This window comes from Pseudarthrobacter sp. MDT1-22, from assembly GCF_054511035.1.
Window position 1 is genome coordinate 55,584 of record NZ_JBTNDK010000014.1, and the last position, 57,671, is coordinate 113,254.

Annotated in this window: 47 protein-coding genes (2 of these 47 cut by a window edge); 17 read left to right on the forward strand and 30 right to left on the reverse strand. The window is 65.3% G+C overall.

Annotated features, from left to right (window positions below; all coding sequences use genetic code 11):
* Window positions 1-86 carry the start of a zinc-dependent alcohol dehydrogenase gene (locus tag ACX80M_RS12595; RefSeq protein WP_459309771.1) on the reverse strand. 979 nt of this gene lie to the left of the window's left edge, so only the first 86 of its 1,065 coding nucleotides appear in the window; it begins with the start codon at window positions 84-86; its stop codon lies off the left edge, out of view.
* A gap of 116 nt (window positions 87-202) precedes the next feature.
* On the opposite strand from ACX80M_RS12595, the gene ACX80M_RS12600 reads away from it, so the two are divergent.
* Window positions 203-1,195: a Gfo/Idh/MocA family protein gene (locus tag ACX80M_RS12600; RefSeq protein ID WP_459309772.1), complete on the forward strand. Its 993-nt coding sequence runs from the start codon at window positions 203-205 to the stop codon at window positions 1,193-1,195.
* Between the two features lie 150 nt (window positions 1,196-1,345).
* On the opposite strand, the gene ACX80M_RS12605 is transcribed toward ACX80M_RS12600, so the two are convergent.
* The 3 genes from ACX80M_RS12605 to ACX80M_RS12615 form a co-directional block, all read right to left on the reverse strand.
* Complete coding sequence (locus ACX80M_RS12605; protein WP_252613398.1) at window positions 1,346-2,275, reverse strand: carbohydrate ABC transporter permease; 930 nt, start codon at window positions 2,273-2,275, stop codon at window positions 1,346-1,348.
* The gene (locus tag ACX80M_RS12610; RefSeq protein ID WP_459309773.1) at window positions 2,275-3,195 is read right to left on the reverse strand and encodes a carbohydrate ABC transporter permease; all 921 of its coding nucleotides are present in this window, start codon (window positions 3,193-3,195) and stop codon (window positions 2,275-2,277) included. The genes ACX80M_RS12605 and ACX80M_RS12610 overlap by 1 nt, the downstream gene beginning before the upstream one ends.
* 77 nt (window positions 3,196-3,272) lie before the next feature.
* On the reverse strand, window positions 3,273-4,685 hold the full coding sequence (locus ACX80M_RS12615) for an ABC transporter substrate-binding protein (RefSeq protein WP_252608843.1): 1,413 nt from the start codon (window positions 4,683-4,685) through the stop codon (window positions 3,273-3,275).
* Window positions 4,686-4,983: 298 nt separating this feature from the next.
* Here ACX80M_RS12615 and ACX80M_RS12620 point away from each other — a divergent pair, with 298 nt between their 5' ends.
* Window positions 4,984-6,132, forward strand: a complete 1,149-nt coding sequence (locus tag ACX80M_RS12620; protein WP_252599353.1) for an ROK family transcriptional regulator — start codon at window positions 4,984-4,986, stop codon at window positions 6,130-6,132.
* A gap of 20 nt (window positions 6,133-6,152) precedes the next feature.
* Here ACX80M_RS12620 and ACX80M_RS12625 read toward each other — a convergent pair whose 3' ends face one another.
* Entirely contained in the window at window positions 6,153-6,506 is a 354-nt protein-coding gene (locus ACX80M_RS12625) for a GNAT family N-acetyltransferase (RefSeq protein WP_252599354.1), read from the reverse strand.
* A gap of 69 nt (window positions 6,507-6,575) precedes the next feature.
* Window positions 6,576-7,769, reverse strand: coding sequence for a serine hydrolase domain-containing protein (locus tag ACX80M_RS12630; protein ID WP_252608844.1), 1,194 nt, complete (start codon window positions 7,767-7,769; stop codon window positions 6,576-6,578).
* A 211-nt stretch (window positions 7,770-7,980) separates the two neighbouring features.
* Here ACX80M_RS12630 and ACX80M_RS12635 point away from each other — a divergent pair, with 211 nt between their 5' ends.
* Window positions 7,981-8,310, forward strand: coding sequence for a DUF6457 domain-containing protein (locus ACX80M_RS12635; RefSeq protein WP_248762200.1), 330 nt, complete (start codon window positions 7,981-7,983; stop codon window positions 8,308-8,310).
* A 33-nt stretch (window positions 8,311-8,343) separates the two neighbouring features.
* On the opposite strand, the gene ACX80M_RS12640 is transcribed toward ACX80M_RS12635, so the two are convergent.
* A complete protein-coding gene (locus tag ACX80M_RS12640; RefSeq protein WP_252599358.1) occupies window positions 8,344-10,644 on the reverse strand; it encodes an FdhF/YdeP family oxidoreductase in 2,301 nt (766 codons plus the stop codon).
* A 138-nt stretch (window positions 10,645-10,782) separates the two neighbouring features.
* Between ACX80M_RS12640 and ACX80M_RS12645 the strand changes: the two genes are divergently transcribed.
* The 3 genes from ACX80M_RS12645 to ACX80M_RS12655 all read left to right on the forward strand — a co-directional run bounded on the left by ACX80M_RS12645 (window position 10,783) and on the right by ACX80M_RS12655 (window position 17,063).
* Window positions 10,783-11,979, forward strand: coding sequence for a TerC family protein (locus tag ACX80M_RS12645; RefSeq protein WP_459309774.1), 1,197 nt, complete (start codon window positions 10,783-10,785; stop codon window positions 11,977-11,979).
* 90 nt (window positions 11,980-12,069) lie between these two features.
* Entirely contained in the window at window positions 12,070-15,798 is a 3,729-nt protein-coding gene (locus ACX80M_RS12650) for a TM0106 family RecB-like putative nuclease (RefSeq protein WP_459309775.1), read from the forward strand.
* A gap of 41 nt (window positions 15,799-15,839) precedes the next feature.
* Window positions 15,840-17,063, forward strand: coding sequence for an MFS transporter (locus ACX80M_RS12655; protein ID WP_252599360.1), 1,224 nt, complete (start codon window positions 15,840-15,842; stop codon window positions 17,061-17,063).
* Between the two features lie 90 nt (window positions 17,064-17,153).
* Here ACX80M_RS12655 and ACX80M_RS12660 read toward each other — a convergent pair whose 3' ends face one another.
* The 4 genes from ACX80M_RS12660 to ACX80M_RS12675 form a co-directional block, all read right to left on the reverse strand.
* On the reverse strand, window positions 17,154-17,459 hold the full coding sequence (locus tag ACX80M_RS12660; RefSeq protein ID WP_374209875.1) for an acylphosphatase: 306 nt from the start codon (window positions 17,457-17,459) through the stop codon (window positions 17,154-17,156).
* Between the two features lie 59 nt (window positions 17,460-17,518).
* On the reverse strand, window positions 17,519-18,064 hold the full coding sequence (locus ACX80M_RS12665; RefSeq protein ID WP_248762204.1) for a YceI family protein: 546 nt from the start codon (window positions 18,062-18,064) through the stop codon (window positions 17,519-17,521).
* A gap of 158 nt (window positions 18,065-18,222) precedes the next feature.
* Window positions 18,223-19,107: a pullulanase X25 domain-containing protein gene (locus tag ACX80M_RS12670; RefSeq protein WP_459309776.1), complete on the reverse strand. Its 885-nt coding sequence runs from the start codon at window positions 19,105-19,107 to the stop codon at window positions 18,223-18,225.
* A 241-nt stretch (window positions 19,108-19,348) separates the two neighbouring features.
* Window positions 19,349-20,392 (reverse strand): adenosine deaminase, encoded by a 1,044-nt coding sequence (locus tag ACX80M_RS12675; protein WP_374209876.1) that lies wholly within the window; start codon window positions 20,390-20,392, stop codon window positions 19,349-19,351.
* A 108-nt stretch (window positions 20,393-20,500) separates the two neighbouring features.
* On the opposite strand from ACX80M_RS12675, the gene ACX80M_RS12680 reads away from it, so the two are divergent.
* Complete coding sequence (locus ACX80M_RS12680; RefSeq protein WP_252599367.1) at window positions 20,501-23,122, forward strand: excinuclease ABC subunit UvrA; 2,622 nt, start codon at window positions 20,501-20,503, stop codon at window positions 23,120-23,122.
* Between the two features lie 193 nt (window positions 23,123-23,315).
* Complete coding sequence (locus ACX80M_RS12685) at window positions 23,316-23,963, forward strand: LysM peptidoglycan-binding domain-containing protein (protein WP_252599368.1); 648 nt, start codon at window positions 23,316-23,318, stop codon at window positions 23,961-23,963.
* 198 nt (window positions 23,964-24,161) lie between these two features.
* Here the strand turns inward: ACX80M_RS12685 and ACX80M_RS12690 are convergent, their stop codons facing one another.
* Entirely contained in the window at window positions 24,162-24,701 is a 540-nt protein-coding gene (locus ACX80M_RS12690; protein WP_459309786.1) for a hypothetical protein, read from the reverse strand.
* Window positions 24,702-24,952: 251 nt separating this feature from the next.
* Between ACX80M_RS12690 and ACX80M_RS12695 the strand changes: the two genes are divergently transcribed.
* Window positions 24,953-25,867 (forward strand): MSMEG_6728 family protein, encoded by a 915-nt coding sequence (locus ACX80M_RS12695; RefSeq protein WP_459309777.1) that lies wholly within the window; start codon window positions 24,953-24,955, stop codon window positions 25,865-25,867.
* A 4-nt stretch (window positions 25,868-25,871) separates the two neighbouring features.
* A complete protein-coding gene (locus ACX80M_RS12700) occupies window positions 25,872-26,732 on the forward strand; it encodes an SDR family oxidoreductase (protein WP_459309778.1) in 861 nt (286 codons plus the stop codon).
* 247 nt (window positions 26,733-26,979) lie between these two features.
* Here ACX80M_RS12700 and ACX80M_RS12705 read toward each other — a convergent pair whose 3' ends face one another.
* The 3 genes from ACX80M_RS12705 to ACX80M_RS12715 form a co-directional block, all read right to left on the reverse strand.
* Entirely contained in the window at window positions 26,980-28,662 is a 1,683-nt protein-coding gene (locus ACX80M_RS12705; RefSeq protein WP_459309779.1) for a phosphodiester glycosidase family protein, read from the reverse strand.
* 151 nt (window positions 28,663-28,813) lie between these two features.
* A complete protein-coding gene (locus tag ACX80M_RS12710) occupies window positions 28,814-28,915 on the reverse strand; it encodes an MFS transporter small subunit (protein WP_445260433.1) in 102 nt (33 codons plus the stop codon).
* A 1-nt stretch (window position 28,916) separates the two neighbouring features.
* Complete coding sequence (locus tag ACX80M_RS12715) at window positions 28,917-30,311, reverse strand: OFA family MFS transporter (RefSeq protein WP_252599377.1); 1,395 nt, start codon at window positions 30,309-30,311, stop codon at window positions 28,917-28,919.
* Window positions 30,312-30,501: 190 nt separating this feature from the next.
* Between ACX80M_RS12715 and ACX80M_RS12720 the strand changes: the two genes are divergently transcribed.
* Complete coding sequence (locus ACX80M_RS12720; RefSeq protein ID WP_252599379.1) at window positions 30,502-32,814, forward strand: FdhF/YdeP family oxidoreductase; 2,313 nt, start codon at window positions 30,502-30,504, stop codon at window positions 32,812-32,814.
* 86 nt (window positions 32,815-32,900) lie between these two features.
* Here ACX80M_RS12720 and ACX80M_RS12725 read toward each other — a convergent pair whose 3' ends face one another.
* The gene (locus tag ACX80M_RS12725) at window positions 32,901-35,315 is read right to left on the reverse strand and encodes a Tex family protein (protein WP_459309780.1); all 2,415 of its coding nucleotides are present in this window, start codon (window positions 35,313-35,315) and stop codon (window positions 32,901-32,903) included.
* Between the two features lie 138 nt (window positions 35,316-35,453).
* On the opposite strand from ACX80M_RS12725, the gene ACX80M_RS12730 reads away from it, so the two are divergent.
* Window positions 35,454-35,750, forward strand: a complete 297-nt coding sequence (locus tag ACX80M_RS12730) for a hypothetical protein (RefSeq protein ID WP_056346782.1) — start codon at window positions 35,454-35,456, stop codon at window positions 35,748-35,750.
* A gap of 221 nt (window positions 35,751-35,971) precedes the next feature.
* Here the strand turns inward: ACX80M_RS12730 and ACX80M_RS12735 are convergent, their stop codons facing one another.
* From ACX80M_RS12735 to ACX80M_RS12745, 3 genes are all read right to left on the reverse strand, one after another.
* A complete protein-coding gene (locus tag ACX80M_RS12735) occupies window positions 35,972-37,042 on the reverse strand; it encodes an alkene reductase (protein WP_459309781.1) in 1,071 nt (356 codons plus the stop codon).
* A gap of 151 nt (window positions 37,043-37,193) precedes the next feature.
* The gene (locus tag ACX80M_RS12740) at window positions 37,194-37,901 is read right to left on the reverse strand and encodes a PKD domain-containing protein (protein ID WP_252613403.1); all 708 of its coding nucleotides are present in this window, start codon (window positions 37,899-37,901) and stop codon (window positions 37,194-37,196) included.
* A gap of 203 nt (window positions 37,902-38,104) precedes the next feature.
* Window positions 38,105-38,764, reverse strand: a complete 660-nt coding sequence (locus tag ACX80M_RS12745; RefSeq protein WP_308293067.1) for a DUF6318 family protein — start codon at window positions 38,762-38,764, stop codon at window positions 38,105-38,107.
* Window positions 38,765-38,997: 233 nt separating this feature from the next.
* On the opposite strand from ACX80M_RS12745, the gene ACX80M_RS12750 reads away from it, so the two are divergent.
* From ACX80M_RS12750 to ACX80M_RS12760, 3 genes are all read left to right on the forward strand, one after another.
* On the forward strand, window positions 38,998-39,432 hold the full coding sequence (locus tag ACX80M_RS12750; RefSeq protein WP_252599383.1) for a pyridoxamine 5'-phosphate oxidase family protein: 435 nt from the start codon (window positions 38,998-39,000) through the stop codon (window positions 39,430-39,432).
* A 19-nt stretch (window positions 39,433-39,451) separates the two neighbouring features.
* Window positions 39,452-39,880, forward strand: a complete 429-nt coding sequence (locus ACX80M_RS12755; protein ID WP_252599384.1) for a very short patch repair endonuclease — start codon at window positions 39,452-39,454, stop codon at window positions 39,878-39,880.
* A gap of 250 nt (window positions 39,881-40,130) precedes the next feature.
* Window positions 40,131-40,541 (forward strand): Hpt domain-containing protein, encoded by a 411-nt coding sequence (locus ACX80M_RS12760; RefSeq protein WP_252599385.1) that lies wholly within the window; start codon window positions 40,131-40,133, stop codon window positions 40,539-40,541.
* On the opposite strand, the gene ACX80M_RS12765 is transcribed toward ACX80M_RS12760, so the two are convergent.
* Complete coding sequence (locus ACX80M_RS12765; RefSeq protein WP_459309782.1) at window positions 40,514-41,284, reverse strand: response regulator transcription factor; 771 nt, start codon at window positions 41,282-41,284, stop codon at window positions 40,514-40,516. The two genes, ACX80M_RS12760 and ACX80M_RS12765, sit on opposite strands and share 28 nt — an antisense overlap.
* Window positions 41,285-41,384: 100 nt before the next feature.
* On the opposite strand from ACX80M_RS12765, the gene ACX80M_RS12770 reads away from it, so the two are divergent.
* Complete coding sequence (locus ACX80M_RS12770; protein WP_252599387.1) at window positions 41,385-43,040, forward strand: sensor histidine kinase; 1,656 nt, start codon at window positions 41,385-41,387, stop codon at window positions 43,038-43,040.
* Here the strand turns inward: ACX80M_RS12770 and ACX80M_RS12775 are convergent.
* From ACX80M_RS12775 to ACX80M_RS12820, 10 genes are all read right to left on the reverse strand, one after another.
* The gene (locus tag ACX80M_RS12775) at window positions 43,037-44,239 is read right to left on the reverse strand and encodes an McrC family protein (protein WP_252599433.1); all 1,203 of its coding nucleotides are present in this window, start codon (window positions 44,237-44,239) and stop codon (window positions 43,037-43,039) included. The two genes, ACX80M_RS12770 and ACX80M_RS12775, sit on opposite strands and share 4 nt — an antisense overlap.
* A 79-nt stretch (window positions 44,240-44,318) precedes the next feature.
* On the reverse strand, window positions 44,319-46,553 hold the full coding sequence (locus ACX80M_RS12780; protein WP_252599388.1) for an McrB family protein: 2,235 nt from the start codon (window positions 46,551-46,553) through the stop codon (window positions 44,319-44,321).
* A gap of 71 nt (window positions 46,554-46,624) precedes the next feature.
* Window positions 46,625-46,876, reverse strand: coding sequence for a PLDc N-terminal domain-containing protein (locus tag ACX80M_RS12785; RefSeq protein ID WP_141139620.1), 252 nt, complete (start codon window positions 46,874-46,876; stop codon window positions 46,625-46,627).
* 100 nt (window positions 46,877-46,976) lie between these two features.
* Window positions 46,977-47,393 (reverse strand): acyl-CoA thioesterase, encoded by a 417-nt coding sequence (locus ACX80M_RS12790; RefSeq protein WP_252599389.1) that lies wholly within the window; start codon window positions 47,391-47,393, stop codon window positions 46,977-46,979.
* Window positions 47,394-47,482: 89 nt separating this feature from the next.
* Window positions 47,483-49,567 (reverse strand): ABC transporter ATP-binding protein, encoded by a 2,085-nt coding sequence (locus tag ACX80M_RS12795; protein WP_374209873.1) that lies wholly within the window; start codon window positions 49,565-49,567, stop codon window positions 47,483-47,485.
* A complete protein-coding gene (locus ACX80M_RS12800) occupies window positions 49,564-51,297 on the reverse strand; it encodes an ABC transporter ATP-binding protein (RefSeq protein ID WP_058929912.1) in 1,734 nt (577 codons plus the stop codon). The genes ACX80M_RS12795 and ACX80M_RS12800 overlap by 4 nt, the downstream gene beginning before the upstream one ends.
* A 248-nt stretch (window positions 51,298-51,545) precedes the next feature.
* Window positions 51,546-53,183: an MFS transporter gene (locus tag ACX80M_RS12805; RefSeq protein ID WP_459309783.1), complete on the reverse strand. Its 1,638-nt coding sequence runs from the start codon at window positions 53,181-53,183 to the stop codon at window positions 51,546-51,548.
* A gap of 391 nt (window positions 53,184-53,574) precedes the next feature.
* On the reverse strand, window positions 53,575-55,269 hold the full coding sequence (locus ACX80M_RS12810) for a thiamine pyrophosphate-binding protein (RefSeq protein ID WP_459309784.1): 1,695 nt from the start codon (window positions 55,267-55,269) through the stop codon (window positions 53,575-53,577).
* 5 nt (window positions 55,270-55,274) lie between these two features.
* On the reverse strand, window positions 55,275-56,339 hold the full coding sequence (gene speB / locus ACX80M_RS12815) for an agmatinase (protein WP_459309785.1): 1,065 nt from the start codon (window positions 56,337-56,339) through the stop codon (window positions 55,275-55,277).
* A 144-nt stretch (window positions 56,340-56,483) separates the two neighbouring features.
* The gene (locus ACX80M_RS12820; RefSeq protein WP_058929916.1) at window positions 56,484-57,059 is read right to left on the reverse strand and encodes a helix-turn-helix domain-containing protein; all 576 of its coding nucleotides are present in this window, start codon (window positions 57,057-57,059) and stop codon (window positions 56,484-56,486) included.
* 284 nt (window positions 57,060-57,343) lie between these two features.
* Between ACX80M_RS12820 and ACX80M_RS12825 the strand changes: the two genes are divergently transcribed.
* Window positions 57,344-57,671, forward strand: the start of a protein-coding gene (locus tag ACX80M_RS12825) for a sodium:solute symporter family protein (protein ID WP_104062782.1). 1,214 nt of this gene lie beyond the right edge of the window; the window shows 328 of its 1,542 coding nt (coding positions 1-328); the start codon lies at window positions 57,344-57,346; its stop codon lies off the right edge, out of view.

Sequence of the window (57,671 nt, forward strand, 5' to 3'; positions counted from 1 at the left end):
CGCGCCTGACCGGCTTCGAGCGGAACGGAAGGCTGGTCGATCACGGCGACGCTGCGCGGCGCGGCCATGCGGAGGAAGCGGGACACTTCGGATCGATCCTTAGGTAGGTGAGGTGGCTAGGACTGTGATGCAAACGACATTAGCATAACAACTAGCCTACTTGTGTATAGACGTTAGGCAGAATCTGCAGTATCTTCATCACATGGTTTCCGACGCCTCCGCGAGTCAATCCCCTGCCCGCTATCGGGCTGTGAAAGTCGGGCTGGTGGGCGCCGGCCAATGGGCCGCAACCATGCACGCACCACTGCACAGCGCAGGCGCCGAGACCGAACTTGCAGGCGTGTGGTCCGCGAGCGGGAGCACCGCCGAGACGCTTGCAGCGAAGCACGGCGTGCGGGCTTTCGGCACGTTCGAAGAGCTGCTCGCGTCCTGCGAGGCCGTCGACTTCGCCGTGCCGCCCCCGGTGCAGGCCGAACTGGCCCCACGCGCCGCCGACGCCGGCCTGGCACTCCTGCTCGAGAAACCGCTGGGCGCCTCCTTGCAGCAGGCAGTAGCCGTGGCGGACGCCGTACGCCGCAACAAGGCGGCAAACGCCGTCGTCCTTACCAAGCGCTACCACCAACGGACCCGCAGCTTCCTCGCGGAGGCGACGGAACTGCGCAGCGAAGCGGCCGTCCTCGGCATCACCGGCACGTACCTCCACGGCGGATTCCTTGACGGAGGATTCCTCAACACCGGATTCCCGGCCGGCAAAGCCAGCCAAGGCTGGCGCGACGAGCTGGGCGTGCTGTACGACCTGGGCCCGCACCTGCTGGACCTCATGGAACTCGCCGCCGGACCGATCCAGGCAGTCCGCGCCGAAGGCAGCAAAGACTATGTCACGCTGACCACATTCCACCGTGACGGCGCCACCGGCCAGGCGTGCCTGTCCGGCTCCGTTCGGCTGCCCCGGCCCAGAACCACGCTCAGCGTCTATTCAACAGCCGGCAGCCTGGACTACACCACCGAGGGGATGGACCACTCCGAATGCTGGCCTGCCCTGCGGCGGGAGTTCGCAGACGCCGTCCGGCTGGGCACCCCGGTAACAGTCGATGTGGAGCGGGCAGTACACGTCCAGGCGCTGGTTGAGGCGGTGGCCCTCTCCGCCCTCGAACAACGGCGGGTCCCGCTGGCCGAGATCCTGCCGAACGCGTAATGTGGCGCGGTTTGCAGGCGCCGGGCCCAGCCAGGTGTCCGGGCCGGCGCCGCCGTACCGCATGTGCGGCACCATGCCGTTGTCCAGTTGCCCGGGCAGGACGGCGTCCAGTAGTCGGAGTGGACGGCCTTGCGGCCGAATCGCCCGCCATTATCCTTTCTCCGCGCCGGCAGTGAGGCCCTCGGTGAGGAGCCGCTCAGCAGCGAAGAAGATGATGATGATGGGCAGCGTGAGGATCACCGAACCGGCCATCAGCACGGTGGTGGGCACTTCAATGCTGCCGGCCAGCTGGGACAGGCCCAGCGAGACGGTCCAGTTGGAACGGGTGTTCACCAGGAACAGCAGGGCGAAGAGGAACTCGTTCCACGCGATCATGAACACGAACAGGCCGTTGGAAATGATGGCCGGCATGGCCAGCGGCAGGCTGATACGGCGCAGCACGCCGAGCCTGCTGCAGCCGTCCAGGGCCGCGGCTTCCTCCAGGCTGGTGGGAATGGTGTCGAAGTAATTGCGCAGCATGTAGATGGTGACCGGGATGACCTGGGCCACGTACACGATGAGCAGCGCCACCAGCTGGCCGCGCAGGCCGAGCCGCGTGAAGAAGGTGAACAGCGGGATGGCCAGCAGGATGCTGGGGAACAGATACACGGCCAGGAACAGCGCACTGATCTGGCGGCGGCCGAAGAAGTTCAGCCGGCTGATGGCGTAGGAGCCTGGAATGGCCACCAGCAGCGAAATCAGCACCGTTCCCAGCGCCACCATGGCACTGTTGCCCATGAACCTCAGGAAGCCTTGGCCGCCGTCCTCTTGCGGAGTCATGATGTTGCGGTAGGAACTCCAATCGAGTTCGCCGAACGGAATGGCCAGCGAGCCGGGATCGCGCAGCAGCGAGTCAAGGGGCCTGATGGAGAGGATGAACATGTAGTAGAACGGGAACAGCGTCACCAGCACCAGGCCCACGATCACTACCCAGCGGAGCACACCGAAGACCTTGGTCTCGATCACGTCCCGCGTCCAGCGCGAACCCTCCGGGGGCCGGGACGGGGAGGCCGGGCGTCTCGTTTCGACGGGGACAGCCATCAGGAGACCTCCTCTTTCTTGCCGAAGAATTTGATGTAGATTCCGACCATCAGGCCGAGGATTACGGCCAGCACCAGCGCCTGGGCAGACGCGGCACCGATATCGCCGCGCGCGGTCAGGAAGTTGAACACGGTCACGGCCACCACTTCGGTGCCGCCGCCACCGCCGGTGAGCAGGTAGATGTCATCAAAGCTGTTGAACGTCCAGATGAACCGCAGGACGGACAGCATGGCGATGGTGGGCAACAGTTGCGGAAGGATGATGTGGACAAAGCGCTGGATGGGGGTTGCCCCGTCCACCCTGGCGGCCTCCTCCAAGCTGTCCGGAATAGCGTTGATCCGGGCAGTGAGGAACAGGAAGGCGAACGGGAAGGACCGCCACATTTCAAAAACGATAACGGCAATCAGTGCTGTGGGGATTTCGAAGTTCAGGCCGAGGAAGGAGACTTCCCTGGCCCGCTCGCTGAGGAACGGGATGGATTCCTCCCAGCCGAGCAGCTGCTTTCCCCAATAGTTGATGAGGCCAAACTGCGGATCCAGCATGGTGGTCCAGGTAAATGTCACGGCCACGATGGGTGATACGTAAGGGATCAGCATGGACGCGCGGATCAGGGTCCTGCCCTTGAACGGCTTCCGGAGGGCCAGTGCCGCGATCAGCCCCAGGATGATCGCCCCAGCGGTGCCGAAGATGGAGTAGGCCAGCGTAGTGCCGAGCGACGTGAAGAAGCTGCTCGAGAACACGCTGTCGAAGTTGGCCACCGTATACGGGCCGAAGATGCCGGCGGCACGGATATTCAGGATCCGCACTCGCTGGAACGCAAGCAGCAGGGTCCAGAGGATCGGGAGAACCACCATGACCAGGACCAGGACCAGCGTGGGCGAAAGCAACGTAAGTCCGGCCCGCTGCTCCTCCCTGGCCATCGGTGAAAGCATGCGGCGCCCCCGCGGGCCGGCGGCTGATGCCGCCGGCCCGGCAGGAACGTCTTTTTTGACCGAACTCACTTCAGCGAACCCTGGATGGAGCGAAGGGATTCCGCGGCCTGCTTGGCTGCGGTTTCAGGATCGACTCCGCCGGAAGTGACGTCGCTGACCGCCTTGGCGATGGGCAGTTCGCCCAAGGCTGCGCCCACCAGGTCGCCCTGGCCCTGGGTGATGCCCCAGCGCTTCAGGTCATCCGGACCCTGCTCAAGGATTGAAAGGACGTCCTCGGAGTAGAAGTTGCCCAGAGGTTCTTTCCGGTCCACACCGGCGGGCATGGTCTTCCACTTGTCCGAGTATTCAGTCGGCTTGTCCGCCGTTCCCGCACGGACCGGAAGCCTGCCTTCGGGGGCGATGGACAGCCAGTCAACATAGCCGTCGGTCATAAAGTACTCCACGAACTTCTTCGCGGAATCCGAGGCAGAGTCCTTCATGACTGTCCAGGACACAATCTCGCCGAACTGGGCTGGCTGCTCGCCGTCGGGTCCCTGGATACCTGTTACGACGCCCGTGTTCTTGGCGAGGAAGGCAGGATCGGCAACGCACTCCGGGCACGTGGGCTTGGCGTTGTCACGCAGGCCGGCCATCTCGTCCAGGATGAAGGTGGACCATATAGCCATGGCTGCCTGGCCGGCGAAGTAGGAAGCGCGGACCGTGTCCACATCCTGGGCGCCCGGAACCGAGTACTGGGTCAGCATGTCGCGGTAGAACTCAAGGGCACCCACACACTCGGGGCTGTCAAAAGTGATGTCCCCCTGGGCATTGACCATTTCACACCCGTTGCCCTGCGCAATATGTTCGAAGGTCTGCTGGGTAAACGCCTCGCCGGGCTTATTGGCTGCCGCAAGGCCTGCGAGCTGCGGGGTGTCCAGCTTTTGCGCCGCTGCCTTGATGTCGTCATAGGTCTTCGGTGCCGCAATGCCGGCCTTGTCGAAGAGGTCTTTCCGATAGTAGAGGAGCTGCTGCCAGGAGGAGTCGGGGACCGACAGCTGCTGGTCGCCGTCCCGCGTCAGCTCGAGGGCCCGCTCGGAGAATGTGCTTGCACCCAGGCTCTCGATGACCGCCTTGTTGCTTGCGGGGTCCACCAGGTCGTTAGCGGCGAGCGTGCGGACCTGCGCAAGTGAAATGGAGCCGATGACATCCGGGAGGTCCCCGGCTGCAGCGGATGAGGTCAGGACCTGGTTGAACTGGTCCTCCGGCACGCCCACCAGGTCAACCTGAACGCCCGTGGCGGCGGTGAACTTGGCGATGATCTCCTCCGTTTTGGCGACGCGATCCGGCAGGGTGTCCGCCGTCCAGACGGTGATCGCCTGCGTGCCGCCAGTGGTTTGGCCGCCATTCGAACCTTCGTTGGGTGTGCAGCCTGCCAGCATTGCCATGGTCAGCGACGCTGCCGCAATCACGGCCACTTGTGAGCGGCCTCTGGTTCTCATCACTTCGATGCTCCTGTCTTCGGCGGCCCCGGAAACGGTGCCGCGGATTCGCGCGCTGGGCCCCCGTTTCCGTCTGGCCCGGACCGCTTCGGCCGGGCCAGCAAACAGGTACTGAAAAACTTCCCGGCCGTGAGCGCAGTCACAAAGCCGGGACTTGTGCCTAAAGGCTATCCAAATGTTGTCTAGCTGTCTAGCATTAGCTGCAGAGTCAATCGACACGGGCGCAAGCAGGTTGTGCCTCCTCCACCTCAGGAGCACCTAGGATTGCCAAAGTGCCTTTCAACCGTAGGAGCCGCAGATGTACGTGGGACCAGGGGACGTCCTTCAACTGATCCGGTCGGGTAAAGCCCGGACGCGCGGGGACCTCCAGGAGGAAACAGGCATGTCCCGCATGACGGTGGCACAGCGCGTGGATGCGCTCCTGAAGGCCGAACTGATCCGCGAGGCCGGCACTGCCAGGCCATCCGGCGGACGCCGCCCCACTGACCTGGCCTTCAACCTCCAGCACTCCTGCACGATTTCAGCGTCGGTTGAAACAACCTCCACCCGCGTCGCCCTCACCGACCTCAGCGGGGCCATCGTGGCCGATGAGCCCCTGGATATTGCGGTCGACGACGGACCGGAGAAAGTCCTGCACGGCATCATCGAAGCGGGACACAGACTCCTTAAGCGGTCCAAGACGCCGGCGTCGAAGGTCTCGGGGGTGGGCGTCTCCATCCCCGGCCCGGTGGATCCGCACACCCTCCGGCCCAGCCAGCCGCCCATCATGCCAGGCTGGGACGCCTACCCGATCGTGGAGTTCATCCAGGACGCGTTCCCGGTTCCGGTCCTGGTGGAAAACGACGCGGACGCGATGGCTGTCGGCGAATACAGCGCGGGCTTTGCCGGCGTCACCTCACTCTGCCTGGTGAAGGTTTCCACCGGCATCGGCACGGGGCTGGTCATCGGCGGGCAGATCTACCAAGGCGTCGACGGCGGCGCGGGCGACATAGGCCATGTCCGCCATCCTGCTTTCGCTGGGCTGCGGTGCCAATGCGGGTCCTTCGGCTGCCTGGCCGCGGGAGCCAGCGGAGGCGCCATCGCCCGCGAGCTCGCAGGCCTCGGCATCGAGGCTTCCTCAGGGCGGGATGTGCGCCAGCAGCTGCTGGCGGGAAACGTCGACACCATGCGGCTGACACACGAAGCGGGCCGGCGGCTGGGCGAAGTGATGGCCACCGTGGTGTGCCTGCTTAACCCCGCAGTCCTGCTCATTGCCGGAGACCTTGCCTCGTCCTCGCTGATCGGCGGCATCCGCGAAACGCTGTACCCCATGTCGCTACCCCGGGCCACGCGTCACCTTGACGTCCGGCTTGCAGCCCTGGGCGAAGACGCCGGAATCCGCGGGATGTCCTCCCTGTTGGTGAACCAAGTTTTCTCTGCTTCCGCGGTCAACGCCCGGCTCGGCTGAGCGCGGCCGGCAACTGACCGCTACGCCCGAGCGCGCGGGGCCAATGCGGTGTTCAAGAACTCCAGGTGCACCGGCGTGATGGCCACCGCGGCCACCGCGTAATCCGGGTGCTTGCGGACGTACTTCTTGATGAAGGGGCAGACCGGGACGATGGCGCGGCCCTCCTCAACCGTTTCATTGAGCGCCACCTTGGCGAGCTTGCCCGCAAGTCCCTGGCCGCCGTATTCCTCATTGATCACCGTGTGGTAGAAAATCCGCTGCGGCGAGCCGCCGCCGTCGTACTCCTTGTACACGGCTTTACCAATGACGTTCCCGCCGGTCAGCACTTCGAAGCGCTGGCGCTCCGGGTTGTGGCGGATGGTGACATCGTGCACGGGATCTCCTCGGTTCGGCTTCTCGTACAGCCTAACCTCGGTACCCCCCCGCCCTTATTTCGTCTCCCGCTAACAGGCCAGATTGAGCGCGTTCACGGCTGCTTCGGCCATCTCGAGCGACCGCCAGTCTTCGAAACCAACGGGGTCCGGGACGGGTTCACGGGCCACCGCCATGGCCACCTGCCGGGACCCGTCTGCGCTGATCAGCGCGAGTGCCGCATATCCCCGCACCACGCCGACATGGCCAAAATAGTCATTATTGGAGCACTCGTCGTACTGCCTCACAAGGCCAAGGCCGAACGTTTCGTACTTTGGATGATGCATCTCCTGCACGCTTTGGAGCGTCAGCAGGGTCCCTTTCTGCAGGGCCGCGAAATAGGTGTTGAGTTCCGGGACGGTGGAAATCATCCCGGTGTCGGGGGAACCGGTGTGGAAAGGAGCGAGCGCTTTGTCCTCCAGCTCGCCGGTTTCCGTCCGGGTGTAGCCGTGGAGCATCCGCTGCGGGCCCGGCTGCTCCCCCGTCATCAGGGTGTCCTGCAGCGCCAAGGGCACCACGTTGTCGTCGTGAATGACCTCTCCGATGTCCTTGCCCCGCAGCTTCTCGACGAGGAGGGCTGACGCCGAATAATTCGTGCCGGAGTAGCTGTACAGGCTGCCCGATCCGCCGGTCCAGGGCATGCCCGCAACGAACGACACACGTTGTTCATGGGTGAAGGGCCCGTCAACTATGTGGATGGGCGATACCCAATAGTCGGGCATCCCGGACCGGTGGCTGAGGAGGCTGCGTATGGTGATGGGTCCAGGCGGCTTGATGATGTTCTCGAAGTCCGGCAGGTACTTCTGGATAGGGTCATCCAGAAGGACTTTTCCCTCCTCCACCAGCTTCATGACGGACACCGCCACCATGGTGGTGGTGATGTCGCCGATATGGGTCTGGTCACTCAACTGCACGGGTTCCTGGGTTTCAAGGCTGCGGATGCCTTCGGCCGAGGACCATTCGCCCAGCCTTGACTTCAGCTGGATGATGACGGCCGTCGCTCCTCTTGCGCGCATTTCCTCGCTGTACTTTTCCAGCACAGCAACAAAGGCCCGCGTCTTCGGGGCCGTCGCCGTCGCCGTCGCCGGAGAGGATTGAACAGTCGGGGACTGCTGATCTGGCGGATCCGGGGCGCTGGTGCAGCCTGCGAGCGAGGCCAGCAGCGCGGCCGCTGCCACGGCGACCGCAAGGCCGGAGGAGCTGAATCCATGAACGACTGCCTGCACCCACGTCCCTTCACGGGGCCGGTCAGCAACTGAACTCCCAAGAGACCGCCAACTGCCCCGGCACCTTCGATATTCCTCAGGGCAAAACGGAGTGTCAAGGACGCTGCCGCAGCCCGGTGACGCAGCCGCCCAGGCCTTGTAGTGTCGTTGGCAATGGGCCAGGACTCCCCCTGCCGCCCACCAGCAGCGAACCGGCAACCTAGGAGCGAACATGACTGTTGACGAGAACGAAGCCCAGGTCCTGGACCAGTGGACCCAGCGACTGGCCCAGGCACTGCAGATCCTGGACCTGGAGGTGGATCAGGAACTCCTCCTTGATCTGGCCAGGAAGTCTGCCGGCTCGGTGATCCATGCGGCTGCACCGGTCACCACGTTCCTGGTGGGTTACGCCGCAGGGCTCGCCGCCGGCAACGGCAGCGCCGGATCCAAGGAAAAGTCGACGGCGGCAGTCACCCAGGCGGCCGACGTCGCCTTCCGGCTGTGCGAGGACGGGCACGACGGCGGCCCGGCGGCTGGGGGCTGGGCGGACACGGGCCAGTAGGGAGCCCCGGCCACCGGGTCTCGCTCCCCACCGTTAACCGGCTACCGGCTCCAGCCGGACGATCACTTCCTTCGACGCCGGCGTCTGGCTGCCCTCGGCCACGCTGTCCAGCGGCACCAGCACGTTGGCCTCAGGGTAGTAGGCTGCCGCGCAGCCGGCCGCCGTGGGGTAGGAGACCACCCGGAAGTTCCGCAGCACCCGCTCCACGTTGTCCTGGTACACGCCGTGGATATCCACGTGCTGCCCGTCGCTGAGTCCCAGTTCGGCGAGGTCCCCAGGGCTGACAAACACCACTTCGCGGCCCTTCTTGATGCCCCGGTAGCGGTCGTTGTTGCCATAGATCGTGGTGTTGAACTGGTCGTGCGAGCGCATGCTCTGCAGGATCAGCGTTCCGGCCGGCCGCTCCATATGTTCGAGCTCGTTTACGGTGAGCATGGCCTTGCCCGTCGGGGTGGTGAACGTCCGCGAATCCCGTGGCCCGTTCGGGAGCACAAAACCGCCGTCCTGCCGGATCTTCCGGTTGTAGTCCTCGCAGCCGCTGACCACGTGCGAGATGTGGTCCCGGATGAGGTCGTAGTTCTTCTCGAACCCGGCCCAGTCCGCCTGCACGGAGTCACCCACCACTTTTTGGGCCAGCCTGCTGACGATGGCCACTTCGGACAGCAGGCCAGGCGCCACCGGCTCCACCGTCCCGTGTGAGGCATGCACGGCGCAGACCGTGTCCTCCACGGACACAAACTGCGGACCCGATTCCTGCATGTCAATCTCCGTGCGGCCCATCGTGGGCAGGATCAGCGCCTCGGCGCCGGTGACCGTGTGCGAGCGGTTGAGTTTGGTGGAAATCTGGACCGAGAGCTCGGTGTTCTCCATCGCCGCGAACGCCGCGTGGGTGTCCGAAATGGCTCCCACGAAGTTACCGCCCATGGCCACGAAAACCTTGATGCCGCCGTCGCGCATTTGCCTGATGGTTTCGACGGCGTCGACGCCGTGTTCGCGCGGCGGTTCAAAGCTGAATTCCTTGCCGAGGGCGTCCAAGAATGCCGGCGGCATCTGCTCCCAGATGCCCATGGTGCGGTCGCCCTGGACGTTGCTGTGGCCGCGGATGGGAGAGGCACCGGCGCCGGGCTTGCCGATATTGCCCCGGAGCAGCAGAAGGTTGATGATCTCCTTGATGGTGGCCACACCCTTCTTGTGCTGGGTGATGCCCATGGCCCAGGTGATGATCACCTTCTCCGCCCTGAGATAACGGTCTGCGAGTTCGTCGATATCCTCGGTCCGCAGGCCAGTGGCCGCCAGCACGGCAGCCTCGTCCAGCTGGGAAAGGTGCTCGCGAAGCTCCTCCAGACCTTGGCAGTGTTCGGCGAGGAACGCGTGGTCCAGCACCGTGCCCGGATTCGCAGCTTCGGCGTCCAGGACCCGCTTGGAGACGGCCTGGAGCAGGGCCATGTCCCCGCCGATGCGGACCTGCAGGAACTGGTCGGCGATCTCCGTGCCGCGGCCAATGATCCCCTTGACCTTCTGCGGGTTCTTGTAGCGCATCAGGCCCGCTTCCGGCAGCGGATTCACGGCCACAATGCTGGCTCCCGCCTCCTTGGCTTCCTCCAAGGCGGTCAGCATCCGCGGGTGGTTGGTGCCCGGGTTCTGGCCCATCACGATGATCAGGTCCGCCTTGGCGAAGTCATCGTAGGAGATGGTGGCCTTGCCGATGCCGATGGTCTGGCCCATGGCCCAGCCAGAGGACTCGTGGCACATGTTGGAGCAGTCCGGCAGGTTGTTGGTCCCGTAGGCCCGGACAAACAGCTGGTAGAGGAACGCGGCCTCGTTGGAGGTCCGGCCGCTGGTGTAGAAGGCGGTCTGGTCCGGGCTCGACAGCCCTTTAAGCTTCTCGGCGACGATGGTGAACGCCTGCTCCCAGCTGACCGGCCGGTAGTGGTCCTCCCCCGCTGGCTTGTGGACAGGCTCGGTGAGGCGCCCCTGCATCCCCAGCCAGTACTCGGACCGCTGCCGCAGCTCACTGACCGGGTTCTCGGCCCAGAATTCGGAGCCGATCACCACCGGAGTGGCCTCCCAGGTGACAGCCTTGGCGCCGTTTTCGCAGAACTCGAACGTCTTGCGGTGCCCCGGGTCCGGCCACGCGCAGCTCATGCAGTCGAAACCGTCCTTCTGGTTCAGGGCAAGCAGGGTTTTCCCGGTCCTGACCAGGCCCATGTGCTGCACGGCCGGCTCCAACGAGTGGTAGACGCCCGGGACGCCGGCGGCCCACGTCTTGGGGTGGCCGCTGACCTCGATGTCAGCCTCGTTGGCCTCTTCTACGTGCGGGTTCTTGCGTGCCACGTTGCACTCTCCTTGGTTCAAGCTCACATCGGCAGCGCACCGGTTTTCAGCGCGGTGTGACGGTCCCAGTCCACCCTTATTAAGGGGGTCATCCAAGTCAAGCAGGACTAACGGCAAACGCCTAGGTAGGGTGGACTGATGGACGTCCCTCCCTTTGTCTGGACCCTGACCATCGCGGGAATTGTGGGCCTGCTGGCTTTCGATTTCTTCTTCCATGTCCGTAAGGCCCACACCCCCACCCTCAAGGAATCGGCCATCTGGTCCTCCATCTATGTGGGGATCGCCCTCCTCTTTGGCCTGGGCGTGCTGTTGTTCGGCGGCACCACTATGGGCACCGAGTACTTTGCCGGGTACATCACGGAGAAGGCACTGTCCGTGGACAACCTCTTTGTGTTCCTGATCATCATGGCCAGCTTCAAGGTCCCCCGTGCGGACCAGCAGAAGGTGCTGCTCTTCGGCATCGTGTTTTCGCTGATCGCCCGGACGGCGTTCATTTTCCTTGGCGCCGCTTTGATCAACAGCTTCGCGTGGGTGTTCTACATCTTCGGCCTGATCCTGCTGATCACAGCGGGGAACCTGCTCAAGCCGGACAATCACGACGGCGACTCCGAAGGATTGGTGGTCAGGCTCGCCAAAAAGTACCTCCCGGCGTCGGCCCATTACGATGGCGACAAACTCTTCACCCATGAGAACGGCAAGCGCGTCCTCACCCCGATGCTCCTGGTGATGGTTGCCATTGGCGGCACCGACATCCTGTTTGCACTGGACTCCATCCCCGCCATCTTCGGCCTCACGCAGAACGTCTTCATCGTCTTCACGGCCACCGCGTTCTCGCTCATGGGCCTGCGCCAGCTCTTCTTCCTGATCGACGGACTGCTGGACCGGCTGATCTTCCTTGCCTACGGTCTCGCCGCCATCCTCGGCTTCATCGGCGTCAAGCTCATCCTGCATGCCCTGCACGAGAACAACCTGCCGTTCATCAACGACGGCGAGCACGTCAACGTCATCGAAGTCAGCACCGGCGTGTCCCTGACCGTGATCCTGGGCGTCCTGGCGGTCACCGTCCTGGCCTCGATCTTCAGCCCCAAGGGCAAGGCCAAGAACGCGGTTTCCGGCGCCAAACGGCACGCCACCGAATACCTGGACCTCAACTACGAAACGGACATGGCGGAGCGGGACAAGCTCTTCGCCCGGATGGTCCGGGAGGAAGACCAGATCCGCAGCCTGCCGGAGAAGTACAAACGGCTTATCCGCAACGAAACCGAATTCATGGACCTCCTCCGCAAAGCCCACACCGAGCACGACGACGCGCAGGTGCGGGCAGCACAGGACTAGCCGGGGGCCTTATTGTCAGCCCCTCTTGCTAGATTCAAACCAGCGCCAGGGGAACTGCCCTCCGGCCAGGCACGTCAATGGGGAGGCCCCGTGTTTCTGCTCGATCCAGCCAGCGTTGATCCCGGTACTGTTGATCCGCGCCTCGCTGATCCCCGCCCCAGCGCGCAGCAGGACCTGGTGTTTTCCGCCAGCGATCTGGTGGCCGCCAGCGAATGTGAGTACCGCACGCTCCGCATCCTGGACGAGAAACTGGGCCGGTCCCCCAAGGCGCAGTTTCCCGACGACGAAATGCAGCGCCGTGCCGGGGCGCTCGGTGACAAGCACGAGGCCAAGGTCCTGGCCGGCCTGATCGCGCAGTACGGCGCTTGGGACGCCAGCCGCGGGGCCGGGGTGTACTCGATCGAGCGCGGGGAAAACACGCGCGGCGAGCTGCTGGCCAAGCACGCTGAAACGGAACTCGCGCTCCGCGCAGGGGCCGATGTCGTCTTTCAGGCAACTTTTTTCGACGGCGAATTCCTGGGCTACGCCGACTTCATCGTCAACGAGGCAGCCGGCACCGGCAATCCTGGACGCTACGAGGTGTGGGACACCAAGCTGGCACGGCACGCCAAGGTGGGCGCGCTCCTCCAACTCGCCGCCTACGGCGACCAGCTCATCGGCATGGGACTGGAACCGTCACCCCGGGTCACGCTGGTGCTGGGCGCCGTGATGGACGGCGATTACGTCCGCAGCCACCACTCCCTAGCGGACCTGCTGCCGGTCTTCCGCGAGCGCCGCGACCGCTTCCGCGCCCTGACCACCGCCCACCGCGAGGCCGGTTCGGCGGTGCAGTGGCAGCAGCCCGGCGTCGCGTTCTGCGGGCGGTGCAACTACTGCGCCGAGCAGGTCCAGTCCCACCGGGACCTCCTGATGGTGGGCGGCATGACCACCCTCCGGCGGAAGAAACTCATCGCCGACCACATCACCACCATCGACGCACTGGCGGATCTCCCGCTCAGCAAGGCCACCGGCTCGGTGGCCCGGCTCCGCGACCAGGCCAGGATGCAGCTGGGCCGGGACGTTCCGGACGGTTCCCGTACCTTCGCCAAGGACGGCGAGGATCACACCGTCACGTTCAAGGTGCTGCCGGAGAACGCCCTGGGGGAGATCCCTCGGCCCAGCCCCGGCGACATCTTCTTCGACTTCGAGGGCGATCCCCTCTGGCAGGACCCCGCCACCGGCAAGTGGGGGCTGGAGTACCTGTTCGGCGTCATCGAGGCGCCCGTGTTTGACGCTAACGCTGCTGACGCCCACGCCGCCGACAAGCCCGTGTTCCGGCCCTTCTGGGCGCATTCGCGCAACGAGGAGCGGCAGGCCTTCCTGGACTTCCTCGCCTACGTGGAAGAGCGCCGGGCCAGGCACCCCGACATGCACGTCTACCACTACGCCGCCTACGAGAAATCAGCGCTGCGGAACCTGTCCGTCACGCACCTCGCCGGCGAGGACATCGTGGACAACTGGCTCCGCGACGGCCTGCTTGTGGACCTCTACGCCACCGCCCGGCATTCGCTGCGGATCTCCGAGCCCTCCTACTCCATCAAGAAGCTCGAGCCCCTGTACATGGGCAGCAACCTCCGCTCCGGGGACGTCAAGGACGCCGGAGCGTCCGTGGTGGCGTATGCCGGTTACTGCGCCGCCCGGGACGACGGCGACGCCGCCGCGGCCGCCCACATCCTGGCCTCCATCTCCGACTACAACGAGTACGACTGCCTCTCCACCCTCCGCCTCCGCGACTGGCTGCTGGGTCTGCGCGGGACGTCTGCCTCACGCGCGGCGTCAACCGGAACAGCCGACGACGGCGGGCGGCCGGCGCCGTCGTCCGCCGTTGCTGCCCCGCCACCAATTCCGGAACCCGAACCAACACCGGAGGAACGCCGCCTGCAGGCCTACCTGGCCGGCCTCCCGGACAACCGGCCGTGGACCAACGACGAACGGGCCATCGCCATGGTGGCGGCAGCTACCGGATACCACCGCCGCGAGCGCAAGCAGTTCTGGTGGGAACACTTCGACCGCACCGAGTCCGAGATCGACCACTGGTCTGAGGACCGCAACGTGTTTGTAGTGGATACCGCGGAAATACTGACCGACTGGGAGCTCGCAAAGCCCACGGCCCGGATGCGCACCCGCACGCTGAGGCTGACCGGAGTCATGAGCGAAGGGTCGGAGTTCAAACCCGGGAGCACCTGGTGCCGGCTCTACGATTCCCCGGTCCCTGATGGCCTGGATGATCCGCTGGGAACCCCCACGGGCCGCGGCTTCACCTTTGGCACGCTGGTGACCGCTGTGGAGGACCACCCGCGGGTGGCCGGCCAGACCATGATCACCATCGAAGAGCGGGAAACAGGAAAGGTCCCCGCCTACCCGCATATTCCGGAGGCGCTCACCGAGGACCAGCCCATCCGCACCGCCAGCATCGAATCTGCCCTGGCCGAGCTGGCCCAGAGGGTCGGCGCCTCGGTCCCCGTCCTTCCGGAACACCCCGGCGTCGACATCCTGCGCAAGGTGCCGCCGCGCTTCCATTCGATGCCGGGTCCCGCCGCCGTCGGCAAGGACGCGGCCGATGCAGCGGACTACGTCACGGCGATCACCGCAACGCTGCTGGACCTCGATCATTCGTACCTTGCCGTGCAGGGCCCTCCCGGGACGGGCAAGACCTACGTCGGCTCGCATGTCATTGCCCGGCTGGTGGACCAGGGCTGGAAGATCGGGGTGGTGGGGCAGTCCCACGCAGTGGTGGAGAACATGCTGTGCACCGCGATCGAAACCGCCGGTGTGGATCCGGCGCGGGTGGCGAAGAAGCTGGCCGCCCCGCATCCCGTGCTGTGGCACCGCACGTCCGACGACGACGTCGCCGCGCTGCTCGCCTCCCCCGGCGGCTGCCTGGTGGGCGGCACCGCCTGGACCATGACAGGCAGGTCCGTCCCCGCTGGATCCTTGGACCTGCTGGTCATTGATGAGGCCGGCCAGTTCTCGCTGGCCAACACCCTGGCCGTGGCCCGCGCGGCCACGCGGCTCCTGCTCCTCGGTGACCCGCAGCAGCTGCCGCAGGTTACGCAGGGCTCGCACCCGGAGCCCGTGGACGAGTCCGCCCTGGGCTGGCTCGCTGCCGGGCACGCCACCCTCCCCGGCGAACTGGGCTACTTCCTGGCGGACAGTTGGCGCATGCACCCGGACCTGTGCCGGGCCGTGTCCGTCCTCAGCTACGACGGAAAACTCGAGGCTGCGCCTGCGGCATCCCTCCGCAGCCTCGCGGAACTGCCGGCCGGGGTGGAAACAGTCTTTGTGGACCACAGCGGGAACACCAAGTCCTCCGCCGAGGAAGCTGCCGAGGTGGTCAGTCAGGCCCAGCGGCACATCGGGCTGAAATGGCTTCCCGGCGACGACAAGCCGGCCAGGCCGCTGAACCCGGAAGACATCCTGGTGGTGGCCGCCTACAACGCCCAGGTCCAGCTGATCCGGCAGGCCCTGCACGACGCCGGGCTGCCGGGTGTCCGGGTGGGCACGGTGGACAAGTTCCAGGGCCAGGAGGCGCCGGTGGTCCTGGTGTCCATGGCCTGCTCCGCAGTTTCCGAGGCTCCCCGCGGGGCCGAATTCCTGCTGAACCGGAACCGGATCAACGTGGCAGTGTCGCGGGGCCAGTGGCGGGCCGTGATCATCCGCTCCCCCGAGCTCACGAATTACATGCCGGCCAAACCGGCGCTGCTTGAGGAACTTGGCGCTTTCATCGGCCTCAGCGCGGGTATCCACAGTGTTCTTACTCACAGCCGCGCAACACTCTGAGAAACCGTGTTCTCACCGCTGAATCAAGGTAAGTTCGTGGCGTGACCTCCCAGAGCAACAGGCTGCCTGTCGGCGCCCTGATAGTCCTTGCCGCCATCGGCTTCACCGCCATCACCACTGAACTCCTTCCCTCCGGTCTGCTGCCCCAGATCAGCGCCGACTTCCGGGTCTCCGAGGCGACCGCCGGGTACCTGACGGCCGGTTATGCGGCCATCATCGTGGTCACCGTGATCCCTTTATCGCTGCTGCTGTCGCGGGTCCCGCGCCACTACCTGCTCATCGCGCTGATCCTGTTCTTCGCGGCCAGCAACGCCTTGGTGGCCATCGTCTCCGATTTCGGCGCGGCCATGGGCTCACGCGTGGTGGGCGGCATCGCGCACGGCCTGCTGTGGTCTGCCATGGCCCCGTTTGTGACGCGGATCGTCCCCGCCCACAAAGTGGGCAAGGCACTGGCCATCGTGTTCAGCGGCAACAGCCTGGGACTGGCCATCGGCGCCCCGGTGGGCACCGCCCTGGGCAACATCGTCGGCTGGCGCGCGGCGTTCCTGGTCCTGGCCGCCTCCGGGGTGGTGCTGGCGCTCCTTGCCGTGTGGCTGCTTCCCCCAGTGCGGCGCATCCCCGATGCTCCGCACCCATCCATCCGCAAGGCGATCGGCCAGCCGGGAGTGAAGACTGTCGCCGTTGGCTGGCCGCTGATGCTTATGGCCCATTTCGCCTTGTTCACCTACATTGCGCCGTTCTTGCGCGAGGTTCGGCTGCCTGACTTCAGCATCCCGCTGTCCATCAGTGTTCTCGGTGTTGCCGGGCTGGTGGGCATCTGGATCGCTGGCATCACCGTGGATTCCCGGCCGCGACGCTGGCTCCTGATCACTGTCGCCGGCGTTGTAGTGTCCGTGGCCTTGCTCCCGCTGGTGGGAAGCGTCCTGCCGGCCTTGGCGCTGCCGGTCACGCTGGTCCTGATGTTGGTCTGGGGCACGGGCATCGGCGCGATGGGGATTTACAACCAGTCGGCCATCCTCCGGGCCGGTGGCGAGTATAGGGACGCCGCCAACGGGCTGACGGTGCTGACCATCCAGATCGGGATCATGATCGGCGCGATGTTCGGCGCCGCCGCCCTCACCATCGCGGGGCCGCTCCTGATCCCGACCGCCGCCGCAATCCCCGCCGTCGTCGCGTTTGTGCTGATCCTTGCCGGACGGCGGCACGCCTATCCGCCGGGGCCGAAAGAACGCCAGGCCACTTTGGCCGAAGCAACGTCCCCATAGTCTCCAGACGGCGCCGAAAGAACGTCACCAACTTCCACATAGCCCGCTCCCGCGCGGGCCTTCTCGGCGGAACCAGTCAGCGGGGCCCTCTCAGCGGGCCCTGAAATCCCGGAACGATCCGTCGGCCGCGGAGATTGACTCCTCCACGCGTTCCACCCGGCCGGGTGCGTTCTCCGACCTCAGCCAGTCCAGGAGCTTTTGGATCTGCTGCTCCGGCCCCTCAGCCACGATGGACACCGAGCCGTCGTCGAGGTTCCTCACCACACCCTTGAGGGCCAGTTCGTCGGCCTTGCCCATCGTCCAGAAACGGAATCCGACCCCCTGCACCACGCCAAAGACGCGGGCAGAGAGCCGGATATCGCCGTTATCCCGGCGCAGATTATCCCGGCCAGGGATGTCCCGGCCTGGGATGTCCCGGCTGGAGTCATCCCGTCGCCCGGAAAACCTCATGGCCGTCAGGACTGCTTAACCAGCGCAGCTTCGACGTTGATCTTGACCTTGTCGCTGACCAGCAGGCCGCCGGCTTCCAGGGCAGCATTCCAGGTCAGGCCAAACTCCTTGCGGCTGATTTCGCACTCCGCGGAGAATCCTGCGCGGGTGGCACCAAAGGGGTCCACGGCTACCCCGGTGAACTCGACCTCCAGCTCCACCGGCTTCGTGATTCCGCGGATGGTGAGATCGCCCGTGAGAGTGTAATCCTCGCCGTCGCCCTCCACCGAGGTGGCCCGGAACGTCATCTCGGGGTACTCCTCCACATCGAAGAAGTCCGCGCCCTTGACGTGTCCGTCGCGGTTGGCGTCGCCGGAATCGAAGCTGGCCGTTTTGACCGTGGCGTGAAGCGAAGCGTCGGCGAGGGATGCGCCAACGCGGGCTTCGGCCGAGGCGTCCGTGAAACGTCCCCGGACCTTGCTGATGCCCGCATGCCGGACAGTGAAGCCAATCTCGCTGTGCGACATGTCCAGCGTCCAGACGCCCGAGGTAAGGCCTGAAGGTAGGGTCACTTTTGCATCTCCTTTGTGGGAACAGTGCTGTGGAAACCGGCCAGGACGACCGGTTTCCACACTGCTTCACTCCGGAGTTTTTGTCCAGATACCGACCCAAAATCCGCCCCCAGATGCCGTTATCTGGACGAAAACTCAGCAGGCGGGGGCGGGTCCGGTCAGTTGATGGTGATGTCCCGCGTGCGGTGGTCGTAGCGGATGGTGACCGTGCCGCCGTCGTGGTGCAGTTCGTGGTTGGGGCCATCGAACGTGCCGAACGCGCCGTAGTTCTCGTCCCACGACCGGTTCAGGGCGATCTTGAAGGTGTACGAGCCGGCGGGCAGGTCGGCGCTGATCTTCCACAGCTGGTCCAGGGCATCGAGCGTCAGCTGGGCCTCGTCGTACTGCGGGGCCCAGTTTTCCGGCGCGCCCAGGATGGTGTTGAAGTCGCCGGCAACCGCAATGGCCTCGGGCTGCGGGAAAGTCTCCACAGCAGGCGCTTCTGCCGTTACCTTGGTCCCAGCCTTAGCTACAGTTTTGGGCGCTGCCTTGCGCGAGCGGACGGCCTTGACCACGGGCTCTACGGCGTCCTCGATGGCGTCCTCAATGGCCTTCCCGACAGCGTCGGCGGCCTTCTTAGCGGGCGTCCGCTTTGCCGGGGCCTTCTTGGCGGGAGCCGCCTTGACTGCCGGTGCCGGCGCCGGCGGAATGGCGACGTCGGCAGGAACCGGAGTGCCGGCGTCGAGCGCTGTGGCGAAGGAATCCGCATCGGGGAAGGCGACCGTGGCGCGCATGCCGTCATCGGTGATGGTCCAGCCGGAACGGCCCTTGACCAGCCAGCCGGCCTTCACCAGCTTGGCCGTGGCGGACGTGAGCGTCTTGTGTCCACGCGGAATGCCACCGCTGAGCAGCGTGGCCTCGTGATCACTGAACGGCACGCGGGCGGTGGCTTCCGCCAGAACCTCGCCGGCATTGAGTGAACCGCCGGACCATACGCCTTCCGTCAGGACGTGCAGCACGGTCTTGAGTCGGAGGTCGGTGTTATCTGCGATGGACTTGGCCATGATTCCCCTTGCGTAATGCGATCTGTCACTAGGCATCCTGCCAAGACCCTGTTAAATCGCGCGACTTGAATTGGTTAACTCTGCGTGTCGTGACCGACTATGACGCGGATTACAGCAGAACTGAGGCAGGAGTCTCGGCTACGGGGCTGTTTACTCAACCCTGGAGCGCAAATCCCGAGTATCGCCGGGCTCTTCCCGGACGCGCTCGGGCACTAGTGTAGCGAGCCGGAACCCCGCGGAGCTACCCGCCGTTCAGCTCGTCCAGAAGCTCCGCTTTGCGCTCCTCGGAGGCGAACGACGAATGGATGGAATTGGCCGCGAGCCGTGCCCTGTCGAAGTCCGAAAGGTCAAAAACGGCCTTCAGCTGGGAGAAGTTGTCGTCTACGTACCCACCGAAGTACGCCGGATCGTCGGAGTTCACGGAGACGTTGAGCCCGGCGGCGAGCATGGCCGGCAACGGATGGTCCGCCAGGGTGTCCACGGCACGCAGCCGCACGTTCGAGAGCGGGCAGACAGTCAGCGGAATCCGGTCCTCCACGAGCCGTTCCACCAGGTCGGGGTCCTCCATGCAGCGGATGCCGTGGTCAATCCGTTCCACTCCCAGGACGTCCAGCGCTTCGATAATGTACGACGGCGGCCCCTCCTCGCCTGCGTGCGCGGTCAGCCGCAGGCCCGCTTCGCGGGCTTTGGCGAACAGCCGCTCAAACTTGGCCGGCGGGTAGCCCACCTCGGCCGAGTCCAGGCCGATGGCCGCGATGGGGGCATTCATGGCCAGCAGTCCGTCCAGGACCTCCAGCGCGGATTCCTCGGACTGGTCCCGCAGGAATGCGGCAATCAGCAGGGTGGACATGCCGAAGTCCTCCTGGGAGGTGGCCAGCGCCGACGCCACCCCTTTGACGCAGGTTTCCAGGCTGACGCCGCGGGACAGGTGGGCCTGCGGATCCATCATGATCTCCGCGTGCCGGACCCCCGCGGCGGCGGCGCGGGCGAGGTAGGCGCGGGTCATATCGGCGAAGTCCCGCTCGGTCTGCAGCACCGCCATGTTGGCGTAGTACAGGTCCAGGAAGGACTGCAGGTCTGTGAACTCGTACAGTCCCCGGAGCTCCTCCAGGCCTGAGTACGGGAGGGTGATGCCGTTGCGTTCGGCCAGTTCGAGGATCAGCTCCGGCTGCAGTGTGCCCTCAATGTGCAGGTGCAGTTCCGCCAAAGGCACCAGCTGCGCCGCTTCGGTCTCGGGCAGATTCGTCTCCGAAGCTTCCGTCCCTGGAAGTTCCGTCTCAGGCATTTCCGTGCCTGGTCCCGTCTGTGGCAGCGGATCGGCGGCGGTGTCCCGGTTGTTGTCCATCGGGTCAGGATATCGCCCGCCGGCCGGTTCGCGGCTAGAGTCGGATCAATGCGGAACCCTAAACAGGCTGACGATCTTTCCCTTCCCACTCCCCGCCATCTGGCGGACGGCTTCGTCCGTGTCCGGGGCGCGCGGGAGAACAACCTGCGAAACGTGGACGTGGATGTACCCCGCGACTCCATCGTGGCTTTCACGGGGGTCTCCGGCTCGGGAAAGTCGTCACTGGCTTTCGGCACCATCTACGCCGAAGCGCAGCGCCGTTACTTCGAATCCGTGGCGCCGTACGCACGCCGCCTCATCCAGCAGGGCCATAATCCCAAGGTGGAGATGATCTCCGGGCTGCCGCCCGCCGTCGCCCTTCAACAGCGACGCGGCGCCCCCAGCAGCCGTTCCACCGTGGGCACCGTGACCACGCTCTCCAATTCGCTCCGCATGCTGTTTTCGCGGGCGGGCACCTACCCGGTCGGCGCCGGTCAGCTGGACTCCGACGCGTTTTCGCCGAATACAGCGGCCGGCGCCTGCACTGAATGCCACGGACTGGGGATCGCGCACACCGTCAGCGAGGAATCCCTGGTCCCGGACCCCGCGTTGACCATCCGGGAAGGTGCCATCGCGGCGTGGCCCGGCGCCTGGCAGGGCAAGAACCTCCGGGACATCCTCAGCCACCTGGGCTACGACGTGGACGTGCCCTGGCGGAAGCTGCCCAGGAAGCAGCGCGACTGGATTCTGTTCACGGACGAACAGCCCGTCGTGGAAGTCACGCCCGAGCGGGACCGCGTGGCCAAGCCGTACAAGGGCCGCTTCTGGAGCGCCAAAAGCTATGTCCTGCACACCCTGGCGGACTCCCAGAGCGCCGCCATGCGCGAGCGCGTCCTGGCGTTTATGGAGTCCGGCCCCTGCCCGCGCTGCAGCGGCACCGGACTCCGGCCCGAAGCCCTTGCGGTGTCCTTCGCCGGCCGGAACATAGCCGACCTCAATGCCGCACCGATGGCCGAGCTGGCCGAAATCATCCGCCCAACCGCCGGGCTCAAGGAAGCCGGAACCGCGTCACGCCGGCAGTCCTCCGGCGAGGAAAACGAGGTGGCCGTGGCCATCACCGCCGACCTCCTGCAGCGCATCACCGTTCTCCTGGATCTGGGCCTCGGATACCTGGCGCTGGGCCGTGCCACCCCCACCCTCTCCCCCGGCGAAATGCAGCGGCTCCGGATCGCCACCCAGCTCCGGTCCGGGCTGTTCGGCGTGATCTATGTGCTCGATGAACCGTCCGCCGGCCTCCACCCGGCCGACGCCGAACCGCTCCTGGCGGTACTGGACCAGCTCAAGGCCTCCGGTAACTCGGTGTTCGTGGTGGAACACAATATGGACGTGGTCCGCCGGGCCGACTGGCTGGTGGACGTAGGTCCCCGCGCCGGGGAAGGTGGCGGCGAGGTGCTCTACAGCGGTCCGGTTGCCGGGCTCGCGGCCATCGAGGAGTCGGTCACCCGGCCCTTCCTGTTCGACGACGGCGGGGCGCGCGGCGGCGGGTCCAGCGGGCCCGACGGCGGCGAGCCACCTCGTGCAGGCACAACGCCTCGTGCAGGCCAGGTCCGGGAGCCCGACGGATGGCTGGAGCTCGCGGGGATTAGCCGGCACAACCTCAAGGACCTGGATGCGCGGTTCCCGCTGGGCGTTCTGACGGCAGTGACAGGGGTGTCCGGCTCCGGCAAGTCCACCCTGGTGACGCATGTCCTCGGGGAAGTTGTGGGATCCGGGCTGAAGAATCACCAGGCTCCGCAGCTGGCCGAACCTGATGATGATGCGGGCCCGGCCACGGCGTTGTCTGTGGGACCGGTCAGTGGCGCGGAACGGATCGACAGGCTGGTCACGGTGGACCAGAAACCTATCGGGCGAACCCCCCGCTCCAACCTCGCCACCTACACAGGCCTGTTCGATGCGGTGCGCAAGGAATTCGCGGCCACGGAGCAGGCCAGGGCACGCGGGTTCGGCGCCGGGCGGTTCTCCTTCAACGTGGCCGGAGGCCGCTGCGAAACCTGCCAGGGCGAAGGCTTTGTGGCGGTTGAACTGCTCTTCCTCCCGGGCAGCTACGGGCCGTGCCCTGAGTGCGACGGGTCCCGCTACAACCCCGAGACCTTGGAGGTGACCTACCGGGGCAAGAATGTGGCGGAAGTGCTGCGCCTGACGGTGGATGCGGCCACCGGATTCCTGGCCGACATTCCGGCCGCGGCCCGCAGCCTGAAGAGCCTCGGGGATGTGGGCCTGGGCTACCTCCGGCTGGGCCAGCCCGCCACGGAGCTTTCCGGCGGCGAGGCCCAGCGCATCAAGCTGGCCACCGAGCTTCAGCGTGCCCAGCGGGGACATACCCTCTACCTCCTGGACGAGCCAACCACCGGGCTCCACCCCTCCGACGTTGAACTGCTGATGGCCCAGCTCCATGGCCTGGTGGACAGCGGCAACACCGTGGTGGTGGTGGAACACGAAATGGCCGTTGTGGCGGCGGCGGACTGGGTCATTGACCTGGGCCCCTCGGGCGGTGACGCCGGCGGCCGGATTGTCGCCGCCGGAACCGCCGCCGACGTCGCGGGTTCCACCGCCAGCCGCACCGCACCGTACCTGGCCGCGGCACTTCCCCAGCCGGTCACCAGCGGACCACCAGAAATCATCTCGGTTTGATAACGGACCGGCGATGTCCTAGCGTGAAATACAAGCCCGCCAAGCGGGCGACATGAATGCCCGGTGCTGCCTCCACCAGAACTGCCCGGCCGGCAGACACCGAAAATTGACCTCTATATCGTCAGGGGCGGGCAGTGGCGCAATAACCTCCGGGGACGGACCGAGCGCTGGTGGCCTTCAGGAGCATCACACCATGAACAACACCACCATTCGTACTGCCGCACGCCGTGGAGTAGCCGTCGCTGCCATTTCCGCAGCCGGCCTTGCACTCTCCGTCACCGCAGCAAACGCGGCCACCGACGGCACAACCTGGGATTCACTGGCGCAGTGTGAAAGCGGCGGGAACTGGGCCACAAATACCGGCAACGGCTACTCGGGCGGCCTGCAGTTCAGCGCCAGCACGTGGGCTGCCTACGGCGGAACCGGTTCCGCAGCCGACGCCAGCCGCGAGCAGCAGATCGCCGTGGCCGAACAGGTCCAGGCATCGCAGGGCTGGGGAGCGTGGCCGTCCTGCGCCGCGGAGCTTGGCCTGAGCGGCGGAGGGGGTACGACGGCGGTGGCTCCCCAGAGTGCACCGGTCCAGAGCGTGCCAGTCCAGGTGCCTGTGGAGAGCGTGCCAGCGGTGCCTGCCGCGACGGATGCCGTGACGGCTCCGCAGCACGCCGCGCCCGTGGAACTGAGTGGCGAGACCTACACGCTTGAGCCCGGCGACACCCTGAGCACCGTCGCCGACAAGCTTGGCGTTGAGGGCGGCTGGCAGAGCCTGGCGGACGCCAACCTTGACATAATTGCCAACCCGGACCTCGTGTTCTCCGGGCAGGTCCTCCAGCTTCCCGCCTAAAGCTTCAACACTTTCCGCGGGATCCGCCCCTTTCCCCAAGAACGACGGCCCACGGAAACAACAAAGGCCCGGCAGCAACACCCCCGGGAAACAACGACGCCGGAGCGCCCCTCGCTGGGGAGCTCCGGCGTCGTCCGTTGTTGTGTTCTGAATGGCCGGCAGGGACCTGATCTTCCTACCGTCCGCGATCCTTCGTGCTTAGGCTGCTGCCTTGACCGCGGCCGGAATCTCGCGGACGATGCGAACCTTCCACGCGGCGTCGTCGGTGGTATCCAGCAGTGCCACCGTGCCGTGGGCGAGGTTCAATGCCACACGCTTGGCCGCCAGCAGTTCAAGGTAGAGGTGCTCGTTCATGCGACTGGGGGTGTCGATCATGTACTTCACGGCGTCGCGGACCTTGCGGTAGTTGGCGCTCTTCTCGCGGTGCAGGTGAAGTTCCAGCATCTGGCGCTGGCGCACTTTGGGCTCGTGCTTGTTGAGCAAGGAGACGGCAAGGTGCACACCGATCACCAACGCGAGGGAGACAGCGTAGATCCACCAGCCGCTGGACATCAGGAACAGGGGCAGGTTGCCGATCGCCACGAGCGCAATCACGATCCGCAGCGCGACGATCCGGCGAAGGGTCAGGGCCACTGAGGCCATGGCCGCACGAAAGCCGTGCTGCTCGTGGCGTGCCGCGGCCGGATCAAGGGTAAATTCATCAAGGACCAGGATGCCCTTGGCCTCCGGATCAAGCATCTGCCCAAACTTGGGCACAAACAGCTGCGTTGAACCGGCGGTCACTACAGGTGAAATTGTCATGAGGGGCTTCCGGGACGGTGGGGCGTTTCGGTGATCTTAGTGGTTAGCAGCTCCCGCTGTATGTATCGGTCCACTATGTGAACTCTTCCGCTGCCCTGTCGCGGTTGAGGGGCGCTGCCAGGGATCCCGCGCGTGTGGCGCCGGGCACTGCAATTGGCACATCCGCCGCATGCCGTCAGACTGAAGGGATGCAAACCTTCCTTCCGTATCCCGATTTCCGGCAGAGCGCCGCAGCACTGGACACCGCCAGGCTTGGCAAGCAGCGTGTCGAGGCGCTGCAGACCCTCCGGGCTCTGGTGATTCCCGAGTACGGCTGGCTGGACCACCCCGCCGTCCGCATGTGGATGGGCCACGTTCCGGCGCTCACCATGTACGGCCTGGCGATGGTGGACGAATGGACCAACCGCGGCCATGCAGACAACACGCGCGCCAACATCACCGAGTTCGCGCCCCAGGCCGCGCACCCGGACTACGCGGCCAAGATCCCGCTGCCGGAGTGGCTCGGAAACCCTGATTTCCACCTGAGCCACCGCGCGAAGCTGCTCCGCAAGGAACCAAAGTTCTACAAGGCTGTGTTCCCGGACGCCGATCTGGACCTGGACTTCATTTGGCCGGAGCCCAAGCACGAGTTCTATCCGGCAGAACCCGAGGGCGACATCCTCTGGATCCTCCGCGACCCGCACGCCGAGATCGATCCCCAGACGCTGGATACCGTGGCACTGCCGCCGATCCGCCGCGGCGGCGCTGTTGCACCCGATGCTCCTGAAGACGGCTATTCCCCCGTTTATGTCGACGACGGTTCCCGCCGCCCGTCCAAGCAGCCGCGCAAGCTGCCGCCCAAGCAGCTCGTAAAGAAGCCCACCCGGAAGCGCCAGGCGCAGGAGGAAGCGTTCGCTACCCTCCCCGGCAAGACGACTGTCGCGGTTTCGTTTGAGGACGGCAGCAAGTTCGCCGTTGGGCAGGTGCTGGGCCGTCCTATCACGCTCGCCGACGGCCGCTTCGGCCGCACCTTCAGCGTCACCGAGGTGATCGACCGGTCCGCGTTCGATTACCCGGCCCTCCTGCAGGACCCCCGGGTGTTCTTCCCGGTTCCCGCTCCCTGAGTCCGTGACCATCCTCCTGGCCGGCTGCGGCGATCTTGGCACCGAAGCGGGCCTGCGCTTCGCCGCGGCAGGGCATCGGGTGGTGGGCTGGCGTCGTTCGCCCGAAAAACTGCCCTCTGCGATCGAAGGCGTGGCGGCCGACCTTGGCTCTGCGGATCTGCCCGCTGTCCCGGCGGACACGGCCGCCGTCGTCGTGGCCGTTGCGGCTGACTCACCCACGGAAGCGGCCTACCATGCCGCCTATGTGGACGGGCTGGCGCACGTTCTGGACGCCTTGAAACGCGATGGCGTGACGCCGCGCCGGGTGCTCTTTGTGTCCTCCACCGCTGTCTACGGCGACGCTGCCGGTGGCTGGGTTGATGAGAGTACGACGGCGGCACCTGGCGGTTTCTCCGGACGTGTCCTCCTCGAGGCGGAGGAACTCCTGGTGTCGCGGTTGCGCGGCACTGGTACTTCGCCCGTTGTGCTGCGGCTGGGCGGGATTTACGGTCCGGGCCGGACCCGGTTGATTGATCAGGTCCGTAACGGGACTGCCGTGATTCCCGACGAGCAGCGCTTTACCAACCGGATCCACCGGGACGACGCCGCTGCGGCGATAGTGCATTTGGCCACCATGGAAGCTATGCCTGCGCCGGTATATGTCGGCGTGGACAACTCTCCCGCTGAACTTGGGGACGTACTGCGGTTCCTGGCTTTGGAAATAGGGTATCCGGAACCGCCCGTCGGACCCGCCGGCGAGGCCCGCGGCGGCAACAAACGCTGCAGGAATACGCTGCTCCGCGGAACCGGGCTTGAGTTCACCTACCCGACGTTCCGGGAAGGTTACCGGGCAGTTCTGGCGCGCACCGCAGTCCGCCACCCCTAAGCCAGCCGCCTATCTGCCCACCATGGCGAGCCAACACCTGAGGCCGGGCGCGAGCGTACACTTGCGGCCCCTGCGGCGCCGGCCGCTGTCTGGGTGTTTGGGCGTCCTTCGGGGTGACCCACATAGGCAGCTAAGCTCACGGTCCTGGTCGGTCCCTCGCGGGAAGACGATGATGCTGCGCGTTTTCGGCGCGATCGCATCCAGCGTGGCCGGTTGACCCGTCAAAAAAGGGCAGGCACCGGACCTGTCAGTGTGCGGCTGGCTCGCGGCCGGGCAGGACCACCAGCGCATCGCCTACCGGCCGCTCGGCGGCCCCCGCATTGGACGGCGTATTCACCACTGCGCCGTTGACCACCATGGTGGTGGATCCGCCGCCGTCCAGATTGATCGCTTCAGTCAGCCCCAGGGACTTTGCCACCTGTGCGGACTCCTGGAGGCTGAGTCCCAGGGAACCGGCCTGCCGCCCGTCCACCGTCACCAGGACCAACCGCCCGGCAGCGTCCGTTCCGGCAATCGTTCTCGGGTTGCGTTTGTGCGCCCAGCCGTAAAACATCCCCGGGTTCCTGTCGTGCACCATGCCGTCGCGCCGCGCTGTCACTCCGATCTTGCCGTCCTCAATCAACGCGGGCCCACCGTTGAGCACGTGCGAGCCCGGACCTGCCTCGAATTCTTTCCCGTCCGCGGCAACCAGCTCTGACGTCAGCCCCAGGTGCGCCCCGGGCTTTGCCAGTTCCAGGAGCCTTTGGACGTCGGTCCCGATCGCTTGGATGCTGGCACCCCCGGCAGGAACGGAGGCGCCGCGGCTGCGGTTTACCGCGGTCACTGTGCCGGTGGCGTCCAGCACGACCTCCAGTCCTGGCCCCGCCGGTGTGGTTGCACCGAATTCCGGAGAAAATGAAACGATCTCGTCTGCGTCTGTGCACGTGACGTCGTGCAGCGGCTCACTGGTCACCACGTCATCCGGAGTCCCGCCGCAGTTGCGGATAAGCCCCGGCACGCGGTTGATACCGTCCAAGGGAAGGACGCTGCCGCCGTCGGACACCGTACCCTCCCAGCTGAGGCGTTCGACGCCGGCCCTCGCCTTTTTGCCGTCGACTACCAATGCCGGCCGGTCACCTACTGCCTCGCTCAGCATCTGCCCGGAGTAGACTCCGACCCCGGCAGGGTCGCCTTCCGCGCCGGCGGCAGGATCGAAAACAAAGAAGCCTCCGTTGACGGCGGCAACGGCTCCGGCGTCCGCCGCGAGCTGGCTGGTGGTCTCCCGCCGCTCAAGGTCGGGCCCGAACGTCGCAGCGATTTCGCCATCGAACTCCTTCGGGTCGATGGTCAGAACCTGAAGGTTCCACGGGCCCCGCGACTGGTCGGCACTGGCCGGATCCCCGTCCCAGCCGACGTACCAGGCCGACGCGGCGTAGCCGGCTGCCTTGACGCCGGCAATGGTGGCAGCAGCGTCCTCACGGCTGGCGAATTCCCCGACTCGAACCCGGAAGCCAAGCTCGCCGCCAGCATCGGCCAGCTGAGGCGAGACGACCCGTTCCACGCGCGCAGTGAAGCCCGCGGCGACCAACTCTGCAGCCACCCGTCGGGCAGTGGGCTCGCTGGACAAGGCGGAAGCGGAAACTTTGGGGTCCGACGACGGAATGGTGACCTCCGCCGTCCAGAACAGGGCGGTGGTTGCTGTTCCCCGCCAAATTGACGTCCTGGTCACGCCAGGCGCAACAGTGCTCACCGTGCGGCTTTCCGGCAGGTCCGGAGCGCCGAGGTCGAGTTTGGTTGCAGGCGCCACCTCCCCGAAGACCGGGATTGGCCCGGCTCCGCCGGTTGCCGCGCCGGCGACCGGCGGAGCCATCAGCGTCAAAGCAACCAACGCGCCCGCTGCCGTCAGCGACCCGCTTTTCTTCCGCGTAAACCCTGGAACCGTTGATTTCATACGGACTAACGTAGCGGCGCCGCAGGCCGGGCGCGGCCAAACTCCGGCCTGTTTCCACAGAGTTGGCGAGCTGTTCATCCACCGTCAGACAGCAACGCTCCGGCCACCGTAGCGGTGGCCGGAGCGTCCTGGTTCGCTCCCGGGTGTCAGCTCACCCGAACAGGGCGGCCACTCGGGTGAGGGTCTGGAACACCCCGTAGGCCAGCGGGATACCTACGATCGACCAGCCGACTGCAAGCTGTACTGAACTCATCTCAGGCCTCCATTGCGGGTACTTCGGACCGGACGCTGTCCGGGCGGGGTTCGTGGAACCGGGCGTCCACTGGTTTGATCATCAGGTTGGCCACGAAGCCGATCACGAGCAACCCGACCATGGTCAGAAGAGCAGGCTGGTACGAGGCCGCTGTGAGCTGGCCCGGCTTCCCCTGGGCGTCCAGGAAAGCATTCACGATCAGCGGCCCGGCAATGCCCGCAGCAGACCACGCAGTCAGGAGCCTGCCGTGGATGGCACCCACCTGGAACGTCCCGAACAGATCCCGCAGGTAGGCGGGCACGGTGGCGAAACCGCCGCCGTAGAAAGAGATGATCACGAAGGCAAGGATCACGTACAGGGCCGTGGTGGCCGAGCCGGCCAGTGCCAGCACGGTGTAAAGAACGGCGCCAACGCCGAGGTACACCATGTAGATACGCTTGCGGCCCGTGACATCGGACGTAGCTGACCAGGCGAACCTGCCCGCCATGTTGCCGATGGACAGCAGTCCCACAAAGCCGCTGGCGACGGCGGCACTCACCAGGGAGACGCCGTCGGACTGGCGGAAGAAGTCCTGGATCATCGGTGCTGCCTGCTCCAGGATGCCGATGCCCGCGGTCACGTTGCAGAACAGGGCGATCCAGACCAGCCAGAACTGCTTGGTCTTCACCGCATTCGCCGCCGAAACGTGCTCCGTGGTGACCAGCTTTGCCGCCTTGACCTTGGCAGGGTCGAAACCCGCGGGCGTCCAGCCATGGGCCGGAACCTTGATGGTGAAGGCACCAAAGAGCATGTAGGCGAGATAGACGACGCCGAGCGACAGGAAGAGCTTTCCGACGGCGTCGCCGCTGGCCACCCAGTCCTTCGCTCCGGAAGCGGGGTCGTACATTTTGAGCAGGGCGCTTGAGACCGGGCTGGCGATGAGCGCCCCGCCGCCGAAGCCCATGATGGCCATGCCGGTGGCCAGGCCCGGCCGGTCCGGGAACCATTTGATGAGCGTTGACACCGGCGAAATGTAGCCGATGCCGAGCCCGATGCCGCCAATGAAGCCGTAGCCCAGGTAGACGAGCCACAACTGGCCGCTGAAGATCCCCAATGATCCGACCAGGAAGCCGCTGGCCCAGAAGACAGCCGAGGTAAACATCGCCTTCCGGGGGCCGTGCTTGTCCACCCAGGTCCCCATGATCGCAGCGGACAGTCCCAGCATCACGATGGCGATGGAGAAGATCACCCCGATCTCGGTCAGGCTGGCATCAAAATGCTTGACCAGCGCTGTCTTGTACACGCTGGTTGCGTAGGCCTGCCCGATGCACAGGTGTACGGCCAGCGCCGCCGGCGGGATTAGCCAGCGGTTGAACCCCGGTGGGGCAATAGTGTGTTCACGATCCAGCCAGCCCATATTTTCTCCTCAATGTCCGCGGCAACGTCGGCCCGGTCCTCCGCAAATTATGGTGCACGTCACACCAGCATCACCACGCTTTGCGCCCAACGGTGGGATTGCCGCGGTAAGCGGTTCCAGCGCGGCACACCGGGCGCGCCACCATACCGCCCATTTCGTTTTCACCCCCATTACCGGCGAGTATGAAGCCATGAAACGTGGAGCTCCTGTCGATGACATCAACGAAGATGACCTGCTGGTCGGCAAACCCAAGAAGTCGGCCGCCGGGCTGAAGGCGGTCGAAGTTGCCCTTGAGCGCGGCTTCGCCCAGGCCGGCGTCACCCGGACCGTCCAGTCCCTGCTGCGGCTGAACCAGCGGAACGGAACGGACTGCCCCGGCTGCGCATGGCCGGAATCCCAGGGACTGCGGAAGCCCGCCGAATTCTGCGAAAACGGCGCTAAGGCCATCGCGGAGGAAAACACGCTCCGGACGGTCACCCCGGAGTTCTGGGCGGAACACTCCATCGCGGAGCTCTCGACCAAGACCGAATACTGGCTCGGCAACCAGGGCCGCATCACCCATCCCATGGTGGTCCGGAGCGGGGAAACCCACTACTCCCCCATCGCCTGGCAGGAAGCCTTCGACCTCATCGGCGAGCACGTCCGGGCCAGCACCCCGGAGCGCACGGTCTTTTACACGTCCGGCCGGACCGCCAACGAGACGGCGTTCATGTACCAGCTGTTCGCCCGCTCCATCGGCACCAACAACCTGCCGGACTGCTCCAACATGTGCCACGAATCCTCCGGCACCGCCCTGAACCCGACCATCGGCATCGGCAAGGGCACCGTTTCCCTCGAGGACATCCACGAGGCCGAGCTGATCTTCGTCGTCGGGCAAAACCCCGGCACCAACCACCCCCGCATGCTGTCCGCCCTGGCTGACTGCAAGAGCAACGGAGGCAAGATCGTTGCCGTGAACCCGCTGCCGGAAGCGGGACTGTTCAACTTCAAGGACCCGCAGTCGGTCTCCGGAGTCATCGGCAACGGGTCATCGCTTGCCGATGAGTTCCTGCAGATCAAGGTAGGCGGAGACCTTGCGCTGTTCCAGGCCCTGGGCCATCTTTTGCTTGAGGAGGAGGAACGCGTTCCCGGATCGGTGGTGGACCGCGCATTCATCGACGCAAATACAGCCGGGTTCGAGGCTTACCGTGCCGCCCGGCAGTGCATCGACTGGGAAGAGACCGAGAAGGCCACCGGACTTTCCCGCCTGCAGATCTCCACAGTGGCGCAGATGCTGGTTAATTCCAAAGCCACCATCATCTGCTGGGCGCTGGGTCTGACGCAGCAGCCGCATTCGGTGAACACCCTCAAGGAAATCATCAACCTGCTGCTGGTGCAGGGCAACTTCGGCAAGCCCGGCGCCGGCGCCTGCCCGGTCCGCGGCCACTCCAACGTTCAGGGCGACCGCACCATGGGAATCTGGGAGAAGCCCAAGGAATGGCTGCTCGCCGCCCTCGACCAGGAGTTCGGTATCACTTCCCCGCGGGGCCACGGCGTCGACTCAGTGGAAACCGTTGAGGCGTTCGAACGCGACGACGTCGATGTGTTCGTGTCCATGGGCGGAAACTTTGCGCTGGCCTGCTCGGACACCGAGATGCTGGAGGCTGCCATGCAGCGCGTCGGGCTGACTGTCCACATCTCCACCAAGCCCAACCGTTCGCATGTGGTTCATGGCCGGACGTCACTGATCCTGCCCACCTTGGGGCGGACAGACACCGATGACAAGCACCCGGGCGGCCGCCAGATCCTTTCCGTGGAGGATTCGATGTCCTGCGTCCACTCCACGCAGGGACGCCTGAAGCCGGTCTCAGACCACCTGCTCGCGGAACCCGTCATCGTGGCGCGCATGGCCCTGGCCACCCTGGGCGACGACCACGCCGTGGACTGGAAGGCGATGGCCGATGACTACGACGTTGTCCGCGACCACATTTCCCGTGTCCTGCCCGGCTTCGAGGACTTCAACAAGCGGCTCAGGACCAGGAACGGCTTCATCCTGCCCAACCCGCCCCGGGATACGCGGAGCTTCGCGACGGACATCGGCCAGGCGCGCTTCACGGTCAGCCCGCTGGAGTACCTGACCCCGCCCGAGGGGCACCTGATCCTGCAGACCATCCGCAGCCATGACCAGTACAACACCACCTTCTACGGGCTGGATGACCGTTACCGGGGCATCTCCAACGGCCGCCGGGTCATCCTGATCAACAAGGACGACGCTGCCGAGCTCGGTTTCCAGGACCGCGAACTGGTGGACGTCATCAGCACGTTCCAGGGCGAGGAGCGCCGCGCCGACAAGTTCCGGCTGGTGCACTACCCCACCCCGCGCGGGTGCGCCGCGGCCTACTTCCCGGAGGCAAACGCCCTCGTGCACCGCGGGCTCGTGGCTCGGGAGTCCAACACGCCCGGCTACAAAGCGATGACGGTCCGCTTCCTTCCGCATGAGGAGCACGCCAAGCAGCTGAGCTGACCGGGCTCCGCGCTGGAGGTTGGGGACTGGGGCGGCCGGCGGTAGCGCCGGCGGCCGCTCCGCCTGGCAGAACGGACCCGGAATCGCTAGGTGGCAACGCCCGCCTGACGCAGGGCTTCGGCCAGCGCGGTGTTCGGCGGGCTCGCCGTGGCTGCTGTTGGTGCCGACGCGACTTTGCGCCCGCTGGCCTCCGGGCGTGGCCCCCGGCTGGCCGAGCGTGCCGCAGCGTCATCGGCCGCTCGTGCCGGACGGCCTCCGGGCGCGGGCTGCCGCCCACCCGAAGGCGACGGCTCGTCGTCGAGCCTTAGCGTGAGCGAAATCCGTTTCCGCTCCGGATCGGCTTCCAGAACCTTCACGCGGACAACCTGCCCGGACTTCACCACCTCGCGGGGATCGGAGACAAAGCGGTTGGCCAGCGCCGACACATGAACCAGGCCGTCCTGGTGCACTCCCACGTCCACAAATGCGCCGAACGCGGCCACATTGGTGACGGTCCCCTCAAGCACCATGCCGGGCTTGAGGTCGGAGATCTTCTCGATGCCTTCGGAGAAGGTCGCCGCGGCAAAAGCGGGTCGGGGATCGCGGCCTGGTTTGTCCAACTCCGCCAGGATGTCCTGGACCGTGGGCAAACCAAACGTGCCGTCGACGAAAGCGCGTGGATCAAGTGACGACGCCGGCGCCGAGCCCGCGGCCACCAGGATTTTCCGGGCAATCGGATACGCCTCGGGGTGCACGCTCGATGCGTCCAGCGGCTCTGCTCCGCCGGTGATTCGCAGGAAGCCGGCGCACTGCTCAAACGCCTTCGCACCCAGGCGGGGCACCTTCTTGAGCTCGCTGCGCTTGGCAAACGGCCCGTGTTCGTTTCGGTACGCCACAATGTTTTCGCTCAGCAAAGGTCCGACGCCGGCCACCCGGCTCAGCAGCGCGGGCGAAGCAGTGTTCACGTCAACGCCAACCGCGTTCACGCAGTCCTCGACCACAGCATCCAGGCTGCGTTCCAGCTTCGATGCCGTGACGTCGTGCTGGTACTGCCCCACGCCGATGGACTTGGGATCGATCTTCACGAGTTCGGCCAGCGGATCCTGAAGCCGCCGCGCAATGGATACGGCACCGCGCAGGGAAACATCCATGCCCGGCAGCTCCGCCGAGGCCAGCGCCGAAGCGGAGTACACCGACGCCCCGGCCTCGGAAACCACCAGTTTCTGCGGTTTCGTCTCCGCGGCCGGCAGCAGCTTGATCAGTTCCGCGGCAAGCTTGTCCGTCTCCCGGGACGCGGTTCCGTTGCCGATGGCCACCAGCTCCACGTTGTGCTTCCGGGCCAGCCGCACCAAGGTGGCGAGGGCCTCGTCCCACTTCCGGGCAGGAGCGTGCGGGTACACGGTGTCGGTGGCAACCACCTTGCCAGTCCCATCCACAACGGCAACTTTCACGCCGGTCCGCAGCCCCGGGTCCAGCCCAAGAGTGGCGCGGTTTCCGGCGGGTGCGGCCAGGAGGACGTCGCGAAGGTTGGCGGCGAACACCCGGACAGCCTCGTCTTCTGCGTCTGTGAACAGCCGTCCGCGGAGGTCGGCGGTCAGCCGGGCCAGCGCACGCGAGCGCCAGGCAATCTGCGCGGTCTGGATCAGCCACGAATCGGCGGGACGGCCGCGGTCGGCGACCCCGAGGCACCTGGCAACAGCGGATTCGTAACGGGAACGCGCGGCGGCCAGGGCGTCGTCGTCGTTCGGATCCGCCTCGGCGAGATCCAGCTCCAGGACGCCGTCCTTCTCACCGCGCAACAGCGCAAGCACGCGGTGCGAGGGCATCCCGGTGGGCGCCTGGGCGAACTCAAAGTAATCGGCGAACTTCTGCCCGTCGGACTCCTTGCCCTTCTTCACCCGCGACACCATCCGCCCCTGCGTCCACAGCCGCTCGCGCAGGATTGCGGCGAGGTCCGGATCCTGCGCAACCCTCTCGACGAGGATGGAACGGGCGCCGGCGAGCGCGGCGGCCGCGTCATCAATGGAGTGTTCGGCGTTCAGGTACCTGGCAGCCTCGCGTTCCGGGTCCAGGTCGGGCCGCTTCAGCAGCGCATCGGCGAGCGGCTCCAACCCGGCTTCACGGGCGATCTGGGCCTTGGTGCGGCGCTTGGACTTGAACGGAAGGTAGATGTCCTCCAGCCGGGACTTGGTGTCCGCGGCGAGGATCGCTGCCTGCAGCTCGGGGGTCAGCTGCCCCTGCGCGGCAATCGCTTCGAGGATAGTACGACGGCGGTCCTCAAGTTCGCGGAGGTAGCGCAGGCGCTCGTCGAGCTCGCGCAGCTGCGTGTCATCCAGCGTCCCGGTGGCTTCCTTGCGGTACCGGGCGATGAACGGAACGGTGGACCCGCCGTCGAGCAGGTCCACTGCAGCCTTGACCTGCCAGGTCTTCACGCCAAGCTCGGCGGCGATCTGGGCGTGGATGGCGCTGTCCGGAGTTGGGGCAGACATGGGGGCGGACGGGACGTGCGGGAGTTGGGTCACCTGAACATTTTGCCCTACGGGCCTGGTGGTCTCCAGCGGCGCCCGGCCGGGCAACCGGCCGGGGTATTCCGCTCCGGGCCGTGAAGTGCTGTAGTTGATATGCCGTCACAGGCAATCACTTCGAGGAAGAGGGCCACCATGCGTGAACTGCTCATCGTCTTTCAGGAAGGATTCGACGAGGCCAACATCACCGTCATGGTCAACGGCAAGGAGGTCCGCCGCGACATGGGCGTGTCCACCAACCCGCTGCTGGGAGAAGCCTACGAAACGTCCGTGGAGCTGCCCGCGAAAGGGGCGCAGGTGGGAGTGGAAGTCACCAACCGCGGCCTGAAAGCCATTACCAAAGTCAGCGGAAAGCCCAAAAGCCTGCTCGTGTCCATCGAGGACGACAAGCTGGTGATGCGCGAAGGAACGGGCCGGGAAGCATACCTTTAGCTATTTCCCTAGCGATAATCCATTCACTGGAGTATTCTTATGTCTACCGCTCAGCGCTTGTGAACCTGGGCGGGCCAACGTTGAAAGATGAGCCAAAACAGCCGTCGGATGGCTATTTGGCGCGCGCTGCCGGGACAGCACACCGAGCAGCCAACGACGGCGGCACCCAAGCCGGGTGCCGCCGTCGTCGTTTAATCTCTGGCCGAGGCCAGCAGTGACCGCTAAGCCGAATACGCGGGGTAGTCCGTGTAGCCTACGGAGCCGTCTGCATAAAACGTGGACGGGTCCGGTTCGTTCAGCGGAAGGCTTTCCTTCCAGCGACGTGCGAGGTCCGGGTTGGCAATGGCGGGGCGCCCCACCACCACCGCATCTGCATGGCCGTCGGCCACCAAGGCGGTTGCTTCCTCCCGAGTGGTCATGGTGCCGAAGCCGGAGTTCACCAAAAACGTGCCGTTGAAGCGCGCCCGAAGATCCTGGACCAGCTCACTCGTGGGCTCGTGGTGCAGGATGCTGACGTAGGCGAGGTTGAGCGGGGCAATGCTGTCCACCAGCACCTCGTAGGTGGCGCGGACATCGGCCGCATCCGTTTCGGCGATGCCCTGGACGCTGTGCTCCGGCGAGATGCGGATGCCCACGCGGCTCGAACCCACCGCGGCCACCGCGGCGTTGACAGTTTCGATCACAAAACGGGCCCGGTTCTCCGGCGAGCCGCCGTAGCTGTCGTCGCGGACATTGGAGTTCGGGGCAAGGAATTCGTGGAGAAGGTAGCCGTTGGCCGAGTGCAGCTCCACGCCGTCGAATCCCGCTTCAATGGCGTTAATCGAACCGGTGACGATTTCCTGCATCACGACGGGCAGCTCACCGATGGTCAGCGCGTGCGGGACGGGATACGGCTGCTTGCCGGACGGGATGCGGACCTCGCCCTCGATGGCGACGGCGCTCGGACCCACGATGGTATGGCCGCCGGTGATGTCCGCATGGGAAACCCGTCCGCCGTGCATGATCTGGGCGAAGATCCGGCCGCCTTCAGCGTGCACCGCGTCGGTGACCTTCTTCCAGGCGGCAATCTGCTCCGCGGTGAAGAGACCGGGCTGACCCGGATATGAGCGTCCGGCGGGGCTCGGGTAGATGCCTTCGCTGACGATGAGTCCCAAGGATGCCCGCTGCCGGTAGTGCTCCACAACCACGGGACCCGGAACACCGTCCTCGCCTGAGCGGAGACGGGTCAGCGGTGCCATTACCAGGCGGTTGGGCAGTTCAAGCTCGCCAAGAGTCAAGGGGGAAAACAGCATGCGCAGTTCCTTTCGAGGTGAATTGGTACTGCTGTGCCCAACTGCGCGGCGCGTGCAAGTATTCCGATGGAGGCGGGGATCACTCTTTGCGGGTGGCTTCGGCTTGGCTCCAGGCGTTGCCTGCCGCCCTATAGGCGTCGTCTGATGCTTCCTACCGGGATGATGCCACGCCGGGGCAACCTTGTCCCTGCGGGTTCTGGTTGCAGTCGTCGGCGTAGTTCCGGGTGATGGACCGCCAGACGCTGATGGACTGCGGCGGTGCGCTGAACTGGCCCTGGCCCGGTATGGGCAGCGGCGGTCCGTTGTTCACGGAATACGTGCCTTGGAAGGACGTCGTGAGGACGACTTGGAAGTCACCGGTGTCCGCGTAGACGTGGCTTGTTCGGGTCTTCTCACCCCAGCGATCCTGTGGCAGCGGCCCACCCATGGAAGGCTGCGGACCGAAGACGGTTCCGTCGCCGTAATTCCAGGTGTACTGAACCGGCGTGGCGACCACGTGCACCTGCTGTCCGAGCATCGTCACGTCAAACTGTTGCTCGGAAGCGTCGGCATAGAAGTTCGTCTCGGCCCCGCGGAGCGTGTTGGGGCTGGGCTGCGCGACGACGGCTCCGGCATTGATAGGCAGGCTCTCGAACTGCTGCTGGATCTGGGCGGCTATTTGCTCCAGGACATCGACGGGCTTTTCGTCATAAATGCAGGTCGGTCCCGCGAAGAAGCCCCAAATACGGGGAGTGAACTCTGCAAGCGACCTGTACCAGTTGACGCTCCTCCCATCCTCACCTGCTGCGCACGCGATTTCCGGTCCGGCGCAATTTGAACCATCCAGAGTTGGATCCGTCCTGCAAACATGCTTGTACATGTACACGTAAGGATCGTCGCCTACCCCCATAGGCGTTTCGGTCCACGCTCCTGAGCCCGGATGCTGATACCAGCCGCCAACGTTGGCTCCTGCCCCTCCCCAGTCACCTTTGACATCAGTCTCCGCGCGGGCCGGGGAAACAGTCGGAACGTTTAGCAGTATTACTAAAAGCATCAAGAACCCGAATCGGGCAATTGTTTTCATTATTCATTGACCAGGTGCTCAACAGTTTTGGCAGTCCAAACACCATTCTCATATCCGGCGATCATGATGTCGCCGATGGCAGGCTTGCTCTGCGTCATCTCGTCCAAGGACTTGTCGGCGCGGTAGTAGGAAAGGGGTTCCTGCCTCACCTGAATCAAGACTTGATATTCACCTGGCGCAACCTCCAGGAACTTCGTTTGCGCCCCCTCAACGACCATGCGCCCGCCTGCGATCCATTGGCCACCTGAGTGCCAGCCCTCGACGACTTCTTTCACTCGGCCGCAGCTAACGCATGTTGGGCCTGAAATACTCTCGAGGGGCTTCATGTCGCCAGTCTCGTAGGCGTAAGTCAGAGTGGCATACCAGTGTCGGGCGAACGCCTCGAGCCCCTCCTTCGTCTCCGTCTTCGCAACCTCCGGCAACACCGGCACCGGTACGTTCTGAGCACGGCCGCTAGCCGAAGCGGGCACATAAGCAGGAGTCGGCGTCGGGGTTGGCGTTGCGCTTGGGCTTGCCGTCGAAGTCGGAGACGCGGACGAGGTGCCCCCAGGGTCGCCGCCCGAGTTGCAACCGGTCATCAGCAAAACAGAAGCGGCAACAGCAGCAACAAGGTGCAAGCGCCAACGCCGCGAAGTAGTGGAAGTGATGTGCGATGTCATGGGCAGCTAATCCCCCGATAGTTTCAAGACGCTTCGCTCCGAACAATGATCTTAAGGGTAGCCCAGGAGACATTTGAGCGATGAAAGTTATCCACAGCCACCCGCCATCGGTTCTACCACCGCCAGGGACCAATAAAAAGTCACACGAACAATCGCCTTTCCATCCCCTTGGGTACGGAATTCCCAGGCATACCCTCTAGAATTCTTCTACCGAACGTAGAAGAATAGGCGGCATGATGTTTACTCACGCAGATGGCAACCCCGTTCTGGAGCTCGACGACGAGCAGTCCTGGAAACTGCTAGAAGCTACCAAGCACGGCCGGCTGGTGGTTTCCGTTGCCGGCGAACCGGATATTTTTCCAGTCAACTACCTCGTCTCGGACCGGAAAATCTACCTTCGCACCGCGCCGGGCAACAAGCTGGCGCAGCTCACCATCAATTCCAGGGTGCTGCTTGAAACGGACGGCATCCTCTCGGAGGAGGCCTGGTCCGTGGTGCTGCGGGGAACGGCGCGCGTCCTCACCAACTCAGCCGAGCTCGCCGTGGTCGAAGCGCTCGGCCTGAAGTCTTGGGTGCCGACGCTGAAGGATTTCTATGTGGAGATCGTGCCTACGTCCGTCAGCGGCCGCCATTTCGAGCTGGGCGACCAGCCGGAGCGCGAAATCTAGGAGCCCGTAGGCTGGAATCATGGCGGACAGGCTCACTCCCGAGCGGCGCAGCTGGAACATGTCCCGCATCAGGGGCAAGAACACCAAGCCGGAACTGCTGGTGCGCCGCCTCCTCCATGCCAAAGGCTACCGCTACCGCTTGCACGGCACCGCCGGCAAAAGCCGTCTGCCCGGCCGCCCGGACCTGGTATTCGCCGGCCGGCGAAAGGTCATCTTCATCAACGGCTGCTTTTGGCACTTCCACGACTGCCGCGTAGGCCAGCACGCGCCCAAGGCGAATGCCGCCTTTTGGGAGGCCAAGCGCACGCGCACCAAAGACCGCGACGCCGACCAGCGCCAACAGTTATGGGCCGCCGGCTGGGAGGTGCTCACCGTGTGGGAGTGCGAGTTGAAGGACGGCTCTGCCCTCGAAGCCCACCTGGTGGAGTTCCTCGGCGCCAGCAAATAGCCCGGCAAGCCGGCGGCAGGCAAGAAACGCCAGCCGGAACTTGAGCCAAACTTGAGCCTTTGCCGCCTCCCGAATTGATCGGCGCCCGCAAAGATGAACTCCTATGAAAAACCCGCAGTCTCCTCAGGAATCCCGCAGTCCTTTTCCCGAACGGCTGCATCCTCAAGTAACAGATTTACTCTGAAAGTGGACACAAAACCAAGTCATATCCCGCTATTGGGGGCGGCAGGCGCGAGCGGAAGGGACGGAAATGGCACCATCCGATGACGCGGGGCGCCCCTTGGTAGATCCCTCTGTACTTGACCGGCTGCGGGTCGAACTCGACGAGGACGAGGGCTATTGCAGCGTCTTCGTAGGGAACTTCATCGACTACCTGCCGTTCCGGATCGGCAAGCTGCGGCTGGCCTTGACCACCGGAGACCTGGATGGGGCCGTGGACGCGATCCTTAGCCTCAAGACATCGAGCCAGATGGTGGGCGCGGAACGGCTGGCGGGCCTGGCCATGGACCTTGAACGTTCAATCCGGGAAGAGTCACCGAGTGCGGAACCTTCCGTTGCACTGCCGCAGCTTGCCGTCAACTACCTCCGGCCGATCAACCTGTGCAGCCGCCAGACCCTGCACAGGCTCCAGGCTCAGCGCCCGCCAGGCGCCAACCGGTAGCCCACGCCGCGGACCGTCTGCAGCCAGCGCGGTTGCTGCGGTGAATCACCGAGTTTCTTCCGGAGGTTGCCCATGTGCACCTCCACGGAACGTTCGTCCGCCTCGCTGATGTAACTTCCGACGTCGTAATCCTCGTCCCGGAGCCGGCGCACCAAATCCGATTTGGTCCGGACCGTCCGTCCCGCCTCGAGCAGGGCATACAGGAGTTCAAATTCGGTCCGGGTCAGGTTAAGCTCCTGGCCGTCCACATTGACCGACCGTGACGCGTAACTCAGATCCAGTCCGTTGTGGCTGTAATGACCGTTTCCGCTGTCACTAACGGCGTCCGCCGGGCGGTCAGAAACGGGAGCGCTCTCCCCCGCGTCCGGAAGCGACCGGGGCCGGCGCATCATCGCCGCTATCCGCGCGCGGAGTTCGCGGGGGCGGAAAGGCTTGGTGAGGTAGTCGTCAGCCCCGGACTCGAGACCGATCAAAGTATCAAGTTCTTCAGCCCGCGCCGTGAGCATCACGATGTAGGCATCCGAGAACTCGCGGATCTGGCGGGATACCTCGAAGCCATCGATATCCGGTAGCCCCAAATCCAGGGTTATGACGTCAGGATTCAAGATTCTGGCAGCCTTAACCCCTTCGGAGCCGCTGCCGGCCACAGTGACGTCAAAACCCGCCTGAGTCAGGACCGTGCGTACCAACTCGCGGATATCCTGATCATCCTCGATGACCAGACCCACTCGCGCATCACTCATACCAGCCCCCTCCGCCAGCTTGACAACGTGAGAAGTATAGCCCGCTGCCGATATCCTGCTGGTATGCATTCCCCTATACTCCCACTTCAGGCCGCCGTTCATGAGTGAACCCGCAACATGGGCCACGGGCCGTCTGAAGTTTTTCCGGCGGCCCTTCCACGAATACCGGCTGACGGACAGGGTGGCCCTGAGCCAGATGCCGCTGTTCGTCACCACACTGCTGGCCGCGGTCCTCGTTTCGGCGTTTTTTCCCGGAAGCATGGACACCCCGCTGTTCGTGGTGTTCCTCTTTTCCCAACTTGCCATTATGGTGCTGTGCTACGTGGTGCCATGGGACCGCCTGCCGCACACCACGTTCCTGGTGATCCCGTTGCTGGACTTCATCTCCATTGCGGTGGGCCGCGAAGGAAGCCAGGAAAGCCTCACAGGAATCAGCCTGCTCGCGGTCTTCCCCGTGATCTGGCTCTGCGCCTCCGGATACTACGTCCGCGTGTCACTGTGGCTGTCCTTCATCATGCCGTTGGCGATCATCTGGACGCCACTTTTTGTGCGCGGAGACGTCTCCGGACCGAACCTGGCCCGTTCGCTGCTGCTTCCTGTGATGATGCTGGGGATCGGAGTATCTGTCACCATGCTGACGCTCAGCCTGAGACGTCAGCAGCGGATCCTGGAGGAGAAAGACAAGCAGCTCCAGGCCAGCCTGCTCAGCACCAGGCGGCAGGAAGCCTTGCTCAACTCCGTTCTTGACACGGTGCACCTGGGCGTCCTCGCCGTCGACGCAGACGGGCACGACATCCTGATGAACCGGAAGCAGCGCGCCAACCACGAACTGGCCCGCCCGAAGGACATCGACGATCCGAACGAGTCCCAGCTGCTGGTCTTCGCCGCAGACCGTACCACCCCTGTCCCTGTGGCAGACCGCCCGGTGCGCAGGGCTGTCCAGGGCGAGACGTTCACGGACTACCTGGTCTGGCTGGGCGCAGGCAAAGAGCAGCGGGCCATCACCACCAGCGCCCGGGCCATGACGGACCCGGACGGGACGTTCGCGGGCTCGGTGATCGTCTTCAGTGATGTGACGGACCTGGTGGACGCCCTGGCCGCCAAGGACGATTTCGTCGCCAGCGTGTCCCACGAATTCAGGACTCCCCTGACCTCCATCCTGGGTTACGTGGAACTTCTCCTGGAGGACGATCCCGGCAACGACCAACTGGAGCCGCTGAACATCATCAAGCGCAATTCAGAAAGGCTTCTCACCTTGGTGTCGGACCTCCTCGCCACCAGGAACGGGCAACTGATCGTGACCCCGCACGCCGTCGACGTCGCTGAACTGGTGCGCGCCAGCGTGTCCGCCGCGATGCCCCGGGCTGACGCCTCCCGCGTGGCGTTGAAAGCCGAAACACCAGCCAAGCTGGAGGCCCATGTGGACGGCCCCCGCATCTCCCAGGTGCTGGATAACCTGGTCTCCAATGCGATCAAGTACTCGCCCGACGGCGGCAATGTGCTGGTGTCCTTGGAGCACGACGACGGCCACCTCGCCTGCCGGGTCAGCGATACGGGCATGGGCATGAGCGCCAACGACCAGGCCCAGGTGTTCGCCAAGTTTTTCCGGACCAGCAACGTCCGCCGGACAGCCATTCCCGGCGTGGGGCTGGGCCTCCCCATCAGCAAGGCCATCGTGGAGGCCCACGGCGGAACCATCCAGGTAGAAAGCAAACTGGGCCAGGGCACCACATTCACGTTCCGGGTGCCGGTCTAGCCTCCCGCGCGGGCAGTCCGGACCACTTCGCCCCAGGACTGCCGCGCCAGGTCCGCCACAGCTGCCAGGATGTCCGACGGCGGCAGCGACAGATCCAGCGGAAACTCAACAATGTCGATGTCAGTGTTAAGGATCCGCCGCAGTTTCATCTCGCCCGCCCCTGCATAGACCAGCCAGGCGGTGGGCACACCCAGGGCGGTGCAGTGGGCAAGCATCTGGTAGTGGTCGGCGGTCAGTGACGCGCCAAGGTCAGCGGCGGCCTTGTACTTCGCGTTGTAGGCCACCACGGGGCGTCCGCCCAGCAGATGCACGGCGTCCGGGCGAACAGACAGCCTGTCGGAATCGTGGACAGCCTCGCTGAGGAGCGCGTTGTACTTCAGCCGCATCTCCCCCGGATACGCCGCCATCGCCTCGCGGAGCGCCGTGCCCACAAAATCCTCGAACACGTGGGCCATGTCCACCACAAACGACGCAGTCTGCTGCTTCCCCTCCCCAGCCTCCGCGGAGGCATTCTTCAGGATCAGCTCCGCGAGGCGCAGCACTGACTGGTAGCGGACGTTCATCCTGCTGGGGGTCCACGGCGGCAGGGGCGCGCCGGCTGGAAGGCGGGTGACGGCGTCGAGCTTTCCCTTCAGCTGCCGCAGGCGGCTCAGCACCTCCGGCCGGACGCGTGGAACCTGTCCCATCCGCTCCAGCGCGGCCCGCAGGATCCGGTTTTCGGCGATGTCCTCAGTGAATTCGTCATAGGACACTTCCAGCGGCACCAGCATGCCGGGGCGGCGCGAGATCTGGTCGGAAATCCGGATGCGGCCCTTGACCGTGCGGAGGGACTCGTCAACGGTGAGGTAGCCCTGCAAGACTCCTCGTCCAAGCGCACGCTCCGCCATTTGGGCGAGGGATTCGGCCAGCGCGCTCCAGAGTTCGCGGTCCTCGGCAGCCGCCACGGAATCGGGCCGGAAGCCCTGATTACCGGCATAGCTGAGGAGGAACAGGAGCCGGCTCAGCCCCAGCCGGTCCTTGGGGCGCACATCCAGCTGTAGCGTGGCCGTGCGGACCGACCCCACCTTGCCCGCGGGCTCGATCCGGTACAAGCCCATGCCCATCGGGGACGCCTTGGCCAGCCCGCTGGCGTTCACGAAGGCCGCACTGGCGGCATCCAGGCGTTCCACGGTGCCCTTGGACAGCTCGTCGAGGACCAGATGGCGCGCTGCCTGGCCACGGCCGCGCTGCGCTGCACCGCCTAACGCTGCGCCGCCGTGCGCGGGAGTGTGGGTTGGCTTAGCTGGTAACAAGGCGTCCCAGCAGCTGCTCCAGCCCGAACCGCTCCTCCAGCTGCGCCCGGGTCAGCTGGCCGTGGTAGTGCTCCTCCAGCAGCGGCATCAGCTCGTATTTCCAGATCCGGCGCAGCCCGGCCGGCGTCTGGGCTGCCTTCTTCATGAAGTACGACGGGCCAATCATCAGGTCCCGGTCCCACTCGTCGATGGCCGCGTTCAGCGCATCCAGCAGCAGCGCCGGCGTGGTGTCCAGGTCCCGCACCTGCAGGAACCGCAGCAACGACCCCTTCACGGGCTCCGTCTGCGGGTGCAGCTCGATGAACGCGAACCGGCGTCGGATGGCGGCGTCCATCATGGCGATGGACCGGTCCGCGGTGTTCATGGTGCCGATGATGTACAGGTTGTCCGGCAGCGTAAACGGCTCGTTGGGGCTGTATTGCAGGTAGATCCGGTCATCGCGGTATTCCAGCAGGAAGTACAGCTCGCCGAATACCTTGGCCAGGTTGGCGCGGTTCATCTCGTCAATGATCAGGAAATAGGGCTTCTTTTCGTTCCCAGGCTTGGCGGCTTCCTCGGCCAGCCGGCGCAGCGGCCCCGCCACGAGCTTGAAGGACACCTGGCCCTCGTCAGTCTTGTCCGGCCGGTAGCCCTCGAAAAAGTCCTCATACGCGTACGACGGGTGGAACTGCACCAGCTTCACCCGCTCGTCCGTGCTGTCCTGGGCCAGCTCCGCCGCGAGATGCTTGGCCAGGTACGTCTTGCCCGTTCCGGGCGGCCCGTACAGGACCAGCTGGCGGTTCTCCTCCAGCAGTTCCGCGATCTCCTGCAGCGGCTCCAGGTCCATGTGCAGCGAATCCGCGAAGTCGCGGCTGAGCGGGCGGAAGCCCTCCTGCACAGGGGGCACGACGGCGGCAGGCGCGTCGGCGTCGTTGTCCTCCGGTTCCGCCTCGGCCGGCACGAGCGCCTGGAGCGCCTGCACCACCCTGGTCACGTCAACAACGATCCCCGAGGTGGCCAGCTGGCGCTGGACGTGGCGGGGCAGGTCCGCGGTGGCGTGGCCGTCGTCGTCCAGCCAGCGCACCTTGCGCCGCAGGCGGCGGTTGTCGTCGTTGTGCTCGGGTTCGCCCAGCACCACGCCCAGCCGCACGGTGCCGGCGTGCTGGAACAGAACCAGGTCGCCCGGCTTCATGACGGTCAGGAAGGCGAACACCGCCGTTTTGGTGTCCTCCCGCTCGACGTAGCCGAGATGCTTGTAGTCCTCGTCCACGGCGTGCTGCACCAGCCCCGCGGTCACGCCGGGGTCCAGGTGGCGGAGATGTTCGACGTCGAGCGTCACCTTCTCCTCGTCCTGCCACGCGGTGAGGAGTTCAGCGTTGTCGCTGTGGGTACGCAGCAGCCACGCGCGTCGGCCGGGGTCCCCGACTTTGCGCCACTGGCTGACCAGCTGGCGGGCGTACCAGTCGATGCGCTGGCCCGCCTGTTCATCCAGGTGCAGGCGGATGCGGTTAATGTCCGCGGTGATTTCCTCGTCGGAATCGCCCTTCGCCCCGCCTACCAGCGAGGCGAAGGCGTCGCGGATTTCCTGCCGCTCCACGTCCGCCACTACCGGCTCGAAGTAGCTGGGCCAGGCCAGGTACTCGATGCTGCGGCGGATGGCGGGCTGGTCCGCCGGGGTGCCCGCGGCGAGCTCGTGGAACTTCAGCGGGTCCTTCAGCGCCTTCGCGATGGCCACCGGAACCTGCTGGTCCACATGCTGCACAAACCGGCAGAGCCACTTCAGGTGGTCCCAGATGGTCCAGTTGAATTCGGCGGTGCGGTCCCTGATCACGCCGTGGTCCGTCATGCCCTTGTAGAGTTCCTCGGGCAGCTCCAGCGGTGGCTCCAGCCAGGACGCGGCCTCCGCCACCCGGGCGCGCTTGACCTTCAGCGACTTGACCTCGTGCGCCAGGGGCAGTGACTGCAGGAAGAGTAGCTCCACGGCCAGCTGCTTGGCCTCCCGGGAGGCGTCCTCGAGGTTCTGCCGGAGATTGGTCATCATGGGCGCCTTGGCATCCGCGGCTCCCCGGTTCAGGCGCTCCAGCAGCTCCGCCGCAGCCTCCGCTGTCCAGGTCAGGGTGTTCCCGTCCAGGGCCGACGGCTTGCCCTGCAGGCCCGGTCCCAGCACGAACCAGGCCGCGTCCTCGATCTCCTTTGAGACACCGAGGGCGCGGTGCATGGCAGTCTTGGGATTTGGGGTCATGGGTTCAAATTTACAGGCTCAAACTGGATGCCTGCTCCGAAGACCCTGGCGGTGTGCAGATCCGAGGCCTGCTATTTGACTGCCCCGAGTCCGGCTCCGGGCCGCTTGCGCCCCAGGATGAAGTAGCCCATCGGCCCGATGAAATTGATCAGTGCGGCCACCCGCCAGGCTGCCTTCGGCCCGTTGATTTGCGCCGCCGGACGCTTGGAGATGTCGCGCTGGGCGGCCAGCATCAGCGCCACCTGCCCTATCCCGATGACCACGAATCCCGCCCGTGCCGCCGGTGACATCTCTTTCCAGGTCTTTTTGTTTTTCTTGGCCATGGTCAACGCTCCTTATTGGGTATTTCCAGTTTCCGGTGTGCGCCGTGCCTGCGCAACGGGTGTGCAGGCACGGCGCCGTGCGGTTCAAAACGTGAACGGCTCAAACGGTGAACGGGGCCAGCCGCTCCTTCTGCTCCGGCGTCAGGCGCAGGACGCGGCCGGAGGCCTCGTCCACAAACGCCAGATGGCTGCTGGCCCGGACGCACTCCTCCCGGGTGACCGGGTCCTGCACCACGTAGTGGATGTCAAAACTGGCGCCTTTCACCGCGCCGATCCACAGTTGGACCACGGCCGGGATGTTGCGGTATTCGAGGGTCTTCACGTAGCGGATCCTGTGGTCCACCACCAGCGCCAGGGTCCCCTCCGGAACATCGTTGAAGAGCGAGACTTCCGGCTCAATGCCGGGCAGGCCGGTTCCCCGCGGAGGCCCGAACGCTGTAATCCGCGCCTCCTCCAGCATCCGGACGATCTGGACGTTGTTGATGTGCCCATAGGCGTCCATGTCACCCCAGCGCATCGGGACCAGGACCTCGATGCGCCGGGGATCGGGGACGCCTGGACCGCGGCCGGAAGCGGGCTCAGACGCGTGGTCGGTACCCAGCGTGCTCAGCTGTGGACCGCCGTCGAATCGTCCACAACGGTTTCCTCAACATCGGAACCGGCGAACTGGGACATGTACAGCCGGTAGTAGGCACCTTCCGCTGCCAGGAGAGCCATGTGGTTGCCCTGCTCCACGATCTTGCCGTTCTCCATCACCAGGATGGTGTCGGCGTCCCGGATGGTGGAGAGCCGGTGCGCGATCACAAAGCTGGTGCGGTCCGTCCGCAGCGCCGCCATGGCCTTCTGGACCAGCAGCTCGGTGCGTGTGTCCACGGAGCTGGTGGCCTCGTCCAGGATGAGCAGTGACGGGTTGGCCACAAATGCGCGCGCGATGGTGATCAGCTGCTTTTCACCGGCGCTGACGTTGTTGCCTTCTTCATCGATTACGGTGTCGTAGCCATCCGGCAGTGCGCGCACAAAGCGGTCCACGAAGGTGGCCTTGGCCGCTGCCATGACCTGCTCCTCAGTAGCGTCCAGGTTGCCGTACCGGATGTTGTCGTAAATGGACCCGCCAAACAGCCACGCATCCTGGAGCACCATGCCCACCTTGGACCGCAGCTCGGACCGGCTTAGGTGTGTGACATCCACGCCGTCCAGGGTGATGGAGCCTGAGTTGAGCTCGTAGAAGCGCATCACAAGGTTCACCAGGGTGGTTTTACCGGCCCCCGTGGGACCAACGATTGCCACTGTGTGCCCGGGTTCTGCGGTGAAGGACAGGTTTTCGATCAGTGGTTTGTCCTCGGTGTAGCTGAACGTGACGTCCCTGAACTCCACATGCCCGTCGGTCTTGGCCGGCAGGTGCTCGGTGGCGGTCTCGGAGTCCTGCTCATCGGCGTCGAGGAATTCAAAGACCCGCTCCGAGGACGCGACGCCGGACTGCAGCATGTTGGCCATGCCGGCCATCTGGCCCAGCGGCTGGGTGAACTCTCGCGAGTACTGGATGAATGCCGTGGCGTCGCCCAGGGACATCGAGCCCGAGGCCACCCGGAGGCCACCCACGACGGCGATGCCCACATAGCTGAGGTAGGAAACGAACTGCATGACGGGGAAGATCATGCCCGAGACGAACTGGGCTCCGAAGCTGGCCTTGAAGAGGGCCTCGTTTCGCTCTTCGAAGCGTTCCAGCATGTCAGCGTCACGGCCGAAGACCCGCACAAGGTCGTGCCCGGAGAAGGATTCCTCGATCTGGCCGTTCAGCTCGCCCGTGTTCTTCCATTGGGCGGCGAAGAGCTTCTGGCTGCGCGAGCCGATCAGGCCGGCAGCCACACCGGACAGCGGCAGCGCAACGAGGGCGATGAGAGCGAGCTGCCAGGAGACGATGAACATCATGATGACAATGCCGATGACCGTCAGCAGCGAGCTGATCAGCTGCGCAAAGGCCTGCTGCAGCGCCTGCTGGACGTTGTCGACATCGTTCGTCACCCGGGAGAGGACGTCGCCGCGCTGGCGGGTGTCGAAGTAGTTCAGCGGGAGCCGGTTCAGCTTCTTTTCGGTGTCGTCCCGGAGCCTGCGGATCACCTTCATCACGATGCGGTTCAGCACGTAGCCCTGCAGCCAGAGGAAGATGTTGGCCACAAAGTACATCAGCAGCACGATGGCGATCAGGACCGAGAGCTTCTGGAAATTGATCCCGGTGCCGGGAACCAGCTCCATCCGGGACACCATGTCCGCGAAGTTGTCCTGGCCCTGCTGGCGCAGGCCTTCCACGAACTGGTCCTTGCTGGCGCCGGCGGGGAGCTGCTTGCCCACGACGCCGCCGAAGATAACGTCCATGGCCTGGCCCAGGATCTTGGGGGCGATGACGTTCAGGACCACCGAGACAACCACCAGGGCCACCACGGCGTAAATGCCCACAGCCTCAGGCTTCAGGAGCCCCAGCAGGCGCTTCGCCGAGGGCCAGAAGTGCTCGGCCTTCTTGGCGGGCATGCCGCCGAACATGTCGCCGTCGGCCTCGGAGGGCTTGTATTCCTCCTCGAAGAAATCGTCGTCCTCCAGGAGGTCTTCCGGAGTTACGGAATCCGGGTTCGTTTCGGTGGTCGAGCCTGTCGTTTCGGTGGTCGAGCCTGTCGAGACGTTCTTGGCGGCGCTCATGCCATTTCCTCCACGCTCAGCTGGGATTCAACAATTTCCTGGTAGGTGGGTGAGGTTTCCAGGAGTTCCTCATGCGTTCCGCGGTCCACGATCCGGCCGTTGTCCAGGACCAGGATCTGGTCTGCGTCGGTGATGGTGGAGATCCGCTGGGCCACGATGATCACTGTGGCGTCGGCGGTGGTCTGTTTCAGCGCGGCGCGGAGCCTGGCATCGGTTGCGACGTCCAGCGCCGAGAACGAATCGTCAAAGAGGTAGACCTTGGGTTTTGTGATCAACGCCCGGGCGATGCAGAGCCGCTGCCGCTGGCCGCCGGAGACGTTGGTGCCGCCCTGCGCGATGCGGGCGTTCAGTCCGTTCTTCTTCTCGCGGACAAAGCCCTCGCCCTGGGCGATCTGCAGCGCGTCCCAGAGTTCCTGGTCCGTGGCCTCGGTCTTGCCGAAGCGCAGGTTGTGCTCGATGGTGCCCGAGAAGAGGTACGGCCGCTGCGGTACCAGGGCCACGCGCTTGGTGATCTCGGCACGGTCCAGGTTGCTGACGGAGACGCCGTCCAGGAGGACTTCGCCCTCGGCGATGTCGTACAGGCGCGGCAGCAGGGCCAGCAGCGAGGTCTTGCCTGCACCGGTGGAACCGATGATGGCAACGGTCTCGCCCGGCTTGGCGGTGAAGCTGATGTTGCTCAGCACCGGCGTCTCGGCACCGGGGTAGGCAAAGGTGACGTTCCGGTATTCCACTACCCCGGCCAGCGTGGCGGGAGTCTCAGGACGTTCGGGATCGTGGATGGAGGGTTCGACGTCGAGCACTTCACCGATGCGGTCCGCGCAGACGGAGGCGCGCGGGATCATCATGGCCATAAACGTGCCCATCATGACGGCGATCAGGATCTGGAGCAGGTACTGCAGGAAGGCGGTCAGGGCGCCCACCTGCATTTCGCCCGAATCCACGCGCTGGCCGCCGAACCACAGCACCGCGGCCGTGGACAGGTGCAGGATCATGCCGATGGCCGGGAACATCAGGACAAACAGGGCCCCGATTTTCAGGGAGACGTCGGTCAGGTCCTTGTTGGCAACGCCGAAACGCTCGGTTTCATATGGTTCGCGGACAAATGCGCGGACTACGCGGATGCCAATGATCTGCTCGCGAAGGACCGCGTTGATGCGGTCGATCTTCTTCTGCATGGAACGGAACAGGGGCATGAGCCGGACCACCAGGTAGCCCACCACCACGATCAGCACGGGCACGGAGACCCAGACCAGCCACGACAGGCTGATGTCCTCGCGCAGCGCCATGATGATGCCGCCGATGCACATGATGGGGGTGGCCACCATGAAGTTCAGTCCCATCAGCACGAGCATCTGGACCTGCTGGACGTCGTTGGTGCCGCGGGTGATGAGGGTGGGGGCGCCGAACGTGTTCACGTCCTTGGCTGAGAAACTGGTGACCTTGCGGAACACCCCGCGGCGCAGATCGCGGCCCACGGCCATGGCCGTTTTGGAGCCGTAGTAAACGCCGGCGATGGCGGTGCCCACCTGGACAATGGCCACCAGCAGCATCACGGACCCGGTCCGCCAAATGAAATCCGTGTCCCCGCGGGAAACGCCTTCGTCGATGATCTGGGCGTTGAGGCTGGGAAGGTAGAGCGCTGCGATGGTGGACGCCAGCTGGAACACAACGACGGCCACGATGTATGGCATGTACGGTTTGGAGTAGCGCCGTATGAGGGTGAGGAGCATGCCCGTGAATCCTTAGGAAGAGAGCGCGAAACGATGAGGATAAGTGGTAACAGACGGGGCTGACATTTCTCAGCCTACCCACTCTACGAAATCCGTTGCCCGGGCGAAACATCTACGGTAAATATCATCCGATCGGCGTACTCCCCCACACGTTCCTCCCCACTCACCTGCGCGAACGGACACTGGCGGCCCCGGATCCGTGGGGCCTCAAGTGTCCGTTCGCGCGTCTGTCAGCGGTCGCGCGTCGGTCAGCGGTTCGCGGATGCGAGTTCCGGCGTCGGGCTTTCAGCGTCTGCGCCTGCGTCGGCGCCGACGCCGGCGCCGGCGCCCGTCCCCGCCCCTCCTTCGGCCTCCGGCTGAATGTCAACGGTGCGCCGCAGCGGGCGCTCCTTGATGAACAGGACCGAGATCAGGGCTACCACCGCAACGCCGGCGGAGATCAGGAAGGCCTCGGCGGTGGCGTCGCCGTAAGCGGCGCGCATGATCTCGCGGACCGGTGCGGGCATGTCAACGAGGTCCATGCTGGCTCCGGCCGACCCGCCCGCCACCGGGATGCCGGCCGCTGCCAGGCCCTGCGTGGCGAGTTCGCTGACCCGGCTGCTGAGGACGGCGCCGAGCACGGACACACCGATTGCGCCGCCCACCGAACGGAAGAAGGCAACAGACGCGCTGGCCGAGCCGATATCTGACGCCCGGACCGTGTTCTGCACCGCCAGGACCAGGTTCTGCATCAGCATGCCGAGGCCCACGCCCAGGATGGCCGTGAAGATCCCGGCCTGCCACAGTTCGGTGGTGTGGTCCATGGTGCCGGCCAGGCCGAGGCCGCCGATCAGCAGGGTGGACCCGCCGATCAGGTAGCCCTTCCACTTTCCGGTGCGGCTGATGAGCAGACCGGAAACGACGGAGCCGGTCAGGTTGCCGGCGATCATCGGCAGCGTCAGGAGCCCGGCTTCGGTAGGCGTGGCGCCGCGGGCCACCTGGAAGTACTGGCCCAGGAAGGTGGTTGAACCGAACATCGCGATACCCACAGCCACTGAAGCGATGATGGCCAATGCGGTGGTGCGTTCGGAGATGATCTTCAGCGGGATGATGGGCTGCTCCACCTTGGACTCCACCAGCACCAGCAGGGCCAACAAAACCACACCGCCGCCCACCATGGCGGCCGACTGCCAGGAAACCCAGTCATAGTAGGCGGGGTTGCCGGCGAAGGAAACCCAGATCGGGAGCAGGCTGACGCCGGAGGTCAGCAGGATGGAGCCAAGCCAGTCGATCTTGACGTGGCGTTTGATGTGCTCGATTTTCAGGGTGATCTGGAGCAGGATCAGCGCAACGACGGCGAGCGGCACGCAGACGAAGAAGGTCCAGCGCCAGCCCAGCGGGCTGTCCACGATGAATCCGCCCAGCAGCGGGCCGCCGGCAGTGCCCACCGCCATCACGGCGCCCATGTAGCTGGAGTATTTGCCGCGGTCACGCGGCGGGATCATGGTGCCGATGATGGCCTGCGCCAACGCGGTGAGCCCGCCCATGGCCGCGCCCTGGATAACGCGGGCGGTGAGCAGCAGCGGGATGGTCTCGGAGAGTCCGGCCATGACGGAGCCGGCCACAAAGATGACAATGCTCAGCTGGACCAGCAGCTTCTTGTTGAAGAGGTCGGACAGCTTGCCCCAGATGGGGGTGGTGACGGCGTTGGCCAGCAGCGCGGCGGTGATCACCCAGGCGAAGTCGGTCTGGGTGCCGTGCAGATCGGACATGATGGTGGGCAACGCATTGGCCACGATGGTGCTGCTGAGGATGGCGGTGAAGAACGCCGCGAGGAGCCCGGTCAGGGCTTCCATGATCTGGCGGTGCGTCATCGCCAAGGGCGGTGAGGCGGGTTGGCTCGACATATCAGTGCTCCTGGAGGTTCTGGGGTGCGGCGGCTGGTGCCGCGGTTGAAGGTGCCGGGAGTGCATGTGCCCGGGCTGAATGCTTGAGGGACTCCGAGAGTTTGTCAGGATCCGTGCCGTGTCTTCGGCATCCTCCTGGCTCCAATCGCTGAGGTACTCCTGCAGCGTGGCCGTGCGGCGCTCTTCGATCTTCCGGAGCTTGTCAGCGCCGGCCGGCGACAGTGCAACCAACTGGGCGCGGCCGTCGTCGGGATCCTGCCGCCGGATCACGTAACCCAGCTCTTAAAGCGCGAGAGGACACTTGGGGCCCTTTGGAATGGGGCCTCAAGTGTCCTCTCGCGCTGTGGTGGAGCGGGGGCTGTGGTGGAGCGGGTGCTTTGGTGCTGGGTGTTCAGTCGTCCAGGTGGGTGGGGCCGAACATTTTGAGCAGTGTTTCGACGACGACGACGTTGGGTCCGTCCGCCGCGAAGCCCGCCTTGAGCGCGTCCCCGACATCCTCGGGGGCCACCCGTGTGGCCGGCACGCCGAAAGCTTCGGCGAGCTTGACGAAATCGGGACGCGCAAGCTCGGTGGCCGTGGCCTTCCCGAACGCGCCCACCATGTATTCACGCAGGATGCCGTAGCCGCCGTCGTCCACGATCAGCCAGGTGACCGGGATGTTGTGCTGCTTGGCGGTGGCGAGTTCGGAAATGGAGTACATGGATGAACCGTCACCGGACACGGCGAGGACCCGGCCGGGCTTGCCGACTGTTTCCAGCCCGACGGCGCCACCGATGGCTGCCGGGAAGCCGTAGCCCAGGCCGCCGGCACCCTGGGCCGAGTGGAACTGGCCCTGCCGGGCATCCCAGCAGCTCCAGCCCCAGTACGCGGAAATGGTCATGTCCCAGAAGGTCTGCATGTCCGCGGGGACGGCTTCGCGGATGTCGGCCATGAACTTCAGCTCTTTGCCCAGGTCCTGGGATTCCAGCCGTGCCTTGACCTTGGCGAGCGAGTCCTTCACCAGGTCCTCCGGGGCGGTCCCGTGCCAGCTGCGGATGGTGTCGACGGGCGCCACCAGGGCCTCGTCGAGGGCGGCGAGCGCCTGGCCGGCGTCGGCACGGATACCCAGGCCGGGGCTGTTCGATTCGAGTACGCGCGGCTCGGCGTCGATCTGGATGATGCGGCCGCGGGGCGCGAAGGTGAAGTAGTTGGACGTGACTTCACCGAGGGACGAGCCGATGACAATCAGGACGTCCGCGTCTTCCAGGAGGTCCGTCATATGCCGGTCCTCGATCCAGGACTGCAGCGAGAGCTCGTGGGTCCACGGGAAGGCGCCGTTGCCGCCAGGCGTGCAGATGACCGGTGCCCGCAGCTTTTCGGCAATCGAGAGCAGCGACTTTTCGGCCCGGCCCCGCCGGGTACCGCCACCGGCGATGATGGCGGGACGTTCCGCCGTCGACAGCCATTTCACTGCTTCCCGGACCAGCTCCACGCGCGGCGGGTTGTCCGCTGCTTCGGCGAGCGCGTCCTCCACCGGGGGCACCATGATGGGATCCAGCAGCACGTTCTGTGGGACTTCCAGCCAGACCGGGCCCTGCGGCGAGGAGATGGCTTCGGTCCAGGCATCCTGGATGGCCGACGGAATGCCGGACGCGTGCTGGATCAGGCGCTGGCTCTTGGTGACGTTCGCGGCCGAGGCCTTCTGGTCATCGAGCTGGTGGAGCATGCCCTTGCGGCGGGCGCCTAGTCCTTCGAGCGGGATCTGGCTGGCCACCACCACCATGGGCACACCCGTGGCGTAGGCCTCCTGCAGGCCGGCCAGGGACGTCAGTGCACCGGGTCCGGTGGACAGGAACAGCACGCCCACTTCGCCGGTGGCGCGGGAGTACCCGTCCGCGGCGAAGGCGCTGTTGTTCTCCACGCGGGAGGACACGAAGTGCAGGTTGCCGCGGCCCATGGCGTCAAACAGGCCGAGCGCGTGCTGGCCCGGGATGCCGAAGACGGTCTTGGCGCCGAGCGCTTCAAGGGTTTCGACGACGAGGTCCCCGCCGTTGCGCTGGCTGGTCCCCTTGGTAGGTGCTGCTGTGCCCGGATCGAAATCAATCATGGTGGCTATTCCTTGGTTCCGGTTGCGAAACCGGCAGGTTGGCGGGCTTCTTGGCCGAGAGCTTGGGCGGCGTAGCCGTTGGCGGTCCCGAACCGGTCACCTTCAACAGCATTGTCCGCCATCAGGGTGATCAGTTCATAGGCCACATGGCTGGCTGCCACGCCGGTGATTTCGGCGTGGTCGTATGCAGGAGCAACCTCGACGACGTCGGCGCCCACCAGGTTCATGCCGCGGAAGCCCCGGATGATCTCCAGGAGTTCGCGGCTGGTGATGCCGCCGGCCTCGGGGGTTCCGGTGCCCGGCGCGTGTGCGGGGTCCAGGACGTCGATGTCCACGGAGATGTAGAGCGGGCGGTTGCCGATCCGGTCGCGGACCTTGGCAACGGTCTCCAGGACGCCCTGGTAGTAGACGTCCGCGGAGGTGACGATGCCGAACCCGAAGCGGTGGTCGTCGTCGAGATCCTTTTTGCCGTAGAGCGGGCCGCGAGTGCCGATGTGGCTGATCGCTTCCGTGTCCAGGATGCCTTCCTCAACGGCCCGGCGGAACGGGGTGCCGTGGGTGTATTCGGCGCCGAAGTAGGTGTCCCAGGTGTCGAGGTGGGCGTCAAAGTGCAGCATGGCAATGGGTCCGCCGGCCCGCTCGGCAGCCGCGCGGAGCAGCGGCAGGGCGATGGTGTGGTCCCCGCCGAGCGTCACCAGCTTGCTGCCGGCCGCGGTGAGGTCCAGGGCGTTCTGCTGGATGGTTTCGATGGCTTCGTTGATGTTGAACGGGTTGACCGCCATGTCGCCGGCGTCGGCCACCTGGATGTTCTCGAACGGGCTGACGTCCCAGGCCGGGTTGTAGGGCCGGAGCAGGCGGCTGGCCTCGCGGATGTGGTTGGAGCCGAAACGGGCACCCGGGCGGTACGAAACACCCGAGTCGAAGGGCGCTCCCACCACCGTCACGTCAGCCTTGGCCACCTGGTCCAGGCGCGGCAGGCGGGCGTAGGTTGCAGCGCCGGCATAGCGCGGGATACGGGATGAATCGATGGGGCCAAGGTTGCCGTTGGCTTCGATGCGCAGCTCTTTCAAGATGAGCCTCTCCTTCGAGGATTGATCGGCGGGTGTGACAGCCATCATAGCCTGAAGTTTCCTTATGCGCATCAGTTGTTTACAAAACAGCCACCCGTCAACCGGGAAGGAACGCAGCAACGCTAGCGAGCGGGGAGCAGCAACCTACCGGCTGGCGGCGGGGACCAGGACCCAGAGAACTTCGACGGCCTCGTCGGTGGGATTGACCCACGTATGCGGTTCGCGGCCCGGGAATGTCACGGTGTCGCCGGTGCTGAGCTCGTATTCCTCATTGGTCAGGATCAGCCGGATGCGCCCCTTGATCACATGGAGCACATCCACGTCGCAGTCCACGGCGTAAAGCTCAGCCTCGCCGCGGCCATGCGGCTCGATGACGGCCTGGATGATCTGGATGCGCCGTTCGGAACGGGCAGTCAGCAGCCGCTCCACGATGCCTTCGCCGCCCAGGGAGATCCGTGGGCCTTCGTCCCGCTTGGTCAGGTGGGTTTCCGGGGCCACAAACAAGTCGCCGATCGAGATGGACAGGACCTGGCACAGCGTCACCAGGGACGCGACCGACGGCGACGTAAGGTCACGTTCCACGCGGCTGAGGAAGCCCTTGGTCAGGCCGGTGGCGTCGGCAACCTGCTCGATGGTCAGCCGCTGCGACTGCCGGGCGGCACGGATTCGGGAACCGATGGCAACGGGAACGTTGCTCGGCTCAACTGGCAGTGCCTTCATGTGCAGACCTTTCGTGGCCGGCGGTGCGGCCCCATCTCTGGAGCAATCCTAATGGCCAGCCGGCCCGTGTGACGTGGCGGGCGCCGCGGCGAACAACAGATACTACGGCCGACCTTGACTGTTGCGTCGGTCACAGCATACGATTCTGGGCAACAAGTGTTGCCTGTGAGGCAATATTTGAGGAACTCTTCCTCCCAATTCCACAAGAGCAGCAGAATACCGGCTTCCCCAGCAGCGCCGCCGGGATTCCAGACACACTGCAGATCAGCTCCAAGGAGCCCCAAATGGACGCCAACTTCGTCAACATCGCCATCGTGGTGGTGTACCTCATCGCCATGCTGGCCTTCGGCTGGTGGGGCAAGTCCCGCACCAAGAACAACAGCGACTTCCTGGTTGCCGGCCGCCGCCTCGGCCCCCTGCTCTACACCGGCACCATGGCCGCCGTCGTCCTGGGCGGTGCCTCCACCGTCGGCGGCGTCGGCCTCGGCTACAAGTTCGGCATCTCCGGCATGTGGCTGGTGGTCGCCATCGGCGCGGGCGTGCTCCTCCTGAGCCTGCTCTTCGCAGGCACCATCCAGCGGCTGAAGATCTACACGGTCTCCCAGATGCTCA

Excerpts from the sequence above, each read along its gene's own strand:
- ACX80M_RS12600 (WP_459309772.1), top strand. The coding sequence starts at position 203 with ATGGTTTCCGACGCCTCCGCGAGTCAATCCCCTGCCCGCTATCGGGCT.
- ACX80M_RS12605 (WP_252613398.1), bottom strand. The coding sequence starts at position 2,275 with ATGGCTGTCCCCGTCGAAACGAGACGCCCGGCCTCCCCGTCCCGGCCC.
- ACX80M_RS12610 (WP_459309773.1), bottom strand. The coding sequence starts at position 3,195 with ATGGCCAGGGAGGAGCAGCGGGCCGGACTTACGTTGCTTTCGCCCACG.
- ACX80M_RS12615 (WP_252608843.1), bottom strand. The coding sequence starts at position 4,685 with ATGAGAACCAGAGGCCGCTCACAAGTGGCCGTGATTGCGGCAGCGTCG.
- ACX80M_RS12620 (WP_252599353.1), top strand. The coding sequence starts at position 4,984 with ATGTACGTGGGACCAGGGGACGTCCTTCAACTGATCCGGTCGGGTAAA.
- ACX80M_RS12635 (WP_248762200.1), top strand. The coding sequence starts at position 7,981 with ATGACTGTTGACGAGAACGAAGCCCAGGTCCTGGACCAGTGGACCCAG.
- ACX80M_RS12645 (WP_459309774.1), top strand. The coding sequence starts at position 10,783 with ATGGACGTCCCTCCCTTTGTCTGGACCCTGACCATCGCGGGAATTGTG.
- ACX80M_RS12670 (WP_459309776.1), bottom strand. The coding sequence starts at position 19,107 with ATGGCCAAGTCCATCGCAGATAACACCGACCTCCGACTCAAGACCGTG.
- ACX80M_RS12675 (WP_374209876.1), bottom strand. The coding sequence starts at position 20,392 with ATGCCTGAGACGGAACTTCCAGGGACGGAAGCTTCGGAGACGAATCTG.
- ACX80M_RS12680 (WP_252599367.1), top strand. The coding sequence starts at position 20,501 with ATGCGGAACCCTAAACAGGCTGACGATCTTTCCCTTCCCACTCCCCGC.
- ACX80M_RS12685 (WP_252599368.1), top strand. The coding sequence starts at position 23,316 with ATGAACAACACCACCATTCGTACTGCCGCACGCCGTGGAGTAGCCGTC.
- ACX80M_RS12690 (WP_459309786.1), bottom strand. The coding sequence starts at position 24,701 with ATGCTTGATCCGGAGGCCAAGGGCATCCTGGTCCTTGATGAATTTACC.
- ACX80M_RS12695 (WP_459309777.1), top strand. The coding sequence starts at position 24,953 with ATGCAAACCTTCCTTCCGTATCCCGATTTCCGGCAGAGCGCCGCAGCA.
- ACX80M_RS12705 (WP_459309779.1), bottom strand. The coding sequence starts at position 28,662 with ATGAAATCAACGGTTCCAGGGTTTACGCGGAAGAAAAGCGGGTCGCTG.
- ACX80M_RS12710 (WP_445260433.1), bottom strand. The coding sequence starts at position 28,915 with ATGAGTTCAGTACAGCTTGCAGTCGGCTGGTCGATCGTAGGTATCCCG.
- ACX80M_RS12715 (WP_252599377.1), bottom strand. The coding sequence starts at position 30,311 with ATGGGCTGGCTGGATCGTGAACACACTATTGCCCCACCGGGGTTCAAC.
- ACX80M_RS12720 (WP_252599379.1), top strand. The coding sequence starts at position 30,502 with ATGAAACGTGGAGCTCCTGTCGATGACATCAACGAAGATGACCTGCTG.
- ACX80M_RS12730 (WP_056346782.1), top strand. The coding sequence starts at position 35,454 with ATGCGTGAACTGCTCATCGTCTTTCAGGAAGGATTCGACGAGGCCAAC.
- ACX80M_RS12735 (WP_459309781.1), bottom strand. The coding sequence starts at position 37,042 with ATGCTGTTTTCCCCCTTGACTCTTGGCGAGCTTGAACTGCCCAACCGC.
- ACX80M_RS12740 (WP_252613403.1), bottom strand. The coding sequence starts at position 37,901 with ATGTACAAGCATGTTTGCAGGACGGATCCAACTCTGGATGGTTCAAAT.
- ACX80M_RS12745 (WP_308293067.1), bottom strand. The coding sequence starts at position 38,764 with ATGACATCGCACATCACTTCCACTACTTCGCGGCGTTGGCGCTTGCAC.
- ACX80M_RS12750 (WP_252599383.1), top strand. The coding sequence starts at position 38,998 with ATGATGTTTACTCACGCAGATGGCAACCCCGTTCTGGAGCTCGACGAC.
- ACX80M_RS12755 (WP_252599384.1), top strand. The coding sequence starts at position 39,452 with ATGGCGGACAGGCTCACTCCCGAGCGGCGCAGCTGGAACATGTCCCGC.
- ACX80M_RS12760 (WP_252599385.1), top strand. The coding sequence starts at position 40,131 with ATGGCACCATCCGATGACGCGGGGCGCCCCTTGGTAGATCCCTCTGTA.
- ACX80M_RS12765 (WP_459309782.1), bottom strand. The coding sequence starts at position 41,284 with ATGAGTGATGCGCGAGTGGGTCTGGTCATCGAGGATGATCAGGATATC.
- ACX80M_RS12770 (WP_252599387.1), top strand. The coding sequence starts at position 41,385 with ATGAGTGAACCCGCAACATGGGCCACGGGCCGTCTGAAGTTTTTCCGG.
- ACX80M_RS12780 (WP_252599388.1), bottom strand. The coding sequence starts at position 46,553 with ATGACCCCAAATCCCAAGACTGCCATGCACCGCGCCCTCGGTGTCTCA.
- ACX80M_RS12785 (WP_141139620.1), bottom strand. The coding sequence starts at position 46,876 with ATGGCCAAGAAAAACAAAAAGACCTGGAAAGAGATGTCACCGGCGGCA.
- ACX80M_RS12790 (WP_252599389.1), bottom strand. The coding sequence starts at position 47,393 with ATGCGCTGGGGTGACATGGACGCCTATGGGCACATCAACAACGTCCAG.
- ACX80M_RS12795 (WP_374209873.1), bottom strand. The coding sequence starts at position 49,567 with ATGAGCGCCGCCAAGAACGTCTCGACAGGCTCGACCACCGAAACGACA.
- ACX80M_RS12800 (WP_058929912.1), bottom strand. The coding sequence starts at position 51,297 with ATGCTCCTCACCCTCATACGGCGCTACTCCAAACCGTACATGCCATAC.
- ACX80M_RS12805 (WP_459309783.1), bottom strand. The coding sequence starts at position 53,183 with ATGTCGAGCCAACCCGCCTCACCGCCCTTGGCGATGACGCACCGCCAG.
- ACX80M_RS12810 (WP_459309784.1), bottom strand. The coding sequence starts at position 55,269 with ATGATTGATTTCGATCCGGGCACAGCAGCACCTACCAAGGGGACCAGC.
- ACX80M_RS12820 (WP_058929916.1), bottom strand. The coding sequence starts at position 57,059 with ATGAAGGCACTGCCAGTTGAGCCGAGCAACGTTCCCGTTGCCATCGGT.